This window comes from Acrocarpospora catenulata, assembly GCF_018476525.1.
Taxonomy (GTDB): Bacteria; Actinomycetota; Actinomycetes; order Streptosporangiales; family Streptosporangiaceae; genus Acrocarpospora; species Acrocarpospora catenulata.
Genome location: NZ_JAHCST010000013.1, coordinates 113,472 through 168,475, shown reverse-complemented (window position 1 = coordinate 168,475; position 55,004 = coordinate 113,472). Strand labels below are relative to the sequence as shown.

Annotated in this window: 45 protein-coding genes; 31 read left to right on the top strand and 14 right to left on the bottom strand. The window is 71.1% G+C overall.

The window, feature by feature from the left end:
- Positions 1 to 96: 96 nt before the first annotated feature.
- Both KIP79_RS16390 and KIP79_RS16385 read right to left on the bottom strand, forming a co-directional pair.
- Positions 97 to 681 (bottom strand): GNAT family N-acetyltransferase, encoded by a 585-nt coding sequence (locus tag KIP79_RS16390; protein WP_214105673.1) that lies wholly within the window; start codon positions 679 to 681, stop codon positions 97 to 99.
- Positions 678 to 2,087 (bottom strand): APC family permease, encoded by a 1,410-nt coding sequence (locus KIP79_RS16385; protein ID WP_308169745.1) that lies wholly within the window; start codon positions 2,085 to 2,087, stop codon positions 678 to 680. The genes KIP79_RS16390 and KIP79_RS16385 overlap by 4 nt, the downstream gene beginning before the upstream one ends.
- A 911-nt stretch (positions 2,088 to 2,998) precedes the next feature.
- Here KIP79_RS16385 and KIP79_RS16380 point away from each other — a divergent pair.
- The 9 genes from KIP79_RS16380 to KIP79_RS16340 all read left to right on the top strand — a co-directional run bounded on the left by KIP79_RS16380 (position 2,999) and on the right by KIP79_RS16340 (position 14,225).
- Positions 2,999 to 4,912: an outer membrane protein assembly factor BamB family protein gene (locus KIP79_RS16380; RefSeq protein ID WP_214105671.1), complete on the top strand. Its 1,914-nt coding sequence runs from the start codon at positions 2,999 to 3,001 to the stop codon at positions 4,910 to 4,912.
- 141 nt (positions 4,913 to 5,053) lie between these two features.
- Positions 5,054 to 7,747, top strand: coding sequence for a class IV lanthionine synthetase LanL (gene lanL, locus KIP79_RS16375; protein ID WP_214105670.1), 2,694 nt, complete (start codon positions 5,054 to 5,056; stop codon positions 7,745 to 7,747).
- The gene (locus KIP79_RS16370; protein WP_214105669.1) at positions 7,747 to 9,441 is read left to right on the top strand and encodes an alpha/beta hydrolase family protein; all 1,695 of its coding nucleotides are present in this window, start codon (positions 7,747 to 7,749) and stop codon (positions 9,439 to 9,441) included. The genes lanL and KIP79_RS16370 overlap by 1 nt, the downstream gene beginning before the upstream one ends.
- A 63-nt stretch (positions 9,442 to 9,504) precedes the next feature.
- Positions 9,505 to 9,654: a hypothetical protein gene (locus tag KIP79_RS16365; RefSeq protein WP_214105668.1), complete on the top strand. Its 150-nt coding sequence runs from the start codon at positions 9,505 to 9,507 to the stop codon at positions 9,652 to 9,654.
- 50 nt (positions 9,655 to 9,704) lie between these two features.
- A complete protein-coding gene (locus tag KIP79_RS16360; protein WP_214105667.1) occupies positions 9,705 to 9,842 on the top strand; it encodes a hypothetical protein in 138 nt (45 codons plus the stop codon).
- Positions 9,843 to 9,906: 64 nt separating this feature from the next.
- A complete protein-coding gene (locus KIP79_RS16355) occupies positions 9,907 to 10,047 on the top strand; it encodes an ALQxL family class IV lanthipeptide (protein WP_214105666.1) in 141 nt (46 codons plus the stop codon).
- Between the two features lie 80 nt (positions 10,048 to 10,127).
- Positions 10,128 to 11,852, top strand: coding sequence for an ABC transporter ATP-binding protein (locus tag KIP79_RS16350; RefSeq protein ID WP_250213317.1), 1,725 nt, complete (start codon positions 10,128 to 10,130; stop codon positions 11,850 to 11,852).
- Complete coding sequence (locus KIP79_RS16345) at positions 11,849 to 13,702, top strand: ABC transporter ATP-binding protein (protein ID WP_214105665.1); 1,854 nt, start codon at positions 11,849 to 11,851, stop codon at positions 13,700 to 13,702. Before KIP79_RS16350 ends, KIP79_RS16345 begins: the two co-directional genes overlap by 4 nt.
- 28 nt (positions 13,703 to 13,730) lie before the next feature.
- Positions 13,731 to 14,225, top strand: coding sequence for a low molecular weight protein-tyrosine-phosphatase (locus KIP79_RS16340; RefSeq protein ID WP_214105664.1), 495 nt, complete (start codon positions 13,731 to 13,733; stop codon positions 14,223 to 14,225).
- A 7-nt stretch (positions 14,226 to 14,232) separates the two neighbouring features.
- Here the strand turns inward: KIP79_RS16340 and KIP79_RS16335 are convergent, their stop codons facing one another.
- Positions 14,233 to 14,619 carry a VOC family protein gene (locus KIP79_RS16335; protein WP_214105663.1) on the bottom strand — a complete coding sequence of 129 codons (387 nt, stop codon included), beginning with the start codon at positions 14,617 to 14,619 and terminating at the stop codon, positions 14,233 to 14,235.
- Positions 14,620 to 14,668: 49 nt separating this feature from the next.
- On the bottom strand, positions 14,669 to 16,138 hold the full coding sequence (locus KIP79_RS16330; RefSeq protein ID WP_214105662.1) for an AarF/UbiB family protein: 1,470 nt from the start codon (positions 16,136 to 16,138) through the stop codon (positions 14,669 to 14,671).
- A 216-nt stretch (positions 16,139 to 16,354) separates the two neighbouring features.
- On the opposite strand from KIP79_RS16330, the gene KIP79_RS16325 reads away from it, so the two are divergent.
- From KIP79_RS16325 to KIP79_RS16305, 5 genes are all read left to right on the top strand, one after another.
- The gene (locus tag KIP79_RS16325; protein ID WP_250213316.1) at positions 16,355 to 18,562 is read left to right on the top strand and encodes a glycoside hydrolase domain-containing protein; all 2,208 of its coding nucleotides are present in this window, start codon (positions 16,355 to 16,357) and stop codon (positions 18,560 to 18,562) included.
- 18 nt (positions 18,563 to 18,580) lie between these two features.
- The gene (locus KIP79_RS16320) at positions 18,581 to 18,943 is read left to right on the top strand and encodes a hypothetical protein (RefSeq protein ID WP_214105661.1); all 363 of its coding nucleotides are present in this window, start codon (positions 18,581 to 18,583) and stop codon (positions 18,941 to 18,943) included.
- Positions 18,934 to 20,361 (top strand): wax ester/triacylglycerol synthase domain-containing protein, encoded by a 1,428-nt coding sequence (locus tag KIP79_RS16315; protein ID WP_214105660.1) that lies wholly within the window; start codon positions 18,934 to 18,936, stop codon positions 20,359 to 20,361. The genes KIP79_RS16320 and KIP79_RS16315 overlap by 10 nt, the downstream gene beginning before the upstream one ends.
- 104 nt (positions 20,362 to 20,465) lie before the next feature.
- Entirely contained in the window at positions 20,466 to 20,999 is a 534-nt protein-coding gene (locus KIP79_RS16310; RefSeq protein ID WP_214105659.1) for a YbhB/YbcL family Raf kinase inhibitor-like protein, read from the top strand.
- Between the two features lie 181 nt (positions 21,000 to 21,180).
- Positions 21,181 to 22,113, top strand: a complete 933-nt coding sequence (locus tag KIP79_RS16305; RefSeq protein WP_214105658.1) for a glycosyltransferase — start codon at positions 21,181 to 21,183, stop codon at positions 22,111 to 22,113.
- A 50-nt stretch (positions 22,114 to 22,163) separates the two neighbouring features.
- Here KIP79_RS16305 and KIP79_RS16300 read toward each other — a convergent pair whose 3' ends face one another.
- The 8 genes from KIP79_RS16300 to KIP79_RS16265 form a co-directional block, all read right to left on the bottom strand.
- Positions 22,164 to 25,271: a non-ribosomal peptide synthetase gene (locus KIP79_RS16300; protein WP_214105657.1), complete on the bottom strand. Its 3,108-nt coding sequence runs from the start codon at positions 25,269 to 25,271 to the stop codon at positions 22,164 to 22,166.
- A 27-nt stretch (positions 25,272 to 25,298) separates the two neighbouring features.
- On the bottom strand, positions 25,299 to 26,555 hold the full coding sequence (locus KIP79_RS16295) for a condensation domain-containing protein (protein ID WP_214105656.1): 1,257 nt from the start codon (positions 26,553 to 26,555) through the stop codon (positions 25,299 to 25,301).
- A 5-nt stretch (positions 26,556 to 26,560) separates the two neighbouring features.
- Positions 26,561 to 28,042 carry a condensation domain-containing protein gene (locus KIP79_RS16290; protein ID WP_214105655.1) on the bottom strand — a complete coding sequence of 494 codons (1,482 nt, stop codon included), beginning with the start codon at positions 28,040 to 28,042 and terminating at the stop codon, positions 26,561 to 26,563.
- A 142-nt stretch (positions 28,043 to 28,184) separates the two neighbouring features.
- Positions 28,185 to 29,276 carry an acyl-CoA dehydrogenase family protein gene (locus KIP79_RS16285; protein ID WP_214105654.1) on the bottom strand — a complete coding sequence of 364 codons (1,092 nt, stop codon included), beginning with the start codon at positions 29,274 to 29,276 and terminating at the stop codon, positions 28,185 to 28,187.
- 17 nt (positions 29,277 to 29,293) lie between these two features.
- Positions 29,294 to 30,466, bottom strand: coding sequence for an acyl-CoA dehydrogenase family protein (locus tag KIP79_RS16280; RefSeq protein WP_214105653.1), 1,173 nt, complete (start codon positions 30,464 to 30,466; stop codon positions 29,294 to 29,296).
- Positions 30,467 to 30,468: 2 nt separating this feature from the next.
- Entirely contained in the window at positions 30,469 to 31,254 is a 786-nt protein-coding gene (locus tag KIP79_RS16275; protein WP_214105652.1) for an enoyl-CoA hydratase/isomerase family protein, read from the bottom strand.
- 14 nt (positions 31,255 to 31,268) lie between these two features.
- Positions 31,269 to 32,018 (bottom strand): SDR family NAD(P)-dependent oxidoreductase, encoded by a 750-nt coding sequence (locus KIP79_RS16270; RefSeq protein ID WP_214105651.1) that lies wholly within the window; start codon positions 32,016 to 32,018, stop codon positions 31,269 to 31,271.
- A gap of 10 nt (positions 32,019 to 32,028) precedes the next feature.
- Positions 32,029 to 32,817 carry an enoyl-CoA hydratase/isomerase family protein gene (locus KIP79_RS16265; RefSeq protein WP_214105650.1) on the bottom strand — a complete coding sequence of 263 codons (789 nt, stop codon included), beginning with the start codon at positions 32,815 to 32,817 and terminating at the stop codon, positions 32,029 to 32,031.
- A gap of 90 nt (positions 32,818 to 32,907) precedes the next feature.
- On the opposite strand from KIP79_RS16265, the gene KIP79_RS16260 reads away from it, so the two are divergent.
- Genes KIP79_RS16260 through KIP79_RS16250 form a run of 3 tightly spaced genes read left to right on the top strand, consistent with a single transcriptional unit; the run spans position 32,908 to position 36,579 of the window.
- Complete coding sequence (locus tag KIP79_RS16260; RefSeq protein ID WP_214105649.1) at positions 32,908 to 33,954, top strand: phosphotransferase family protein; 1,047 nt, start codon at positions 32,908 to 32,910, stop codon at positions 33,952 to 33,954.
- On the top strand, positions 33,941 to 35,830 hold the full coding sequence (locus KIP79_RS16255) for a flavin-containing monooxygenase (RefSeq protein ID WP_214105648.1): 1,890 nt from the start codon (positions 33,941 to 33,943) through the stop codon (positions 35,828 to 35,830). The genes KIP79_RS16260 and KIP79_RS16255 overlap by 14 nt, the downstream gene beginning before the upstream one ends.
- Entirely contained in the window at positions 35,827 to 36,579 is a 753-nt protein-coding gene (locus tag KIP79_RS16250) for an SDR family NAD(P)-dependent oxidoreductase (protein WP_214105647.1), read from the top strand. The genes KIP79_RS16255 and KIP79_RS16250 overlap by 4 nt, the downstream gene beginning before the upstream one ends.
- 3 nt (positions 36,580 to 36,582) lie before the next feature.
- Here KIP79_RS16250 and KIP79_RS16245 read toward each other — a convergent pair whose 3' ends face one another.
- Together KIP79_RS16245 and KIP79_RS16240 are read right to left on the bottom strand one after the other, a co-directional pair.
- On the bottom strand, positions 36,583 to 37,725 hold the full coding sequence (locus KIP79_RS16245) for an Rv3169 family protein (RefSeq protein ID WP_214105646.1): 1,143 nt from the start codon (positions 37,723 to 37,725) through the stop codon (positions 36,583 to 36,585).
- A 4-nt stretch (positions 37,726 to 37,729) separates the two neighbouring features.
- Positions 37,730 to 38,377 (bottom strand): TetR/AcrR family transcriptional regulator, encoded by a 648-nt coding sequence (locus tag KIP79_RS16240; RefSeq protein ID WP_214105645.1) that lies wholly within the window; start codon positions 38,375 to 38,377, stop codon positions 37,730 to 37,732.
- Between the two features lie 171 nt (positions 38,378 to 38,548).
- Between KIP79_RS16240 and KIP79_RS16235 the strand changes: the two genes are divergently transcribed.
- From KIP79_RS16235 to KIP79_RS16170, 14 genes are all read left to right on the top strand, one after another.
- Entirely contained in the window at positions 38,549 to 39,709 is a 1,161-nt protein-coding gene (locus tag KIP79_RS16235) for an acyl-CoA dehydrogenase family protein (protein ID WP_214105644.1), read from the top strand.
- Between the two features lie 102 nt (positions 39,710 to 39,811).
- A complete protein-coding gene (locus KIP79_RS16230; RefSeq protein WP_214105643.1) occupies positions 39,812 to 41,389 on the top strand; it encodes an AMP-binding protein in 1,578 nt (525 codons plus the stop codon).
- Positions 41,376 to 41,747, top strand: a complete 372-nt coding sequence (locus tag KIP79_RS49465) for a Zn-ribbon domain-containing OB-fold protein (protein ID WP_214105642.1) — start codon at positions 41,376 to 41,378, stop codon at positions 41,745 to 41,747. The genes KIP79_RS16230 and KIP79_RS49465 overlap by 14 nt, the downstream gene beginning before the upstream one ends.
- The gene (locus KIP79_RS16220) at positions 41,744 to 42,865 is read left to right on the top strand and encodes a thiolase family protein (protein WP_214105641.1); all 1,122 of its coding nucleotides are present in this window, start codon (positions 41,744 to 41,746) and stop codon (positions 42,863 to 42,865) included. The genes KIP79_RS49465 and KIP79_RS16220 overlap by 4 nt, the downstream gene beginning before the upstream one ends.
- A gap of 14 nt (positions 42,866 to 42,879) precedes the next feature.
- Positions 42,880 to 44,010 carry a hypothetical protein gene (locus KIP79_RS16215; RefSeq protein ID WP_214105640.1) on the top strand — a complete coding sequence of 377 codons (1,131 nt, stop codon included), beginning with the start codon at positions 42,880 to 42,882 and terminating at the stop codon, positions 44,008 to 44,010.
- Positions 44,007 to 45,176 (top strand): thiolase family protein, encoded by a 1,170-nt coding sequence (locus tag KIP79_RS16210; RefSeq protein WP_214105639.1) that lies wholly within the window; start codon positions 44,007 to 44,009, stop codon positions 45,174 to 45,176. Before KIP79_RS16215 ends, KIP79_RS16210 begins: the two co-directional genes overlap by 4 nt.
- Positions 45,177 to 45,179: 3 nt before the next feature.
- Positions 45,180 to 45,641 (top strand): Zn-ribbon domain-containing OB-fold protein, encoded by a 462-nt coding sequence (locus KIP79_RS16205; protein WP_214105638.1) that lies wholly within the window; start codon positions 45,180 to 45,182, stop codon positions 45,639 to 45,641.
- Positions 45,642 to 45,650: 9 nt separating this feature from the next.
- Positions 45,651 to 47,270, top strand: coding sequence for a class I adenylate-forming enzyme family protein (locus KIP79_RS16200; RefSeq protein ID WP_214105637.1), 1,620 nt, complete (start codon positions 45,651 to 45,653; stop codon positions 47,268 to 47,270).
- On the top strand, positions 47,267 to 48,235 hold the full coding sequence (locus KIP79_RS16195; protein WP_214105636.1) for a DUF7064 domain-containing protein: 969 nt from the start codon (positions 47,267 to 47,269) through the stop codon (positions 48,233 to 48,235). Before KIP79_RS16200 ends, KIP79_RS16195 begins: the two co-directional genes overlap by 4 nt.
- Positions 48,232 to 49,263 (top strand): phosphotransferase family protein, encoded by a 1,032-nt coding sequence (locus KIP79_RS16190; RefSeq protein ID WP_214105635.1) that lies wholly within the window; start codon positions 48,232 to 48,234, stop codon positions 49,261 to 49,263. The genes KIP79_RS16195 and KIP79_RS16190 overlap by 4 nt, the downstream gene beginning before the upstream one ends.
- 212 nt (positions 49,264 to 49,475) lie before the next feature.
- Positions 49,476 to 50,666 carry an ABC transporter substrate-binding protein gene (locus tag KIP79_RS16185; RefSeq protein ID WP_214105634.1) on the top strand — a complete coding sequence of 397 codons (1,191 nt, stop codon included), beginning with the start codon at positions 49,476 to 49,478 and terminating at the stop codon, positions 50,664 to 50,666.
- A gap of 60 nt (positions 50,667 to 50,726) precedes the next feature.
- Positions 50,727 to 53,396, top strand: a complete 2,670-nt coding sequence (locus tag KIP79_RS16180) for a branched-chain amino acid ABC transporter permease/ATP-binding protein (RefSeq protein ID WP_214105633.1) — start codon at positions 50,727 to 50,729, stop codon at positions 53,394 to 53,396.
- Between the two features lie 5 nt (positions 53,397 to 53,401).
- Positions 53,402 to 54,088, top strand: a complete 687-nt coding sequence (locus KIP79_RS16175; protein WP_214105632.1) for an ABC transporter ATP-binding protein — start codon at positions 53,402 to 53,404, stop codon at positions 54,086 to 54,088.
- Positions 54,085 to 54,966: an alpha/beta fold hydrolase gene (locus tag KIP79_RS16170; RefSeq protein ID WP_214105631.1), complete on the top strand. Its 882-nt coding sequence runs from the start codon at positions 54,085 to 54,087 to the stop codon at positions 54,964 to 54,966. The genes KIP79_RS16175 and KIP79_RS16170 overlap by 4 nt, the downstream gene beginning before the upstream one ends.
- Positions 54,967 to 55,004 lie beyond the last annotated feature (38 nt).

Below are 55,004 nucleotides of genomic sequence, written 5' to 3'. Positions count from 1 at the left end.
CCGAGCAGGCGCTTCAGGTCCGTGGCCACGACGGCCGGGAGGATTCCGTACATGTAGGCGGAGGTGCGTACGGCGCCCGTCGGTTCGGTCCGGGCGTCAGGGCCGGGGATCTCGCCACATCGGGTACATGACGGGACCGTCCGGCAACTGCAGGATTTCCGGCATGTCCACGTAGCCGTGGCGGAGGTAGAGACGGCGGCTGGCCTCGCTGCTGGCCTCCAGGTAGGCGGGAGTGCCCTGTGCGTCCAGGAGGCGGTGGTGCTCGTCGAGCAGCCGGGTGCCCAGGCCGCGGCCGGTGAGGCCGGGACGCAGGGCGATGAAGGCCAGGTGATGGTGGGGCTCGTGGGGGTGGAGCTTGTCCATCAGCTCGCCGAGGATTCCGTACCGGGGGGCGAACTCCCCGGCGACGTCGGTGAGCCGCTCCTCCAGGTCGGGCACGTCCGGATATGGCGCGGTGAACCACACCGCCACCCCGGAGAGCCCCCCGTCCTCGTACGCGCCGTAGATGGTGCCGTGGTCCAGCGCGTGCCTGGCGTACATGGTGAAGAACTCGCGCTGGATGGGCAGGCGCCGCTCCTGTGGCGGGATCAGCCAGGCGGAGATGGAGTCCCGGGAGAACGTGCCGGCGATGAGCTCGCCGGCCGCGTCCGCGTCGGTGATCCGGGTGATCTCGGCGGTCACTTGGGGGCCCCGATGACGGCCTGGGGGCCGAGCCCGATGTTGGCGTACACGTCGGGCCGAATCTTCTTCAGCATCTCGCCCCAGACCAGGCCGAAGATGATGGCCACCAGGAAGATGCCCGGCAGCACCCACCGGATCGGCGCGTCCGGCGCCACGCCCAGCACCGTGTCGAAGTTGATCAGGGTCAGCCCGATGATCACCGACAGCGCCACGATGGACAGCGCGGGGGCGAACTTGGTCCGCCACGCGGTCTCCTCGGTGGGCCGCCGGGCGAAGTACGCGATCACCGAGACCGAGGTGATGGTGAGCATGAGCAGCAGGCCGAGGCCGCCGAACGTGCCGAAGGTGAAGAAGAGCTTGGTGACCGGGTCCAGGCCGAGCACCGCGTACAGCAGGATCACGATCAGGCCGAGCACGGTCTGCAGCAGCGAGCCCGCCACGGGGGCGCTGGTCCGGGCCGAGGTGCGGCCGAACAGCGAGGGCAGCACGTTCTCCCGGCCGAGGGCGAAGATGTAGCGGGCCGTGGTGTTGTGGAAGGCGATCATGCAGGCGAGGCTGCTGGTCACGAAGAGCACCGAGCCGATGGTGGAGACGGTGCCGCCGAAGTGCTGGCCGGCGTACTCGAAGATCAGGCCGGGACCGAGATCGGTGGCGGCCTTGACGATGCCGTCCGGGCCGGTCGGCAGGGTCTGTGCCCAGGCGGAGATCGCGTACAGGATGGCGATGATGGCGATGCCGGTGTAGGTGGCGATCGGCACCGTGCGGTTGCGGTCCTTGGACTCCTCGGCGAAGACGACCGACGACTCGATGCCGGCGAACCCGGCGACCACGGTGGCCAGGGCGGCGCCCACTCCGGGCACGAACAGCTCACCCGGGTTGAAGCCGGCGAAGCTGATGCCGCTCGGCGCGGCGTTGGCCAGGTCGCCGAGGTCGAACACGAGCACGACGGCGATCTCCAGGATCAGCAGCACGGAGAGGATGCGGCCGTTGATGTCCACCCGCATCAGGCCGAGCAGGCCGGTGAGCGCCCAGGTGACCAGGGCGATCACCCACCAGGCGGGGGAGCTGCCGAACCAGTCGAGCAGCAGCGGCTCCACCGCCGACCCGATGATGCCGTAAAGGCCGAGTTGCAGCGCGTTGTAGGCGAGCAGCGCCACCCAGGCGACGGCCACCCCCGGAGTCCGGCCGAGACCCTGCGCGGCGTAGGCGTAGAAGGCGCCGGCGTTCACCACGTGCCGGGCCATCGTCACGTATCCGACGGCGAACAGCGCGAAGATGCCGCCCAGCAGGAGGAACGCGAACGGTACGCCGATCACCCCCGTCACCGTGTACACCGTGGGCACCGAGCCCGCGACGACCATCAGCGGCGCCGCCGCGGAGACGACGAAGAACACGACCGATGGCACACCTAGCCGGTCGCCTGCCAGCGCGGCGGAAACGGCGCTGGGTTTTGACTGTGTGAGGGACATCCGGAACTCCGCGAATGTGGAGGGGAGAGGCGGTTGGCAACGGCGACAACCGGCGGGACTCGCATTCGCCCGGTTATCGCGCCGAGCATGACGAGGCGGGGACCGTCCACCAGTGTTCGGCGGAAAGATCACCTTCAGTCACGAAGGGCGATCGTATAGCTGAAATGTTGAAATGTCAGTACTCGACGGGAATTGATTTCGTGGACCGTGACATGCCGTGTCGGAATGTATCCGTTTTTTCCGGATATGTGGATCTTTGGGGTGTGGGGGGTGTGCGCTCTGGTTCCTCACCGTCGCATTGTGTGATCGTTCACTCCGGCTGGAATTATGGATTTCGGATTTGCCGGGGGCGCGGGAATGTCGAATGGGGGGAGGGGGTCTGTACCGGACAGTGATGGCGCCGGTCGAGGGCCACTGGTACGCGCCGGGTGGCGTCGGGCGGCGGGTGCGGTCCGCGTACGCCGCGACGCCGAACGTCACCGAATGCGACCGCGGCGCCCTGCAGGGAGAGCTGTACGCATACGGCAATAGATATTGCTGCTCTGGTACGGCCCGATTGTCACAGGCCGGCTCATTCGATTGTGAGTTTTCCCGCGAGCATATTCTTTAGTTTTGAGAATAAACTATATGGTGACAGTGTTTTCAGAATATAAGATCGGCGTGGTGAAAATTTCAAAAACCCGATCCGCCGTCGGTTGCCATTGCGTCCGATCCTCTGCATTCAGCGGCAATTTCGGCTGTGACCTGCGGAAGTGCTGAAAGTTTCAAAAAGGCTAATGCATTTCCAGTTACATTTATATCCGTCAACTATCGGTTCAGGAGGCGGTGTGAGAGTAATTGGACGAGTGATGACCGCGTCCGCGGTCGCCGTAGTGTGTGCGGCGGCCACGTTCGCGGTCGTCATCAGCACGCCCGCGGGCGCCGCGGACGATCCGCAATGGTCAATGGGCGGGCAGAACATCAGCAACACCCGGTCCAATCCGACGGAAACCATTCTCAGTCCCACGACGGTGGGCCTCCTCCAGCTCAACTGGTCCTACACCACCAGGGGCGACGTCTCGGCGACCCCCGCCGTGGTGGACGGCGCCGTCTACTTCCCGGACTGGGGCGGATACTTCCACAAGGTCGACGCCAACACGGGCGCGGTGATCTGGTCCCGCTCGGTCGCCTCGTACGTGGGCGGCACCGGCACCGTGGTCTCCCGTACCAGCCCGGTGGTGGTCGGCACCACCGTCTACATCGGCACCCAGACGGGGGCCAGGGTGCTGGCCATCGACACCGCCAACGGCAACCTGCGGTGGAACGTGGCGGCCGACCCGCACCCGCGGGCCGTGCTCACCGGCGGGGCCGTCTACTACAACGGCGTGCTGTACCAGGGCGTCTCCTCCGACGAGTTCTCGCTGGCCACCAACACCTCCTACGACTGCTGCACGTTCCGCGGCAGCCTGGTGGCCCTCGACGCGGCCACCGGCGCGCAGCGGTGGAAGTCGTACACGCTGCCTGACCAGGGCCAGGGCGGTGACATCTTCAGCGGCGCGTCCGTGTGGGGCACCACGCCCAGCATCGACCCCGCGAGCAACACGATCTTCATCGGCACCGGGCAGAACTACTCGGTTCCGCAGTCCGCGACGCAGTGCCAGAACAACGGCGGCACCCCGCAGCAGTGCCTACCGTCGTGGAACGCCAAGGACTCCATCCTGGCCCTGGACCTCACCACGGGCGCCATCAAGTGGAACACCGGCCCGCCCCGCTTCGACGAGTGGAACTTCGCCTGCCTCCAGGGCTCCCCGCCGAACAACTGCCCCAATCCGGGTCCGGACCACGACACCAGCGACGGCACCCACCTCTACGACATCCCCGGGCCGAACGGGACGACCCGCCGGGCGGTCGGCGCGGGCCAGAAGAGCGGCGAGTTCTGGATGCTGGACGCGGCCACCGGGGCCATCATCTGGAGCGCCGCGGTCGGTCCCGGCTCGACCCAGGGCGGCATCCAGTGGGGGACCGCCACCGACGGCAGCCGCGTCTTCTTCACCTCAAGCAACGCGGGCAACCTCTCCCATCGGCTGCCCAACGGCCAGACCATCACCTACAGCTCGTTCGGCGCCCTGGACGCGGCCACCGGGCGCGTGCTCTGGCAGGTCCCAGAACCCCGCGGCGCCCGTTCTATCGGCCCCGTCACGTACGCCAACGGCGTGGTCTACGTCGGCTCCATGAACAACTGGATGTACGCCCTGAACGCCAGCACCGGCCAGGTCCTCTGGGAGTACCAGGGCGCGGGCTCCTCGAACGCGGGCCCCGCCATCGTCGGCGGCCGCCTCTTCTGGGGCAACGGCTACTCCCGAGGCGGCACCGCAAGCACCAGGTTCTACTCGTTCAGACTTCCCAACAACCCAAGCCCAAGCCCAAGCCCGAGCCCGAGTCCCAGTCCAAGCCCGAGTCCCAGCCCAAGTCCGAGCGGGGCATGCAGCGCCACGTATAGCATCCTGAGCCAATGGCCAGGCGGTTTCCAGGCTGAGGTGGCGGTACGCGCCGGCAACGCCGCCATCAGCGCATGGACCGTCAGATGGGCCTTCGCCAACGGCCAGACCATCACCCAGATCTGGAGCGGCACCGCGACCACCTCCGGCTCCAACATCACGGTCCGGAACGTCTCCTACAACGGCACCGTCCCCGCGAACACCACCACCACGTTCGGCTTCCTCGGCAGCTGGAACAACAGCACCAACGCGATTCCAACCTCGGTCACCTGCACCAGTCCCTAACCCCGAACAGCCGGGAGGGCGGCAACCCTCCCGGCTTCACCCACGTGGAACATCCCCGTGCCCCGCCATGGAACGGCATGGAACGCCCTATGGGGCGCAACCGAAGAAAAGCTTCGGCTGGGGGGACGAGAGGACGATCACGTGCGTGGCGATGAGGGAGGCGGAGCCGACTCGCGGCTCCTGATGGATGTGGCCCGGGCGGTGCTGGGCCGGGAGGCGGCCGAGGCGTGGCAGGTCGAGCCGGGCGACTTCTGGTGCATGCTCACGCCGCCGGGTGACGTCAAGCGGGAGCAGGGCTGGAAGCTGCATCTGTCGGCTACCCAGTTGTCGGCGCCGATCGTGCTGGCCAGGGCCGCCGAGGTGCTGGTCAGGCGCGGCTGCGCGTTCAAGTTCGCCAAGGGGCTCGACCAGCTCGCCGACCTGCTGTCCAGCAACGTGGATCGGGGGAGCGGTGGCAAGTTCCTCACCGCGTACCCGGCCGATGACGAGCAGTTCCGCTTGCTGGCGGAGGAACTGGACCAGGCCACCCAGGGGCTGCCGGGGCCGGTGATCCTCTCCGATCGGCGGCTGCGGGCCGACAGCTTGGTGCACTACCGCTTCGGGGTGTTCCACGCCTCCTCGGTGCTCACCAACGACGGCACGTACGAGTCGGTGGTGGTGGCTCCGGACGGCACCCACCACAAGGACGAGCGCCAGGCCTGGTACAACCCGCCGCCGTGGGCCGAGTCCCCGCTGCCGGAGCCCGAGCCCGTGACCGGCGCCCGGCCCTCGTCGGTCATGATCGCCGACCGTTTCGTGGTACGCGAGGCCATCCGGCACTCCTACCGGGGCGGTGTCTACCGGGCCGTCGACCAGGCCACCGGCGCCGACGTCATACTCAAGCAGGCCAGGCCGTACGTGATGGGCCTGTTCACCGGCGACGACGCCCGCGACACGCTCCGCCACGAGGCCGACCTGCTGGACCGGCTGGCCCCGCTGGGGTTCACCCCCGCGAAGGTGGCCCTGCTGACCTACCAGGAGAACGTGTTCCTGGCCCAGGAGCTGGTGCCGGGCGACACGCTCCGCAGTTGGACGGCCGAGCAGGCCGGGGTGCGCGGCGGCGCGGGTGCGCCACTGGCGGAGGCCGTGCGCATGGCCGGGCAGCTGGTGGAGATCATGGCCGCCGTGCACGGGCAGGGCCTGGTGCTGCGGGACTTCAATCCGAACAACCTGATGGTCACCCCGGACGGCGCGATCCGGCTGATCGACCTGGAGCTCGCGCTGCCGGAAAGGGCGCTGGCCTGCAAGGCGTACACGCCGGGGTTCGGCGCACCCGAGCAGGAGGCCGCGCCCCGCTTCGGCTCCGGGCCCTCGCGTGAGGCCGACCTCTACGGCCTCGGCGCCACGCTGCTGCACCTGATCACCGGAGTGGACCCGCTGTTCCCCGCCGACCAGCCCGCCGTGCGGTCGGCGCAGGACCGGGTGGCCGAGTTCGTCGGCCTTCTCGCCGCCGACATGCCGGCCCTGCGGCGGCTCGCCCCGCTGGTACTCGGTCTGATGCGGGACGACCCCGACGACCGGTGGAGCCTGGACCGGGCCCGCGCGTTCCTCGACGACCCCCAGGAACAGGCACTCCGGCGGCCGGCGGCGCCGGTGGAGCAGGAGCGGCTGATCACCGATGGGCTCGAGCACATCCTGCGCACCATGAACCTGGACGCCCACCGGCTCTGGCCCGCCGGGGAGTTCGGCGCCAAGGCCGACCCGCTGAACGTGCAGCACGGCGCGGGCGGGGTCCTCCAGGTGCTCACCCAGAGCGCGCGCACCCTCGGCGGCGACCGTCTAAGGGAGGGCGTCGCGGCCGTGGCCGGCTGGGTCCAGCGGCGCCTCTTCGACACCCCGATCGTGCTGCCCGGCCTGTACTTCGGCCGCTCCGGCACGGCCTGGGCCCTGTACGACGCCGCAAGGTTCCTCGGCGACGACGAGCTGGCCGCCCGCGCCACCGAGATGGCCAGAAAGGTCCCGGTGGTGTGGCCCAACCATGACATCTGCCACGGCGCGACCGGCGCCGGCATGCTCCAGGCGCATCTGTGGCTGGCCACCGGCGACCCCGAATGGAAGGACCGGTTCGCCACCGCCGCCGACAGCGTGCTGGGCTCCGCGCGGGAACGCGCGGACGGCCACCTCGTCTGGCCGATCCCCGAGACCTTCGCCTCCGACCTGGCCGGTCTGACCCACCTCGGCTTCGCGCACGGCGTGGCCGGGGCGGGCACCTTCCTGCTGTACGCCTGGCTGGCCACCGGCCGCGCCGACTACCGGGCCGCCGCCCTGCGCGCCGCCGACACCCTGGTGGCCGAGGCCGACGTCGAGGGCGGTGCCGCCTGGTGGCGTACCGGCGAGGAGAAGGACGGGTCCAGGACCCGGATGCGCCACTGGTGCAGCGGCTCCTCCGGGGTCGGCACCTTCCTGATCCGCCTGTGGGCGGCCACCGGCGAGCAGCGCTTCCGCGACCTGGCCGAGGCGGCCGGGGCCGCGGTGTGGCAGGGCCGGTGGTACAGCGGCATGAGCGCCTGCCACGGCCTGGCCGGGGACGGCGACTTCCTGCTCGACCTGGCCGACTTCACCGGCGAGCCGCGCCACCGCGAACGGGCCGCCGAACTGGCCACCGCGATGTACGCCAGGAACACCCTCCGCGACGGCCTGCTGGTGCTGCCGGACGAGTCCGGCGTGGACGTCACCCCCGGCTACAACACCGGGCTCGGCGGCGCGCTGGCCTTCCTGCTCCGGCTCCGCGAGGGCGGCCCCCGCGGGTGGATGCTGGACGACCTGCTGGCCCGCGTGCCCGCGGGGGTGGCGTGATGAGCGCCCCCGCCACGGTCCGTACCGTGCCCTCCCGGATCAGCTTCGCCTTCGCGCAGGACGGCAGCCACGCCGCCTGCCTGACCGGCGCCGCCGACGGCCGGCTTGAGGTGGAGTCCTGGCGCTTCACCCCGTACGGGGCCGAGCGCCGGGTGCTGCCCACCGGGCAGGGCGAGAGCACCTGGACCCAGTTGCTCTGCCGCCGGGACGGCCGGGTCGTGCTCACCCGGCCGGGCGCTGGTTTCCACCGCCTGGTGCTGGTCACCCCGTCCGGGGAGCGTCCGCTGGCCACGGTGCCCAGCCCCGCCGTACGGCTGGCCGCCACCCCCGGCGAGGAGGAGCTGGCGCTGGCGTTCAGCCGCACCCCGGGGGAGGGCACCGCGATCTACCGGGTCCTGGACACCGGGCTGGAGAAGATAACCGAACTGCCCGGCATCGTCACTGGCGGGCACCCGCTCGGCCCCCAACTACTCGGCCTCACCCACCACGGCGACGCCCCGCGGCCGATCACCCTGGACCTGGCCACCGGCTCCTGTCGCCCCATCCCCGGCACCGGGCCCGGCCAGCACCTGCTGGCCGCCGGGGACCGCCTGCTCCTGGCGGGCCTGGTGGACGGACGGCTCCGGCTCGGCCACGCCCTCCCCGGCGAGGCGCCGGTCTTCCCCGACACCCTGGAGGCGATCGAGGGCACGGTCGCCCCGATGGCCGCCGCCGGCCAGGACGTGGCGCTCCGCGTGGACCTGGGCGCCCGCTCCCACCTGGTCGTCTACACGCCGGGGGAGGAGCGGATCCGCACCGTGGCCACGCCCCCCGGCATCATCCATACCATCGCCGCCTGGGGCCCGGACGGCCTGCGCTTCCCGTTCTCCGCGCCCGCCCAGCCAGGAGGCGTCGCCACCGTCGACCCGGCCACCGGCCGCTGGGAGCTGGCCGCCGACGGCGAGGACGGCGAATGGGCCGACGCCGAGGTCCACCGGTTCCCCGGCCCCGACGGGCCCATCGAGGCGGTCGTCTACGGCGACTGGCGGCGGGCCGACCACCTGGTGGTCTCCCTGCACGGCGGCCCGGAGGCGGCGGCCCAGCTCGGCTTCGACCCGTTCCTGCAGCGGCTGGCCGCGGCCGGGGTCGCCGTCGTGGCCCCCAACTACCGGGGCAGCACCGGCTACGGCCAGGCCCACCAGCAGGCCCTGCACGGCGCCTGGGGCGGGCCGGACCTGGCCGACATCCGCCACCTCGGGAGGCAGCTGGCCGCCGAGGGCCGCACGCTGATGCTGCACGGCACCAGCTACGGCGCCTTCCTCGCCCTGCTGGCGGCCGCCGCCGACCCCTGGCTCTGGGACCGCTGCGCGGCGGTGGCGCCGTTCCTGTCGGGGCCCAGCCTCCACGAGGAGGGTTCGCCCGCCGTACGGGCGCTGATCGAGCGGCTGGGCGGACGCGAGGCGATCGACGACGAGCTCGGCCCGCGCGACCTGGTCCTGCTCTGCCACCGCATCGCCGCCCGGCTGCTGATCGTGCACGGCTGCTTGGACGAGGTGATCCCGGTCAGCCAGTCCCAGCGGCTCTGCGACCACCTGCGCCGGACCGGACGGGATTTCACGTACGTGGAGTCCCCGACCGGCGGCCACGACCCGACCCACGGCCCGCACGGACCCGAGCTGATCGACCGGCTCGTGGGTTTCCTGCGCACGCCGTGACCAGACTCCGCCGCGACCTCGGTCACGGCGGTCACCAGAAAACAAAAGTGAGGAGAAATTCCAATGGAAATCGACATCAGAGCGCTGGAACTGCTTCCGGCGGAGGCCGAGGGCCTCAGGCCCTGCCAGGGCCTGCTCTCCTGCCTGTTCACCTGCTTCCCGAAGGTGAGCTGCACCAGCACCTGCACCAAGACCGTCTGGAGCGAGGACTAGCCCCAGCGGCCGTTCCGTCAAAACACCTTATTCCTAGGGGGGAATACGACATGAGCATCGACATCAGCGCGCTTGAGCTGCTCCCGGCCGACACGGCCCTCAGGCCCTGCGGCTGGCTGATCACCTGCGGCATCACCTGCGGTGACGCGACCTGCGACGTCACCTGCGACATCACCAAGAAGATCTGACACCGGCGGGGCGGGCCATCGGGCCCGTCCGCGCCATCCATTCCAACATCACACGGGATTTCACATGACCATCGACGTCAATGCTCTGGAACTGCTTCCGGCCGAGGCCGCGGGCCTGCGCCCGTGCGCCCCGGTCACCTGCCCGGAGACCTGCGCACTCACCTGTAGCGGCTGCTTCACCAGCTACACCCGCAACGACGGGTAGCGCGAGCTCCCGACCAGTGGAGTGGGCCGTCCGGCCCACTCCACGTTTTGCCGTCATTCACTGATCGAGAGGCCGAAAAGATGGGTGAGCTCCGCTCCCGGGAGGTGGACACGCCCGGGCGAATGCTGCTCTTCTCCATGCGGCGCGCCCCGGGGTGGACTGCCGCGCTGGTGCTGTCCACGATCGTGGGCACCGCCACGCTCCTGCTGCTGCCCGCCGCGACGGCCGCGGCGGTGGACGCCGCGCTGGCCGGCTCCGGGCTCGGCCCCGCGCTGGTCTGGCTGGGCGTGCTGCTCGGCACGGCCATGCTGGTCGAGATCGTCGACACCTGGGCGAGCACCGCCGGAGCCACCGCCGTGGAGCTGGCGCTGCGCCGCGGGCTCGTCCACCGGGTGCTCCTGGCGGGCGTCGCGGGCCGCCGCCGGTTCGCGGCGGGGGAGCTGAGCAGCCGCCTGGTGTCGGGCACCACCGAGGCGTCCGGGCTGGTGGCGACGGTGCTCTCGATCGCCGACTCGGTGGTGCTCTCCGTCGGCGGCCTGGTGGCGCTGGTGCTGATCGACTGGACGCTGGCGCTGGCCTTCGCGGTCTGCGTGCCGGTGTTCGCCGTGATCATCCGCCGCTTCATCTCCGAGGCCACCGAACTGCTCACCCGGTACCAGGAACTCCAGGGCTCGCTGTCGGCGCGGCTGGTGGAGGCGATGTCCGGGGCCCGGACCATCCGGGCGAGCGGCACGCTCAACCGCGAGGTGGAACGGGTGCTGGAGCCGCTGCCCGAGCTGAGCGCGGCCGGTCTGGCGACCTGGGACGCCCAGCGGCGCACGGTCTGGAAGGTCATGCTGATGGCCCCGCTGGTGGAGATCGCCGTACTGGCGGTGGCCGGGGTGGGCGTGGCCGACGGGCGGATCACCCCCGGGTCCTGGATCGCCGTCGGGGGATATGTCGGCATGGCGATGGGTCTGCTGGGCCTGGTGGACTCGTTGATGGGCATCGCCCACGTACGGTCCGGCGTGGCCCGCGTGGGGGAGGTGTTCGACCTGCCGGACGGCCCCGGCGGCACGCTCCCGCTGCCGGACGGCCCCGGCGCGCTCGCCTTCCGCGGGGTGACCGTGCGCGTCGGCGACGAAGCCGTACTGGAGGGGATCGACCTGGACATCCCCGCCGGGATCGCGGTGGCCGTGGTCGGCCGGTCGGGCTCGGGAAAGTCCACCTTCGCCGCCGTCGCCGGCGGGCTGCTCACCCCCGACCACGGCCAGGTCCTGCTGGACGGCGTGCCGGTCGCCGAGATCCGGCCCGACCAACTCCGGCGTGCCGTCGCCTACGCCTTCGAGCGTCCCGCGCTGCTCGGCGAGACCCTGCACGACACGATCGCCTACGGCAGCGAGGGCATCGGCCGCGACCAGGTCGAACAGGCCGCCGCCCGGGCCGCGGCCGACACCTTCATCCGCAGGCTGCCCCAGGGCTACGACACGCCGCTGGCGCAGGCCCCGCTCTCCGGCGGCGAGGTCCAGCGGCTCGGCCTGGCCAGGGCCGTGGCGCGGGAACGGCGGGTGCTGATCCTGGACGACGCCACCTCCAGCCTGGACACCGCCACCGAGGCGGAGGTGAGTGCCACCTTGACCAGGCTGCTGGCCGGGCGTACCCGGATCCTGGTCGCCCACCGCGCCGCCACCGCCGCCGGCGCCGACCTGGTCGTCTGGCTCCACCAGGGCCGGGTACGGGCGGCCGGCCCGCACGAGCGGCTCTGCCACGACCCCGACTACCGCGCCATGCTCGGCGCGGCCGACGACGCCTGGGAAGTCGCATGACCGAGACGAGGATGACCGGCGGCCGGATGATGAGCCTGGCCGGATGGCGGCTGCTCACCCGGGAACTGGCCCCCCGGCGACGGGCCCTGGCCTTCCTGGCCCTGTGGTCGGTGCTGGAGTCGCTGCCCTCCCTGCTGTCCGGGCTGGCCATGGCCGCCGCGCTGGACCAGGGCTTCCTGGCCGGGAACGCGGCGGCCGGCCTGGCCTGGCTGGGCGTGCTCGGCGTGGCGATGGTGCTCCAGTCGCTGGCCACCCGCAACACCTTCCCGTGGCTGGCCCAGATCGTCGAGCCGATCAGGGACGGCCTGGTCCGCGTCGTGGTGGAGGGCGCGTTACGCCAGGCCGTCGAGCACGACGAGCGCGCCGACGGTTCCGTGGTGTCCCGCCTGGGCCGGCAGACCGAGACCGTGCGGAACCTGATCGCCGCCCTGCTGCGCACGCTCCGGCCGACCCTCGCCTCGCTGGTCCTGGCCCTGGTGGGGCTGGTGGCGCTCGCGCCGATCGTGGCGGCCCTGGTGGCGCCGCTGGTGGCGGCGAGCCTCGGGCTGTTCGCCTGGCTGACCCGGGCGCTGGCCGCTCGGCAGCGGGCGTCGGTGCTGGCCGGGGAGCGGGTGGCCCAGGTGTCCACCGACCTGTTCGAGGGCCTGCGCGACGTGGTGGCCGCCGGCGCCACCGGCAGCGCCCGCGAGAGCGCCGACCGCGCCCTGGTGGCGGAGGCCCGCGCCCGCCAGGCCCTGGCGCGGACCTCCTCGCTGCGTACCCTGATCATGTTCCTGGGCACCGGCGTACCGGTGCTGCTGATCCTGCTGCTGTCGCCCTGGCTGCTGCGGCCCGGCCGGTTGACGCCGGGCGAGCTGGTGGGCGCGACCACCTACCTGGTCGGCACCCTCGACCCCGCGCTGCGCTCGCTCACCGGGACGATCGCCGCCTGGGGACGGCAACTGGGCGTGCTGCTCCACCGCATCGCCGAGACCGGCGCCGTCGGCGAGGCCACCCCGCACCGCAAGCTCCGCCCCACCACCTTCGACCTCACCATCGAGGGCCTGACCTTCGCGTACGGCGCCGCCGCGGAACCCGTGATCGACAACCTGACCATGCGGGTGCCCGCGGGCAGGCACCTGGCCGTGGTCGGGCCCAGCGGCACCGGCAAGTCCACCCTGGCCCGGTTGCTGGCCGGGCTGCTCACGCCCCAGTCCGGGGAGATCCGGCTCGGCGGGGTTCCGGTCGCCGACGTCAGCCGCAGCCGGGTCGCGCTGATCCCGCAGGAGGCGTACGTCTTCACCGGGACACTCCGGGAGAACCTCACCTACCTGCACCCCGAGCCCGCGACGGCGGACCTGGAGCAGTCCACGATCTTCCCCGCCGCGCCGGGCGGCGGCTCGCCCGGCGGCGCGATCTACCGCTGGTCCACCACCCTCGACGTCCTGCACACCGACGCCACCCGCGGCGACCTCGACGAGGCCGTGGCGGCCCTCGGCCTGGCCGAACTGGTGGACCGCCTCGGCGGCTACGAGGCCCGGCTCGGCGTCGGCGGCCCGGTGCTGTCCGCCGGGGAACGGCAGCTCATCGCCCTGGCCCGGGTCTACCTGTCACCCGCCAAGGTGATCGTCCTGGACGAGGCCACCTGCCATCTCGACCCCGCCACCGAGGCCCTGGCCGAGGAGGCGTTCGCCACCGGCGGCCGGACCCTGATCGTGATCGCCCACCGCATCACCTCCGCCAGGCGCGCCGACCGGATCCTGCTGCTGGACGGCAGATCAGCCCAGCTCAGAACCCACGACGACCTGCTCGCCCGGTCCCCGCGCTACGCCGGACTCGTCGCCAACTGGGACTACCAGCCCGCCCGGTGACCACCTGCGCGTCCGGCACACTGGTCTCATGGTCTATCGAGTGACATTCGTGTGCACGGGCAACATCTGCCGTTCCCCGATGGCGGAGCACATCGTCCGGAGTTGGGTCGCGGACGAGGGGCTGGACGTCGAGGTGGACAGCTCGGGCACCCACGGATGGCACACCGGCAAACCGGCCGACCACCGCACGGTCGCGGTGCTGCGCCGGGCCGGGTACACCACCGCGCACCAGGCACGCCAGTTCCGCCCGGTCTGGTTCGACCGGTACGACCTGGTCATCGCCCTCGACCGCGGACACCTCAGGGACCTGCGCGCCATGGCCCGCACCGCCCAGGAACGAGAGAAGGTACGCCTGCTCCGTGAATTCGATCCCGCGGCGGACTCGCCCGACGTGGACGACCCCTACTACGGCAACCGCGCCGATTTCGATCGGGTCCGCAGGGAGATCGAAGCGGCCGCCCCTGGCCTGATCGCCGCCATCCGCGCCGGGCTGCCTGCCGACGCCTCTCCGGCGACCCGCTGAGCGCGCCTCAGCGGGGGTCGCGGCGCAGGGGATGGCCGGGCGGGACCTCCACCAGGGCGATGCGGTGGCCGTCGGGGTCGGCGATCCACAACTCGATCAGGCCCCAGGGCTCCAGCTCGGCCTGCCGCAGCACGGTCACGCCCGCCTGACGCAGCCGCTCCTCCTCCTGCCGTACGTCCCGGACCTGCAGCCAGAGCGACAGCGTTTCCGCCGCCGGGGCGTCGGAGCGCCCGGAGACCTCCAGGAATCCCTGACCGAGGAAGAACACCACACCGGGGTGGTCCGCCGGCCCGAACTCCCGGTAGACGGCCAGCCCCAGCGTTTCGCCGTAGAAGCGGCGGCTGCGCTCGAGATCGCGCGGCCGCAGCAGCACCCGGCTGCTCAAGACGTCCATACCGACTCCTGACGAAGATCCACAAGTCATCGTACGCGCGACGGCCACCTCAGCGGCGGTGGAAGACCAAGGCGAGCGAGCGTAGCGCGAGGACGAAGCCGACCAGCAGCAACGTGCTGCCGATGAGCACGAACAGCCGCACGCCGGGGGCCACCGTCGGGCCGGCGTCGGTCACCATGAGCACGATCGCGCCCAGCGTCGCGGTGGCGGCGAGGATGGCGATCACCACTTGGTGCACGAGGCCGGTCAGGAAGCCGCGGTCGCGCTCGTCGGAAAGCGCCCTGATGTTGATCGAGATCCTGCCCTGCTCCAGGTCCTCGGTCAGCTTGTTGATCCGCCTGGGCAGCCGTTGCAGGAGCGGGAGGTAGGCCGCCAGACGGCTCTCCAGGTCGGCCCGCACCGCCTGCGGCTCGGTGGCCTCGCGCATCATCTCCCTGCCCTGCCGCCTGACCGCGGCGACCACGTCCAGGTCGGCACTGATCAGGGTGAGGGTGCCGTCGAGCGCGGCCAGCGCGCGGAACGCGCCCGCGATCTGCGGTGGCACGGCGAAACCGTGCGCGTGGATCAGCTTGAACAGCGCGGCGAACATCCCCGAACTGCCACCCCTGCCGAGGCCGGCCCGGTAGCGGACCAGGAGCTGGCCGATCTCGCGTTCGAGGTCCCGCTCAACCAGCCCGTCCGGTCTGTCCAGCATCTCGATGAGCGAGTCGGTGGCGACGATCGCGTCGTTGTTGTCGATGGCCACCAGGAGCATGCCGAGGGCGTTGCGGGTCGGCTGGTCGAGACGGCCGACCGAGCCGAAGTCGAGCAGGCCGAGACCGCCGTCCGGGGTGATGAGGATGTTGCCCGGGTGCAGGTCGGCGTGGAAGACGCCGGTACGGACGAGCTGCCTGAGCACCTCGCTGAGCAGGCTTTCCGCGAGGTCCTTCCGGGTGGCGGCGGGCAGGGCGGCCAGCAGTTCGCCCGCGTCGCCGACCGGGGTGCCCGTCAGGCGGTCCATGACGAGAAGCCTGCCGGTGGAGTGCGTGACACCGCCCTCGTTCAGCGCGGCGCGAAGTGAGCGGGCGATCGCACTCTGAGCTTCGCGGGCCCTGCGGCGCCCGCCCAGGTAGCCGCTCAGCCCGTGCTTGGCCGCGATCCTGACCACCTGGGTGTAGCGTCGCGCCCTGTTCCTGCGCGCCTTCCACCCGCGCAGCAGCGCCGACGGCGAGGGCAGCGTGCCCGTCGGCACGAAGAGTTCGAGCAGGACCAGGGCGATCAGGCCGAGCACGAAGACCCAGGCCGTGACCAGCGCGGCAACGGCGAAGACCACCCCGAGCGGGGCGTTGGTCCGGCCGTCGACGTAGATACCGGTCACTTCGCTGATGGAAATGACGGCCCACGAGATGCTCACACCCGTGAACAGGCCCATGGCGATGGAACGCGGCCAGCCCACGGGCACACCCAGCGCCTTCCTGGCGATGAGCGCGATGAGCAGCGCGTTCAGGAACGGGGCGATCATGGACAGCAGGTCGGGCATGTCAGTTCGTCGAGCGCTTGACGATCTCGCGGCCGGTTCGCGTTTTCGGCGAGGTGGGAGTGAGCTCGACGTCGTCCATGGCGCCATCCTATGCAGCTGCCAGACATATGGTCCTTGACCTCATCAACGAGGACATATCTGGCGGACGGCAAGCCGCGAAATGCGATTATCGTTCGTAGGCGCCGGCCCGTGATTGCGGGGATTCGTATGGACGAAATGGTTCGTCGAGCCCAGAGATTCATCAACACGACGTACGGCAATGTGCCGGGAATCAATCCGGTGGTGGAGGACGGCATCACCGGCTGGTCCACCGTGTACGCGCTGACCCGATGCCTCCAGCACCAACTCGGCATCACCGCCCTCGCCGACAACTTCGGCCCGACCACCATGGCCACCCTCCAGTCGGCCTGGCCGTCCATCAACGCCACCAGCGGCGCGCCCGCGAACCTCGTCCGGATCATCCAGTCCGGCCTGTACTGCAAGGGGTATGACGGCGGCGAGATCAACGGTGTTTACAACGCCCGGGTGGAGGCCGCGGTCACCCGGCTGAAAGCCGACGCCGGGGTGGGCACGCTCTACCCGGGTCCGTCGATGGTGCCCAAGCTTTTCAAGGCGTTGCTGAACATGGACCCGTACCTGCTCATCGCCGGCGGCAACGCCACCGTCCGCGCCGTCCAGCAGTGGATGAACGCGCGGTACGCCCACCGGGACGGCTTCTTCATCATCCCGTGCGACGGTCACTTCTCCCGGGACGTACAGAAGGCATTACTCCTGGCCATCCAGTTCGAACTGGGCATGACCGACGCCGAGGCCACCGGAGTGTTCGGCCTCAATACGCAGGCGGGCCTGAAGGCCAACACCCTGTCCGTCGGGTCCGCCGGTGTCTGGGTACGCCTGTTCTCCGCAGCAATGATCTTCAACAAGCGGAACGGCGTCTCCTTCACCAGTACGTTCGACGGCGACCTGTCCGCCAGAGCGAGTGAGTTCCAGGACTTCGCCAAGCTTCCGGTTACCGGAGAGGGCGATTTCCAGACATGGGCCTCCCTGCTGGTGTCCACCGGCGATCCCACCCGTGAGGGCACCGCGCTCGACTGCGCGAAAGAGGTGACAGCGCCTCGGGCGGACGCGCTGAAGGCCGCCGGCTACCGCATCGTGGGGCGATACCTGTGCAACGTCGCCGGCACCTCGCTCAACAAGATGATCCAGCCGGGCGAACTCGCGGTGCTGGCCGCGAAGGGTTTCCGGGTCTTTCCCATTTACCAGACCTGGGGTGGCGCGGCCGGTTACTTCAGCTACGCCCAGGGCGTGGCCGACGCGTTCGCCGCGATCGAGTGGGCTGGCGCGCACGGATTCCTGGCGGGGACCCGGATCTATTTCGCCGTCGACTTCGACGCGCTGGACCACCAGGTCACCTCTAATGTCATCCCGCATTTCCGGGGCATCAAGGAAACGATCAGCGAGCACGCGGGCCAGTACCAGATCGGGATCTACGGACCGCGGAACGTCTGCTCCCGGGTCGCCGGCGAGGGCCTGTCCTCGGCGAGTTTCGTCTCCGGCATGTCCACCGGATACTCCGGAAATCTGGGTTATCCGCTGCCGGCGGACTGGGCGTTCGATCAGATCTCCACCATCACCGTCGGCTCCGGCAGCGGGCTGATCGAGATCGACAACGACATCGCGTCAGGCCGCGACCCCGGCCAGGGCGCCTTCGGTCCGGGCGAGCTCGCGGCCGATCTCGACGTGGACTTCGACATGACCCGGCGCGACGCGCTGCTGGTGGATGTCCAGACCTACCTCACCGGCATCGGAGTGCCGGAGGAGGGCGGCGGCGACCTCTTCGACACCGACCAGGCGACCCTGGGATTCAACACCACCACCGAGTCGCTGGACATCACCCTCGCCTACGACGGCCTCATCACGAGCCTGGCGCGTCGGTTGAAGATGCGTAAGGCGCTCATCCAGTGCCCGATCCTCTGGGAGATCCGCAAGATCAACCTGCTGGACGGCGTCGCGGACGACATGGTGCGGAACTACTACAACAACGGGGTGGTCGGTAGGAACGACTGCAGCACCGGCCTGGCCCAGATCTTCGCCGCCACCGCCATCAACGCGCGTAACCACGCCATCCAGCAGGGCATCATCGACGGCACGATCCTTGGCCTGGGCCACGAACCCGACCTCTGGTCGGTGTGGCAGAAGCTCCAGGACCCGTACTACACGATCTCCACCGTTGGATACGTCCACATCTGGGGCGCCGCCGACATCGGGGTGCCGCGGCCGGGTCTCAGTACCAGCGAGGAGCACACCCGGCGGATCCTGGCCCGCTTCAACGGCACCGGTCCCGACGCCGACAGCTACGGATATGAACTTCTCGGCCTGTACAAGGTTTTCGAGAAGTACCATGCCTCTCTCCGCAGTCCGTGACCTGGTGAAGGGGCCGCCATGACCAATGCCACCAAACCGGACTCCTGGCTTGTCTGGCTCGCTCCGATCTCGCTCAACACGGTGCTCGGCGGCGTCGGCGTGCTCCCGCTGGCCTTCGTCTGGATGTTTCTCGCCCAGTACCCGCTCGCCGCTCTCGGCCTGACCCAACGCGACCCCACCGACAACGACGGAATCCTCCCCTGGCTGATTCTGCTGGGCGGGGTCGGCCTGTTCTTCGTCCTCTGGGCGGTCGTCAACAAGGTGACGTGCAGGGTCACGCGCCTGCCCAACCGGCGCTACTGGCCGCTCAGCGTGATCGTCTCGCTTGTGCCCTTCGTTTTCTTCGCGGTTTTCCCTGACGCCTGGAAAGCGTGGAGCTGATCTCCGTCACCGGGACCAAGGTCACTACTCCCGAGGACCACCTCCTCATGCCGCTCCGCACCCGGCCAGGCCAGGCTGGGCAGGCGCGTACGGGTGAGGAGTGCACGGGCATGAACGCGAGAATCGACCGCGCCAGCGGCACCGACCTGCTCAACCTCGCTGTCGATGTCGGACCGGTCCCCATGCACGCGGGAGCGTGCCTGATCCTCGACCCCGGCCCGGGCTTCGACGTGGCGCGGACGCGGCGGCTGATCGCCCAGCGCCTTCGCGGGATCCCGCGGCTGCGCCACCGCCTGGTCCGCACGCCGTTGGGCTGTGGCCGCCCCATCTGGGTCGACGACCCGTCCTTCGACATCGACCATCACCTGCGGGTCATCGGCTGCCCGCCGGGCGGCCGGGACGCCCTGCTCGACCTCGCCGCCGAGACGCTCAGCGAGCCGCTGGCGGTGTCCAGGCCGCTGTGGTCGATGCGGCTGGTGACCGGCCTCCCGGACCACCAGATTGGACTGATCGTCTGCTTTCACCACGTGCTCACCGACGGCATGGGCGGTCTCGCCATCCTGGCCGCACTGACCGACGGCGTGTCTGTACCGCCGGACCCGTTCCCGCGGCCTCGGCCGACCCGCCGCGGGCTCGCCGCGGACGCGTGGGTCACCCGTTTGCGCGCGCTCGCCCACGCTCCTCGTACCTGGTGGAACATCGGACGCGCCGTAATGGATCTGCGGGGCTTGCCACGGGCGGCCCCCAGTTCCCTGAACCGGCCCACCGGCCCGCGCCAGCGCGTGGCGACGGTCACCGCCTCCCTCGAAGGAGTCCGGCGGACGGCGCACGCCCATGGCGGTACCGTCAACGACGCCGTCCTGGCCGCGGTCACCGGCGCCGTCCGGGCGTTGCTCCACAGCCGCGGCGAGACCCTGCCCGCTCTGGTGGTGTCCCTACCGATCTCCGCGCGGCCGTCGGCCACCACCGCCCAGCTCGGCAACCAGGTCGGCGTCCTGCCGATCAGCCTGCCCACCGGCGGCACCCTGGCCGACCGCCTGGACCGGACCGTGGAGATCACCCGGACCGCCAAGGCGGCGGCGCAACCGGCGGCCTCCGCCGAACTGGTCGCCGGCGTGAACCGGGTCTCCGCCCGCCTGCGCGCGCTGGGCTGGATGCTCAACCACCAACGCCTGATCCACACCGTCGTCAGCAACCTGCGCGGCTCCGATCAGCCGCTGACCCTCGCCGACGCCACCGTCCGCGACATCATCCCGATCTCCCTGGTACGGGGAAACGTGACCGTCGCCTTCACGGTTCTCTCCTATGCCGGAACCCTGACGGTCACGATCGCCGCCGATGCCACTCACGTCCCCGACCTGCCCATTCTCACCTCGGCTCTGGAAACGGAATTCGCGGCGATGTCGGCCACCCCCTGACGATCTTCAGAATTCGAATATAGATTGGCGCCATCCGCCGGCGGAACAAGCCGGTCCAATATCCGGCATCGCCATTTCATGATCCAGCCGTTTATCCTTGGCGCATGAAGATCGGCAAGCTTGGCGTTGTCGGCGGTGTGCTGTTTCTCGCGAACGTCCTCCCCGGGTGTTCGGCCGAGGGCGGCGGGTCCTCGGAGGCGCTGAAGGTGAGCAGCCCGGCGTTCGCCGAAGGCACCGCGATGCCCCAGAAGTACGCCTGCGCCCGGCAGGGCGGTGAAGACGTGTCACCCCCGCTGACCTGGAGCGGCGTCCCCGACTCCGCCGCCGAACTGGCGATCGTGGTGAACGACAAGGACGCTCGCGGCGGGACCTACATTCACTGGATCGTGACCGGCATCCCGACCTCCGCGACGGGCGCGACCGAGGGCCAAGCCCCTGGTCAGGTACTGCCCGGCACCAACAGCAAGGCCGCCTACGCAGGGCCTTGCCCGTCCACGGGCGACCATCACTACCAGTTCATCGTGTACGCGCTGAAGAGCGCGATCACGCCGAACGGAGGCGCGCGAGCGGTACACGAGCAGATCAAGGAAGCGGCGATCACCTCAGGCGAGACCGTCGGCACCTGGAAACGCGGCTGACCTCATCCGGTCCGGCAGGCCGGCGCGGGGCTTCGCGCAATGAAACTTTCATTGCGCGAAATTGTGTCACCTCGCGGTCGGCCGGGCTCCGGCTTCGGTATTCCCGCCGCGTTCCGCCCGGATCACTTCCGGTGGGAGAATTTCGGCCAGGGGAAACGGGACAGTGGAAGGAAACGGCTCCTTGAAGTGCAGTGTCGTGATTCCGACGTACAACCGCGTGGAATTGCTCCGGCACACGCTCAACTCGCTCGTCTGGCAGAGCCTGCCGAAGGAGCAGTTCGAGGTGCTGGTCGCCGATGACGGTTCCGACGACTCCACCGCCGAGATGGTGGCGACCTTCCAGGGGAGTCTCAACCTGCGCTACTTCTTCCAGGAGCGCGACGGCTTCCAGGTCGCGAAGGCCCGCAACCTCGGCATCTCCCACGCCGAGGGCGAGGTGTGCGTCATGCTGGACTCCGGGGTGCTCGCGCACTCTGACCTGCTGCGGGCGCATCTCGACAGCCACCAGGCGTCCGACGTCCCGCTCGCCGTCTGCGGGTACGTCTACTGCTTCCACGTCAACAACGACTTCGCCAGGCTGATGGACCAGGCGATCGACTACGACGATCCCGACATCACCATCGCGAAGCTGAAGTCCAGGAAGTTGTGGCTGGACGTGCGCGAGACCTTCTACGAGAAGTACGGCGACAACATCGGCGACCTGCCCGCGCCCTGGACGAACTTCTGGACCTGCAACGTGTCGGCGCGCACCGAGCAGCTGCGCGCGGTCGGGATGTTCGACGAGGAGTTCCGGCGCTGGGGGGCCGAGGACATCGACCTCGGCTACCGCCTGCACCGGGCCGGTGCCCGCTTCGTGCTGAACCGGCGGGCCGCGGCCGTGCACTGCCCGCACGAGAAGGACTTCGACGACAATCTCGTCCAGGTGACCGAGAACTACAAGTACATGGCAGAGAAGTACAAGACGCCGATCATCGACCTGCTGCTCTCGGTGGGGGACGCCGTCGGGAACCTCGACTTCTTCAAGCTAAACGACGTGATCCGGGAGCGCGGGCTGCCGCAGTGCAACGACTACGTGGCGGCGCGGGAGGCGGCCCGGCAGGGGACGCCCTCATAGCGAGTCACGCGCCCGCGGGTCGGTGATGGACCCGCGGGCGGCGAGGTTCGTCAGGGCTGGTCGAGGAGGCTTTCGGCCTCTTCGTCGGACAGCTCGGCGAGCTCCGACAGCAACCGTTCCTCCAGTTCGGTGGCGAGTTCGGCCACCGTGCGATGGGTGAACATCGTCAGGATCGGCAGTTCCACGCCCGCCGTCGCCCGCAGCCGGGCGCTGACCCGGACGGCGAGCAGGGAGTGCCCGCCGAGGCGGAAGAAGTCGTCGGCCGCGCTGACCCGCTCCAGGCCGAGCAACTCGCACCAGATGTCGGCGACCAGTTCCTCGGCGTCCCCCTCGGGGGCGATGAACTTCGTCTCGGGGGCCTGCGGGGTCGGGAGTGCCCGCCGGTCGAGTTTGCCGTTGGGCGTCAGCGGCAGCGCGGGAAGCCGGATGAACCAGGCGGGCACCAGGAAGGCGGGCAGACGGTCGGCCAGGTCCGCGCGCACGCGGTCAGGGTCCACGTCGCCGACGAGGTAGACGACCAGGTTCTCCTCGTGCACGGTGGCGACCGCCGCCGACACGCCGGGGACGGCCTCGCAGGCCGCCTCCACTTCGCCCAGTTCGATCCGGTGGCCGCGCAGCTTGACCTGGTTGTCGCCGCGGCCGATGAATTCCAGGCTCTGGTCGGCGCGCCAGCGCACCTGGTCTCCGGTGCGGTACAGGCGGCCACCTGGCCGGCCGTACGGGTCGGGGACGAACCGCTCGGCCGTCAGGGCGGGCCGCCCCAGGTAGCCGTGGGCCACTCCCGCGCCGCCGATGACCAGTTCACCTGGCACGCCCTGGCGGACCAGGTCGAGGTGGTCGCCGACCACGTACACCTGGGTTCCCCTGATCGGGCCGCCGATACGCACCTCTCCCGGAGGGTCCGGGACCGGCCAGGCGGTCGACCAGATGGTGGTCTCGGTCGGGCCGTACACGTTGAACAGCCGCCCGACGGCGGCCCTCATCCGCCCCGCCAGTTCGCCGCCGAGGGCTTCTCCGCCGACCAGGGCGGTCAGCGCGGGGTCGCTGATCCCGCAGTCCAGGAGCATGCGCCAGCCGGACGGCGTGGCCTGGACGTGGGTAACCCCGGCCTCCTGGATCAGCCGGATCTGCCGGTACCCGTCCAGGGCGGTGTCGGCGTCGGCGATCTCCACCCGGCCGCCGGTGGCCAGCGGCAGGTAGAGCTCAAGGGCGGAGATGTCGAAGGACAGGGAGGTCAGCGCCAGCCAGACGTCCTGCGGTGTGGGGCCGATCAGGTCCGCCATCCCGGCGAGCAGGTTGCCGAGCGCGGCGTGCGGCACCGCGACTCCCTTGGGGCGGCCGGTCGATCCGGAGGTGTAAAGCACGTACGCGGTGTCCTGGCCGCGTACGCGCACCCGGCGGTGGTCCTGGCCGTGCTCCGGCTCGTCCACCAGCACGGTCCGTACGGTGTGGGCGGGCAGGACGGCGGCGCTCTCGCGGCTGGCGAGCACCAGGGAGGCGCCGCAGTCGCCCAGGACGAAGTCCAGCCGCGCGGCGGGGTAGCCCGGGTCGAGCGGCACGTACGCGGCGCCGGTCCGCTGCACGGCCAGCAGCGCCACCAGCGACTCCACCGACCGGGGCAGGCAGACCGCCACGTGCTCCCCGGGCCGTACCTCCAGCCTGGCCGCCAGCTCGTCGGCGCGGCGGTCCAGCTCGGCGTAGCTCAGCCGTACCGGACCGCAGCTCACCGCGGTCGCCTCCGGCCGGAGCGCGACCTGCTCCTGGAACAGGTCGGGGAACAGGGTCCGCGCGGGCGGCGCCACCCGGTTCCAGTCGTGGATCAACCGGTCGCGTTCCTCGCCGGACGGGGCCGTGAGGCGCGACAGCCGTACCAGGGGATCGTCGGCGACCTGGGACAGCAGGGATTCGAAGTCGCGGGCGAAGCGCTCGATCGTGTCCGCGTCGAACAGGGCGCGGTTGTAGACGAGCATCATCAGCCACTCGCCGCCGTGTTCGAAGATGTCGAGCTTCAGCTCGTACGGCGAGTGGCTGAAGCCGGTTTCGATCCAGTCGGTTTGCAGCCCGGTCAGCCGGATGGCCTGGTCGCTCGCGTCGTAGGTCATGCTGAACGACGTCTGGAACAGGGGCGGGCGGCTGAGGTCCCGTTCGATGTCCAGCGCGGTGAGCAGCCTTTCCAGGGGCAGCTCCCGATGCCGGCGCGCGGCCAGCAGGCGGGCCCGGTTGCGGTGCATCAGCTCACGGAACGTCGGGTCACCGGACAGATCCGCTCTCAGCACCGCCATGCTGGCGAAGTAGCCGATCAGCTCGTCGTCGTCCTTGCCGTCCCGGCCGGCCGTCGGGTAGCCGACGCAGAAGTCGTGCTGGCCGCTCCTGGCGGCGAGCAGCGTCTGGTAGGCGGCCATGAGCCCCATGAACGGCGTGCACCGCGCCGCGGCGGCGGCCGCCGCGAAGCGCGCCACGAGCGGCCCGCGCAGCTTGTGCCGGAACAGGGCGCTGTCGGGGGTCGCGACGGCCGGCCGGGGGTGGTCGGTGAGCAGCCGCAGCGGCGGGGCGTCGGCCAGCTGGTCCTTCCAGTACGCCAGCGCCTCCGCGTCGTCGGTCTCCGCGCGGACGAAGTCCGACCACCGCGCCCGCAACGGCGGCAGCGGTCCGGGCTCGCCTTTGCAGAACGCGGAGTACAGGGCGGACAGCTCGCTCAGGAGGATCCCGATCGAGCGCCCGTCCGAGATGATGTGGTGCACGACCACCGTCAGGACGTGCTCCTCCGGTCCTGTCCTGATCAGGGTGGCCCGGATCAGCCGGTCCCCGGCCAGGTCGAACGGCCGGGTGGCCAGCTCGGCCACCAGCGAGTCCGCCGATCCCTCGCAGGTCAGTCGCGCCAGCTCGAAGCCGCCGGGCGGATCGATGACCTGGGCGGGTTTGCCGTCCACGGCGGGGAACCTGGCGCGCAGCGCCTCGTGGCGGGCGACGATCTCCGCCAGCGCGCGGGCGAGCGCGGGCTCGTCCAGCGGGCCGATGAGCCGGGCCGTGTGGGACAGGTGGAACGTGGGGTCGGCAGGGTCGACCTGGTTCAGGAACCAGAGGCGTTCCTGATCGGCGGAGAGCGGGAGCCGGTTCACCACGGCAGGCCCGTCCCCAGCGCTGCCCTGAGTGGACATCGGCGGATCTCCTTCTCGAACGTACGCCTACCCGGCTGCCGCGCCCGCCACGACGAGCGATTCCATGTCGCGGAGCAGCGTCTCCAGGTCCCCGGCCTGGAGGTAGTGGGTGTCGGCGGTGATCATGATCTTGAGCTCACCCGGGTTCCCGGTCACGTGCACGCAGAACCGGCAGTTGAGTTCGTCCAGGCCGCTCTCCGGCTCCATTACGGTCTTGCCCGGCTCGGCCCCACCCGGGATCGGCACCCCGGTGGTCTCCGCCGTGCGCTGATCGTTGAAGCAGCACAGCGGGTCGGCCCCGGCCAGCCGCGCGTTCAGCGCCGCCTGGTCGTAGTAGGCGTGCCGGTACGCGCGCAGCGCGGCGGCCCTGGCGCCGGCCATCACCTGGTTGAAGTCGGCCTGGCCTGAGTCGACCACGAGCAGTCCCAGCTGGGCCAGCGAGGTGACCACCTCACTGTGCCTGGCCAGGAAACGGTTGTTGACCAGCGGCGTCATGGCCGACTTCGGCCGCCCGGCCGCCCGGCCCACCAGCACGCAGGAGGCCACCAGCAGGATGGTGGACCCGTTGACGCCGTACCGCTGCGCCAGCACGCGGGAGGCCTGGTCCATGGCGGGCGAGAACATCACCGCCCGCTGGTAGCGCGGGCCGCCGTTGGGCTCGCGCCGCCGGTCGAGCAGCGGCCCCCCGAGGGACCGCGCCGCCCAGAACTCCAGCGCGCGTTCGCTGCGGGACACGTCCGGCCCCGACTGCGCGGCGACCAGCTCGCGCAGTTGCTCCGGCTCGCCGTCCGGGGCGCCGCGCAGCAGGGTCAGGCGCAGGTCCCTGGCGACCAGGTCGGCCGCGTACCCGTCCGCGGCGACGTGGCCGAAGACCAGCACCACTTCGCGCACCCGGCCGTCCGACACCACCAGGGCCACCCGGAGCGGCCAGTCCGCGGTGAAGTCGAACCGCACCCCCAGCAGCCGTTCCTCCTCGGCGGCCGACTCGACGATCTCGACCGGTATCGCCCCGCCACCCGCCACGACCTGGTACGGCTCGCCGTCGGCGCCCTGCCGTACCCGCGTGCGCAGCGAGTCGTGCCTGGCCACCACGGTGCCGAGCGCGGCCACCACCGTGGCCACGTCCGCGGCGGGCGCCCCGCGCGGCACCGGCACCACCCTGCTGAAGTTGAAGTACCGATCCCCGGACGGGCCGACCTGCCGGATCGCCTCCCAGATGGAGCGCTGGCCCCAGGCGAGCGGGCCGGTCCAGTCGTCCTGGCCGGTGTCGAACGTGGCGTGCACGCGGGTCAGGCCCCCGATTGGGTGGAGGCCTGGGCGACGGCTTCGGCCACGCCCACGACGGTCGGGTTGTCGAAGAACACGTCCATGGGCACCTCCACGTCGTACTGCTTGCTGATCCTGGCGATGATGTTGATGATCGAGATGGAGTGCCCGCCCAGGTCGAACAGGTCCTCGTTCGGCCCGACCTGCTTGAGGCGGAGCACGTCGGCCCAGATCTGGCGGACGGCTTCGACGAGCTCGGGGGGCGCGGTCGAGGCGACGGCGGCGGGCCCGGCCTGGCGCACCTGACTGGTGCGGGCTCCCGAAGACAGCAGGATTAGCTCCGACACCGGGGTGTCGGGGGACTGGCCGAGCACCGCCCGAAGGTCGGCCGCGACCAGCTCGGCGTCCGCTTCGGTGAGCACCCGGGGGTCGTAGCGGAGCCAGGCGTCGAGGGTGCCGGGGCCTTCGACGGCCTGCAGGTGCAGTGCGCCGCGGGCGCCGCCGTTGAACATCGCCCAGTCCACGGCGACCGCCAGGCCGGGGAAGTCGGGGTCGGGTCCGCGCCGCCGGTAGCTCACCGAGACCGGGGTGAGCGAGCCGCGTGGCGACAGGCCGCCGACCGCCCGCGCCAGCGGCACCTCGCGGAAGGCGTAGACGGCGCGCAGTTCCTCGCGTACCTGGCGGGCGAGCCGGCGGAAGGTGCCGCCAGGCTCCGGCCTGGCCACCACGGGCAGCTCGTTGACCAGCAGGCCCAGGGTTTCCGCGGTCTCCGGCCTGCGGGTGGACAGATCCACCGAGACGATCGGCTCGCGGGCGCCGTACCGGTGCAGCAGCGCGTGCAGCGCGGCCAGGACGTGTTCGAACGTGGTCACGCCCAGGTCGCCGGAGTCGGGCAGTTCGGTCAGCGCCACCACGCTCGCGCCCGGCCCCGGACGCCGGGACGCGGTGTTCTCGCCGCTCGGCAGGAAGACCTCGAACTGGTCGCGCCAGCGGGCCTTCCAGAAGGTCTCGGCCTCGGTCAGCGACTCCTCGACCCGCTGGCGTTCGGCCTGGATCACCTCACGGTACGGCGGGGCGGCGGGCGCCACCGGACGCCCGGCGTACAGGTCGGCGAGGTCCCTGACCAGGAGGTCCTTCGACATGCCGTCGAAGACCAGGTGGTGGGCGACGAACAGCAGGCGGTGGCGGTCCGGCCCGATCTCCGTCAGGGTGAACCGCGCGAGCGGCCCCCAGCGGACGTCGAAGTCCGGTTGCTGCTCCGGGCCTTGTGTCACGGTCGGCGCGATGTCCGCTCGGACGATCAGCAGCTCGCCGTCGTCCTCCTGGAAGGCGGCGTTGAGGATCTCGTGCCGGTCCAGTAGAGCCTTGCAGGCCGCGAGCAGCGCGGGAACGTCCAGCGGTCCCTTGAAGGTGATCGCCAGCGGCATCTGGTAGGCGGTGCCTGATCCGGCCAGCTCGTTGATCCACATGCCCCGCTGTAAAGGTGAGGCGGGGTTCCTGGCCATCCATGACCTCCATCGGGACTGGGGGGATCGCCCGTACCAGAGCCTTCGGAGAACGTCTGCGCGCGACCGTGGGAACGCTCCCACGGCAACGAGGGTAGGAGCCGGGGATCTCCATCGTCAAGGTTGTCTCAGGGCGGCACGGTCACCAGAGAGTCCCGGCGATCGCCTCCAGGTGGGCGCGCCTGGTGCCGAGCTGGAGTTCGAGCGTCTTGGCCCGCTGCGAGAACAGATGGAGCGGGGCCTCGCGGACGTAGCCCATTCCCCCGTGCACCTGGTGGGCGTGGAGGGTCACCGCCACGAAGGCCCGGCTCAGCCAGGTCTTGGCGATCGCGACCTCGGCACGGGCGGGTCGTCCGCCGGCGACCAGCCAGAGCGCCCGGTGGGCGGCGGCCGCACCGGCGGCCACCTCGATGGCCATGTCGGCGATGTGGTGCTGAACCGCCTGGAACGAGCCGATCGGGCGGCCGAACTGGTGGCGCGTCCTGACGTACTCCGCCGACATCTCCAGGACCCGCTCCGCGCCGCCGAGCATCTCCATGCACTGGAGGGCGACCATCGCGTCGCGGCAGGCCAGGTAGGCGTCGAGCGACGCGCCGGCCAGATGTGCGTCGGCCGGTACGGACACCCCGTCGAGCGTGATCTCGTCCTGCCTGTCGTGCCCGAAGGTCTGGCGGCGCACGATGGAGACCCCGGGGGCGTGGGCCGGAACCAGGAAGAACGCGAGACCGGTGTCGGCCACCGCCGCCACCACGATGGTGTCCGCGCTCGACGCGTCGGGCACGAAGTCCTTGACGCCGGTCAGCGTCCAGCCGTCCCCGGCCCGCGTGGCCGCCGTCCGGAGGAGGCTGGGATCACCGTCGGTGGACGGCTCCGCGAAGGCCACCGTGGCCAGCCGTTCACCGGCGCAGAGCGGGGCCAGGAACGACGCGCGCTGCTCCGCCGAGCCGAGCCGGTCCACCAGCAGCCCGGCGAAGACGGTACCGGCGAAGGTCGTCGGCGCGGGAGCCCGCCCCGCCTCCCGGAAGGCGATGCCCAGGTCGAACAGGGATCCGCCGCTGCCCCCGACGGACTCCTCGAAGGCCAGGCCGAGGATGCCGGCCTGGGCCAGCGCCGCATGTAGCTTCGCGGAATGGGTCTCCTCAGCCAGGGCCGGCTCCGGCGGATACTCGCTTTCGAACACATCGCGGCACAACGCCGCCAGGTCGGACTGGTCGGCCGAGTACGTGAAATCCATGTGGGTCCTTCCCGGGGTCAGCGGCGTCCCGACCGCGGGAGCCCGTGGCCGCGCTGGGCGATGATGTCGCGCATCACCTCGTTGGTCCCGCCGCCGAAACGGAACAGCGGCGCGAGGCGGTAGGTGTGTTCGAGCAGACCGCCGAGCGGCGCCCGCGGACCGGCCAGCTGGCCGTGCAGGCCGAACAGGCTCATGCCGACCGACCCGATCTTGGCCCGCAGCTCGGTCACCAGGACCTTCAGCATCGTCGCCGGCACGGTCTCCACCACGCCGTCCACGCCGCCCGAGGCCACCTGGTAGGAGAGCAGCCGCGCGACCTCGACCTCGGCGTGCAGTTCGGCGATCGCCAGCCGGGCCACCGGGTCCTCGCACAGCAGGCGGCCGTCCACGACGGTCACCCTGGCCGCCTCGATCAGCTCGTCCACGACCCGGCGCAGGCCGCCCACGGAGCCGAGATGGCCGCGCTCGTTGTCCAGGGCCGCGACGATGTAGTCCCAGCCCCGGTTGACCTCGCCGATCAGGTGGTCGCGGGGCACCCGTACCGAGTCGAAGAAGACCTGGTTGGTGCGGTGGTCGCCCCAGGTCCAGATCGGCTGGACGGTGACGCCCGGCGCGTCCAGCGGCACGATGACGATGGAGATGCCCCGGTGCCCGGGGTCGGGACCGGTGCGGACCGCCAGCCACTCGTGGGTCTGCGTGTGCGCGCCGGTGTTCCAGATCTTGTCGCCGTTGACCACCCACTCCTCGCCGTCGAGGACGGCCGAGGTACGCAGCGCCGCGAGGTCGGTGCCGGCGTCCGGCTCCGAGTAGCCGAGCGCGAACCGGATCTCGCCGCTGCGGATCCCGGGCAGCCAGCGCTCCTTGTTCGCGGGCGTGCCATGCCGGATGATCACCGGGGCCAGCGAGGTGATGGTCATGTCCAGCATCGGAGCGCCGGCGTACTCGAACTCGTCGACGAGGATCAGCCGGCGCAGCGCGTCCAGGTTCCGGCCGCCGTACTCTTGCGGCCAGGTCAGCGACATCCAGCCGCGCTCGCCGACCTTGCGCCAGAACGCGGCCTCCGCCGGGCCGCGCCCGGCCGGCCGTGGCTCGGCCAGCTCCGCGCGCAGTTCGTCGGTGACGGCGTCCGCCAGGAAGCGCCGGACCTCCTCCCGCCATTCGAGGTCCCGCGCGGACAGTTCGACGTCCATGGTCACCGTCCCTTGAACTCCGGCCGGCGGCGCGCCAGGAAGGCCGCCGGTCCTTCCTTGGCGTCTTCGGTCTCGCCCACGGCGGCGGTGGCCGCCGCCTCGGCCTCGAACGCCGTCGCCCAGTCCTGGGTGTGCGTCTCCAGGGCGATCCGCTTGATCGTCTGGACGGCGATCGGCGCGTTGGCCGCGATGCGCTCGGCCAGCTCCGCGGCCCGCGCCAGGAGGTCGCCGCCCGGCACGATCTCGCTGATCAGCCCCCAGTCGAGGGCGGTCCGCGCGTCGATGTGGTCTCCGGTGAGCAGGATCCGCATCGCGTGCGCGTACGGGACCTGGCGGGTCAGGCGGACCATGGACCCGGCGCCGGGCACGATCCCGAGCTTGGCCTCGGGCAGCCCGAACGTGGCGTGCTCGGCGGCGATCCGCACGTCGGTGGCCTCCAGCAGCTCGGTGCCGCCGCCGAGCGCCCGGCCGTTGATCGCGGCGATGATCGGCTTGTAGAGCGGCTCGTCGAGCAGGAGCGCCGCCCGGTAGTCCGGCGGGGCCTGCGCGCTGCCGCCGTCGGCTCCGGTCCGCGGCGCGATGTACTCGCCGATGTCGCCGCCGCAGCAGAAGTCCTCGGTGCCCGCGGCGGTCAGCACCGCGACCCGGATCCGCGGGTCGGTGCGCACCTCGTCCCAGGCGCTGGCCAGCAGCCGGAACGACTCCGCGACGAGGGTGTTCTTGCGTTCCGGCCGGTTCAGGGTCACCCAGGCGACGTGGCCCCGCCGTTCGTACCGGACTGTTTCCATGGTGTTCTCCGTCCTCATCCGAGGAACAGCCCGCCGTTGACGTGCAGCACCTGGCCGGTGATGTAGGCGGCCTCGTCGGAGAGCAGGTAGCCGACGGCGCTGCTCACCTCCTCGGGGCGGCCGGTGCGGCCGGTGGGGATGTCCGCGCCCATCGTCTCGAACTCCTCCCGGGTGTAGACCTTCGCCAAGTTGGGGTGCCAGATCAGGCCGGGGCTGACCACGTTCGCGGTGACGCCTCGCGCGGCGTGGTCCAGCGCCACCGACCGGGTGAAGCCGACCAGGCCCGCCTTGCTGGCCGCGTACGCGCTCTGGCCCTCGGCGGGGCGGTGCGCGTAGTAGGACGACAGGGTGACGATACGGCCGAAGCCGCGAGCCGCCATGGCCGGGGCGAAGGCGCGGGTGAACAGGAACGTGCCGAGCAGGTTGACCCGCATCACCAGGTCCCACCGCCGGGTGGTCAGGTCGGCCAGGCCGGACCTGGACTGCACGGCCGCGTTGTTGATCAGGTAGCTGACGGTCAGCCCGTCGTCGGCGAGGGCCGAGGCGAGTGAGTGGACGGCGCTCTCGTCGGTGATGTCGAGTTCGTGGAACCGGAATCTGCCCGGGTGCCGCCGCTCGGCGCCGGTGGTCGAGCCGTCGCGGTCGCAGGCCACGACCGTGAGGCCCGCGTCCAGCAGGTCCTCGACGATCACCCGGCCGATGCCCCCGGCCGCGCCGGTGACCACGGCGGCGTCCGGGCGGAGGGTCATGCGGTAGGCGCACATGGCGGGCGGGTCACGAGGCGGGCTGCCGGTCCTGGTCGGTCCGGTCGTAGAACTGCTGGAGGCGCCCGCTGGTGGTGGGGTTGGCGATGATCGAGTAGCCGTACAGGGCCTCCAGCCGGAGCTGGTCCTCAAGCGACTTGCCGACCATCGAGAGGATCGTCTCCTTGGCGAACCGCACGGCGGACTGGTCGTTGCGGAGGATGCTCCTGGCCGTCGCCTCGGCCGCCGCGATCAGCTCGTCGTCCGGCACCACCTTCGAGACCATGTTCATCTGGAGGGCCCGTTCCGCGTCGATGGGGTCGGCGGTGAGCAGCATCTCCAGGGCGGCGCCGACGCCGCAGATGTTGACGAGCCGGACGATGCCGCCGTCGCCGTGGTGGTAGCCGCGCCGCGGCTCGTACGAGCCGAACCTGGCCGAGGCGGCCGCGATGCGGATGTCGCAGGCCAGCGCGATCTCCAGGCCGCCGGCCAGCGCCCAGCCGTTGATGGCGCCGATGACGGGCTTGTAGAAGTCGTGGATGCCGCGGGTGATGCCGCCGAGGCCGCGGGTGACGCGCTGGCGCACGTCCCACGGGGTCGCGCCCACCCAGGAGGGGATGAACTTCTTGAGGTCGGCTCCCGCGCAGAAGCTGTCGCCGGTGCCGGTGAGGATCGCCACGCCGACCGAGTCGTCGTCCTTGAAGTCGTTGAAGATCTCCCACATGGCGTCGTCCATCGCGGGGTCGATCGCGTTCTTGACCTCCGGGCGGTTCATCCGGACGTAGGCGATCCCGTCCTTCTTCTCGTAGACGACTGTCACGATGTTCCTTCCGGGCGGGGTAACGGTGTTACATTGAAAGTACAGTGTTACGGTAGGTCGCGCAACGTGGCTGATCCGGAAGGGAGTTCCGTGTCCGAGCTCGACCTACATGAGGTGTCGGCGGTCGCCGAACGCCTCGCCGCGTGGGCGCGGGCGTTCGTCCACCGGGACGCCGTGGTTGACGACGTCCGCCCCCTACCTGGGCATTCGGGTCACTCGTACGCGTTCCAGGTGTCATCCGGCCGCGCGCCGGAGCGGCTGGTGCTCCGGGTCTCCGCGCCCGGGGCGCGGAGCGGATCCCACGCGGACGCGACCCGGGTCGTTCCCCGGCTCACGTCGATGGCCGCCTGTGGTGTGCCGGTGCCGGGCGTGCGCTGGTGGAGCGGCGCGCCGGACTGGTTCGGCGGATCCGCCACCGTGGTCGAGTTCGTGGCGGGGTTCACCCTGCCCGACATCTTCGACCTCGCGGCCACCGCGCCGGATCACGACGTGGACGTGGCGGCGGTCTTCCGCAGCGCGGTCGGCGCGCTGGTCCGCATGCACGCGATCGACGCCGGGCCGCGGTTGTCCGGCTGGGGCCGGGCGAAGAGCCTGGCCGACGTGGTGGACGCCTCCACCCGCCCCCTCCAGACCGCCCCCGACCGGGCCTGGATCGACCACGGCCTGCGGGTGCGGGACGCCCTGCTCAGGGAGATGCCACCCGAGCGCGCCCCGGGCGTGGTGCACAACGACTTCTACTCCAACAACTGGATCGTCGGCCCGTCCGAGCTCCACGGGGTGCTCGACTGGGAGAGCAGCTTCCTCGGCCAGCGGACCATGGACGTCGGCTGGCTCTGCATGATCTACGACCCCGCGTCGTGGAGCCCGATCCGCCGTCCGGCGATGGGCTGGCATCCGACACCCGCCGAGCTCGTCGGCTGGTACGAGGAGCTGTCCGGCGGACCCGTTCCCGACCTCACCTGGTTCCGCGCCCTGGCGGGCTACCGCCTGGCCTGCGGCACCGCCTACTACCTGGACCTGCACCGTCGAGGGCGGCGCCACGACCCGATGTGGGAGGACGCGGGACAGTCCTTCCCGCACCTGCTCGACCGCGCCCTCGAACTCCTGTCGAAAGGGGACGCCGATGGCGCAATCTGACCGTTGGGCCCGGCTCGTCGGCGACGCCAACGTCCCGGCGCTGCTCATGATCGTTTTTCAGTTCACCGGCGACGGCCGCTGGCTGGCGGCGCCCTACGCGCCCACCCGGTCACCCGGGATGGAGGAGCACGACGACGGCGGCCTGCCACCGGAGATCCAGGCGGAGATCCGGGCCGAGGCCGCGCGCTGCCTGGCGCGGATGGCGGCCGGCGAGGCCCCGGCCATCCCGTCGCCCGGCACCGCGACCGTCTCCACCATGCTCTCGGTCTGCATGGGGGAGGAGGTCCCCATCGAGTACGCCGCGATGCTCCTGGCCGAGCGCGACGCGGCCACCGTGCCGCCCGGCCAGGCGCCGCGGGTGACGGGCGAGCACTCGACGGTGCTCGTCATCGGCGCCGGAGTGTCGGGCCTGACCCTCGCGTACGAACTGGGCCGGGCGGGCATCGACCACGTGCTGGTCGAGAAGGCCGACGACGTCGGCGGCTGCTGGCGCGACAACACCTACCCCGGCTGCGGCGTCGACACCCCGAGCCACCTCTACTCGCACTCGTACTACCGCTACGACTGGTCGCGGTACTTCGCCAAGCGCGACGAGGTGGTCGCCTACCTGCAGCGGATGACCGACGACCTCGGCCTGCGGCCGAGCGTGATCCTTGGGCGGGAGGTCACCTCGCTCGACTGGGACTCCGGAGCCCAGGTCTGGCGGATCACGATGCGGGACGGCGTGGGCAGGACGACCACCCGCACCGCGCGGGTCGTCGTGGGCGCCACCGGGCAGCTCAACATCCCGAAGATCCCGCGGATCCCGGGGGCGGACACCTTCACCGGCGCCATGTTCCACTCCGCGCGGTGGCCGGGCGACCTGGACCTGACCGGGCGGCGGGTCGCCGTCGTGGGCACCGGCGCGAGCGCGATGCAGGTCGTGCCGAACATCGTGGACACGGCCGGCTCGATCGTCGTCTTCCAGCGGTCTCCCCAGTGGATCGCGCCGAATCCGGTCTACTTCGCCGACTTCACCGACAGCAAGCGGGAGCTGCTCCGCGAGTCGCCGCACTACCGCTTCTGGTACCGGGCCCGGCTCGCCTGGATCTACAACGACAAGGTGCACCCGTCGCTCCGCCGCGACCCCGAATGGGCCCACCAGGACCGCTCGATCAACGTGGTCAACGAGGGCCACCGCCGGTTCTTCGAGCGCTACCTGCGCGCCAAGCTCGCCGGACGGGACGACCTGATCGAGAAGTCGCTGCCCGGCTATCCGCCGTTCGGCAAGCGCATGCTCCTCGACAACGGGTGGTTCGACGCCATCCGGCGTCCGCACGTCGAACTGGTCGCCGACTCGGTGGCGTCGATCGAGCCCACCGCCGTGGTCGGCGCCGGCGGGGCGCGCCGCGAAGTCGACGTCGTGGTCCTGGCCACCGGATTCGAGTCGCTCAAGCTGCTGCACCCCGTCGCGGTACGCGGGCGCGACGGCGTCGAACTGCACGAGGTCTGGGGGGAGCAGGACGCGCACGCCTACCTCGGCATGGCACTGCCGGGCTTCCCGAACCTGTTCCTCATGTGCGGGCCCAACACCAACCTGGGCCACGGCGGCAGCTGGATCCAGATGGCCGAGTTCCAGGCGCGCTACATCACCGCCGCGGTACTGGCCCTGGGCGAGCGCGGCGCCACGTCGGCCGAGTGCAAGCCCGGCGTCGAGACGGCGTACGTCACGCGCGTCGACGAGCTGCACGAGCAGATGATCTGGACCCACCCGGGCATGGACAACTGGTACCGCAACGCCGCCGGCCGCGTGGTCACCAACTCGCCGTGGCGCATCGTGGACTACTGGGGACTGACCCGCGGCTTCGACCCGGACGACTACCGGTGGTCGGCATGAGCGGGCCTCATGTCCTGGTCGCGGGCGGTTCCGGGGCGATCGGGGGAGCGGTGTGCGAGTGCCTGGCCCGCGACGGGCGCGACGTCGTCGTCGCGTACCGCGCGGGCCGGGCGGCGGCCGAGGCCGTCGCGGAGCGGGTCCGCGCCGCGGGCCGGGCGGCGCGGACGGTACAGCTCGACCTGACCGATGCGGACGCGGTGGCCTCGACGGTGGCGGACCTGACGTCCTTGGTGGAACTGGACGGCGTGGTCTACGCCGCCGGCCCGCCGGTGCCCATGCGGCATCTCTCGACGATCAGCCCCCGGGAGTTCCGCGCGCAGCTCGACGGCGACGCCGTCGCCTTCTTCAACCTGGTCAGCCCGCTGATCGCGCATCTGCGCGGCACCAGGGGCGCCGTGGTGGCGGTCACCACGACGGCGCTCGCCCGGTACTCGGTCAAGGACGTCCTGTCGGTCGCGCCCAAGGCCGCCGTCCAGGGGGTGGTCCGGGCGATCGCCGCGGAGGAGGGCCGGTTCGGCGTCCGGGCCAACTGCGTGGGCGTCGGGGTGATCGAGGACGGTCTCTTCGAGTCGCTGCGGGCCCAGGGGGCCTACACCGAGGAGTTCCTCGCCGCGGCCCGCCGCAACGCCGCGCTCCGCCGCTTCGGCACGGCGGCCGATGTGGCGGAGGCGGTGGCGTTCCTCATGTCGCCGCGCGCGGCCTGGATCTCGGGCCAGAGCCTGAACGTGGACGGCGGCTACGCGCTCTGACCGTCACGGGGTGAGCGAGGCGGCCAGATACGGCTCGAAGCGGCCGAGCAGGTGGTGCTCCACGTGCGCGCGGCCGGTGGCGCCGTCCGCCGCGACGAGGCGGCAGGGGTACTCGATCGGACCCAGGCGCTTACGGACATCGAGATGGGGTGGCCCGGTGCGGCCGAGCTTCGGGTCGGCCGGGTAGGAGTCCTGCTCGGTGTGGAGGACTCCCGAGCGGTACACACCGGCGCTGCCGCCGTCGCTCCACCCCGAGTGGTAGCCGAATCCCTGGAGATCAACCGGGGTGCCGTCCAGCTCGATCCGGTACTCGTGCCAGTTGCCCCGCTCGTCCAGCAGGGCGATCTCCCCGCCGGAGATGTTGCGGGTGCCGTCGAAGTACGCCAGCCGGTGGCGGAGCGCGGTGAGCCGGACCGTGGTCCCGTCGGGGGAGGTCAGCGCGCCGTCGAAGTCCAGCGTGTCGCCGGTCTCGCCCTCGTGGGTGTGGAAGAAGCCGATCGACCCGCCGATGTCGAAGTGCACCCAGAGGCGGAAGCGGCGCTCGTCGGCCTCGTGCCCGGCCCGCTCCGTCAGCCCGCCGTGCCACGTCTTCGGGCCCATCGCCGAGCGGATCCCCCAGGAGTGGTCGCGGACGGCGAGCCACCCGTCGACCTCGGTGCGCTCGCCGTCGATCTCGACGTGGCCGGTCGCCGCGCAGTGCTGGCTGTAGCGGACGACGTCGTTGATCAGGTGGCCGTACTTGCGGTGCTGGTGGGGCTGCTCCAGGAACGGGGCGGCCTGCGCGTGCAGCGTCACGTCGAAGGCGAGGCCGATCACGCTCTCCTGGAGCCGGAGGGTGAGCTCCTTCATCGGCCGGGTGATCTCGACGCTCAGCGGCCCCAGCCGCAGCTCGGAGTAGGCCGGCCGGAGGGCGCGGGACAGGCGCACCGTGGTCTGGACGCCGTCGCGGGCGTAGCCGGCCCAGCCGTCCATCACGTTCATGTTGGGGTGGAGCCGGAGCCCGCACGAGACGTAGAGCCCGGAGCCGAACATGCCGAAGTAGTAGCCGTCGTTGAAGTGCACGTCCGAGGTCGCCGGGTAGTTCAGCGGGGTGGGGTGCTGGTGGAACGGCAGATCGTCGACGTCGTGAATATCGTGGATGTCCATTGCCTCACTCGCGGCGTGGTTGCGACTGCACCTGGTTGAGATAGTGGTCCAGCAGGCTGTCGGCGTCCTGGTCGAGGAGGAACAGCCGCCGGGTGTGGAACATGAGCAGCAGGCCGAAGGCGTAGGTGGAGGCCTCGGTCGAGCGGGCCAGCGCGTCCTGTTCGGTGGCCAGGCCGTCGGCCACGAACGCCTCGCCGATGGCCTGGAACACGCTGGTCATCACCGCGTTGAGCTCGGTGTTGAGCTCGGTGTTGAGGCCGTGCGGGCGGATTCCGTCGTAGAGGTGGAAGCTCAGCTCGAAGTCGCGCGGCCGGGTGATGTAGTAGCGGTAGAGGGTCCGTACGCACCGGGACACCCGCTGGCCCTCGCCGGTCTCGTCGGCGAGTTGGGCCCGGATCTCGCCCAGGAGGATTTCGAGCGACTCGCGCACGATGTCGCCGTACAGTTCCTCGACGCTGCCGTAGTGGGTGTAGATCGCGCTGGTCGCGTATCCGGCGGCCTTGGCGATCTCCCGGACCGAGGTGTCGCGGATCCCCTTCTTCGAGAAGACCTCCTTCGCGGCCTCGCGCAGCAGGCCTCGCTTGAAGTCCGTCACCGCGGCCCGGGCTGAGCGGGGCGGTGTCTCTTTGGCCTCTTTGGCCTCTTTGGTCATGGTGGATCCTCTGGGCACTCGGCGGGATGGTGTCCACGGCAAGAGCCGTCATCGTAGTCGAACCGCTGTTACGGTCCCCAACGCGCTCAGGTCTTGCGTAACAACGTTACACGGATGATACGTTGTTATCAACGTGACCGGTTCACGTCGAGATCGAGAACAGAGGTACCGATGACGACTCCCCGGACGGACACCCGAGAGATCCGCGAACTGGCGGCCAAGGTGGCGCAGGAGGTGTACGGGCCGATCGCCGCGGAACTCGACGAGCAGCGCCGGCCCGTCCCGGCGGCGGACCGGCGCAGGCTGGGCGAGCTCGGCTTCCTCGGGATCGCCCACGAGGAGCGTTTCGGCGGGTCCGGAGCACCGCTCACCGACGCGCTGGCGGTCATCGAGGAGTTCGCCAAGGTGTGCCGGCCGGCGGCGTTCCAGATCTTCGAGGCCAACACCGGCCCGGCCCAGACCGTCAACCTGCTGGCCACCGAGGAGCAGAAGCGACGGTGGCTCCCGGCGATCATCTCGGGCGAGAAGACCATGGCCGTCGCCATGTCCGAGCCCGAGGCCGGCTCGGCCGCGACCGACATGAAGACCACGGCCCGGCGCACCGGCGACGGCTGGGTGCTCAACGGCGCCAAGCGCTGGATCTCCAACGGCGGCGAGGCCGACCAGTACCTGGTGTACGCGCGGCTTTCCGACGCCCCCGGCGCCAAGGGCATCGGCGCGCTCCTCGTCGAGGCCGACATGGCGGGCGTGAGTTTCGGCGCGCCCGAGCGGCTGATGGGATTCCGCGGGATCCCGTCGGCGGACGTCTACTTCGACGACGTGGTGGTTCCACCCGAGAACCTCGTCGTCCCGGCGGGCAGCTTCGCCCGGCTCTTCTCGGCGTTCTCCGTCGAGCGCCTCGGCAACGCCACCGTGAGCCTGGCCATCGGCCAGGCCGCCCTGGACAGGTCGGTGCGCTATGTCCAGGAACGCGAGCAGTTCGGCAAGCCGCTCGTCGAGTTCCAGGGCGTCCAGCTGGTCCTCGCCGACATGGTCCTCCAGGTGCGGGCGGCGCGTCTGATGATCGAGCGGGCGGCGGGGAACCTGCGGCCGGGGGAGCTGCCCGAATCGCTGGAGGTCTCGCTCGCCAAGTGCACGGCCAACGAGATGGCCAAGCGTGTCTCCGACCTGGCCATGCAACTGCACGGCGGCAACGGCTACACCGAGGAGTACGGGATCGAGCGGTTGCACCGCGACGCGCACGGCTGGGCCATCGCGGGCGGCACGCCGACCATGCAGCGAGTCCGGATCGTGTCGGAGCTGCTGGGCCGCCGGTTCGACCAGCGGCGCTAGTCTGCGCACACATTTCACGTGGATGAATCCGGTATTACGGCCATTGCGAAACAGTGTGTTATGACTGTAACGTTGTTTCCAGTTCAGGAGTGGAGGCCATCAGTGCGCAGCCTCGGCGAGGGTTTGGAGAAGTCGCTACGGCTCCACCGGGAGCACGTCGCCATCGAGTACACGCCCGATTCCGGCCCCGGATCCCACGCGCTCACCTACGGCGGTCTCGACCACTGGTCGGCCGACGTCTGCGACGCGCTCCGCGCACGCGGGGTCGGGCCGGGCGACCGGGTCGCGCTGATGCTGCCGAACTGCCCCGAGTACCTCGTCTGCGCCGTGGCGGTGGCCCGGCTGGGCGCCGCCAAACTGCCGGTCAACCCCGTGCTCGCCCCGGCCACCATCCGCTACATGCTCGAACTGGGCGACGCCAAGGTCCTCGTCGTCGGACCGGGACTCGCGGAGAAGGCGAAGGCGGCGCTCGACGGCCTCGACATCGCGGTCCTTCAGACGGTGCCCGGCATCGACGGGGCCGATCCCCTGCCGGAGGCTCCCGCCCAGAACGGGCCCCACCGGACGATCGCCGCGCCCGTCGACCCGGACCTGCCCGCCGTCGTACAGTTCACCGGCGGCACCACCGGCCGGCCGAAGGGCGTGCTCGCCACCCAGCAGGGCACCCGCGACTTCCACCTCGCCCAGCTCATCGAGGGCGAGATCCGGCGGCAGGAGCGGATGCTGCTGATGACGCCGGTGTCGCACGCCGCCGGGGCGTTCGCCGAGACCGGCCTGCTGCGCGGCGCGACCATCCTGCTGCACGAGTCCTTCGACGCCGGGCGCACCGTGCACAGCCTGCGCCACGCCGGGGTGACCTGGACCTTCCTCGTCCCGACGATGCTCTACCGCATCCTCGACGCCCTCCCGCCCGAACTACGCGACCGGGCGGCCGGGCTGGCCCTCGACACCGTCGTCTACGGCGCGGCGCCCATCTCGCCACGCCGTCTGGCGGAGGCTCTGGCGGTGTTCGGCCCGGTCTTCGTCCAGCTCTACGGCCAGAGCGAGTGCCCCAACTGGGGGACCAGGCTCGCCAAGGGCGACCACGACCCGGCCCGGCCGGGACTGCTCGCCTCGTGCGGCCGGGCGTCGTTCTTCGTCGACGTGCGGATCGTCGACGACGAGGGCCGCGACCTGCCCACCGGCGAGACGGGAGAGATCTGCCTCCGCTCGCCGTACCTCATGCACTCCTACGTCAAGGACCCGGACGCCACGGCGGCGAAGTTCCTCGCCGGGCCGGGCGGCGACCGGTGGATCAGGACCGGCGACCTCGGCGCGATGGACGGCGACGGGTTCGTCTACCTCAAGGATCGGAAGGCCGACATGGTGATAACCGGCGGCATGAACGTCTACTCGCGCGAAGTCGAGGACGTGCTCACCAAGCATCCCCTGGTCCGGGCCGCCGCGGTGATCGGCGTCCCGCACGAGGACTGGGGCGAGGCCGTGCAGGCCCTGGTCGTCGCCGAGGACGCGGTCACCGGTGACGAGCTGAAGGCATGGTGCCGGGAGCGTCTGTCCGCCTACGCGGTGCCCAAGCGGTTCGAGTTCGTCGGCGGGTTCCCCGAGACGCCGTACGGCAAGATCGACAAGAAGGCGCTGCGGGCCGCCTACTGGAAGGACGCCGACCGTGCCATCAACTGAGCCCGCCCCCGTCGACCCGCGGCCCCGGGTCTCCCCGGTGGACGGCGTGTTCGGCGTCGACGGCTACCGCTGTGCCGCCTGCGCCTACCCGGTCGCCATCGCGGTGGCCGTCTGCCCGAGCTGCCAGGGCCCGGTCGAGCCGGCCCGGTTCGGCCCGGACGGGACGGTCTGGTCGTCGACCGTTCTGCGCATCCCGGTGCCCGGGCGGCCGGCGCCGTACGTGGTGGCCTATGTGGACCTCCACGGCGGCCCGCGGGTGCTGGCCCACGTCGGCGGCGACCGGCACCTGCCGGTCGGCACACCGGTACGGCTGACCGCGCCGGGACCCGGCGGCGACGTCACGGTGAGCACGCGATGACCGCGCACATCTGGGGCGTCGGCTCGTCCGCGTTCGGCAAGCAGCCGGGCAGGAGCACCGCCGCGCTCGCCTGGGAGGCCGTCGGCGAGGCCATGTCCGACGCCGGGGTGCGCCGGTTCGACGCGGTCTACGTCGGCAACGTCTTCGGCGAGCCCGGCATGGCCGCCCGCGCCCTGCTCGGCCTCGGCATCCACGGCCTGCCCGTCCACACGCTGGAGAGCGCCTGCGCCAGCTCGGCCGCGGCGCTCGCGGAGGCCAAGCACGCGGTGGAGAGCGGGCGCCACGAGACCGTCCTCGTCCTGGGCCTGGAACACCTGACCTCCCGCTTCGCGGGCGCGCTGCCCGCCGAACCCCGGGACTTCGAGGGCCGCTCCGGGCTCGCCACCCCGGCCATGTACGCCATGGCGGCCCGCCGCTACCTCGACGTCCACGGGGTCACCGCCGAGCAACTGGCGAAGGTGGCCGTGAAGAACCAGGGGCACGGCATGGGCAACCCGAGGGCCCAGTACCGCAACCGGGTGACCGTCGATGAGGTGCTCGCCTCCCGGATGATCTCCGACCCGCTGACCCTGCTCCAGTGCTGCTCGCTGTCGGACGCGGCGGCCGCCCTGGTGGTCGGCCCGCGCCGGCGCACCGCCAGGGACGTCGCGGTGGCCGCCGCCGAGTACACGACCGGCGGGCTGTGGGACCACACCAGCGAACACGTGTGGGGGTTCGAACTGGCCCGCGACACCGCGGCCAGGGCCTACGAGCGGAGTGGAATCGGCCCGGCCGACGCCGACCTGTTCGAGGTGCACGACGCCTTCACCATCGGCGAGATCGTCAGCACCGAGGCGCTCGGTCTGGCCGCCGTGGGGGAGGGGGCCCGCCTCCTGGACACCGGGCACACCGCGCTCGGCGGCAAACAGCCGGTCAACCCGTCCGGTGGGCTGCTCTCCCGCGGCCATCCGGTCGGGGCGACCGGCGCGGCCCAGGCCTGCGAGGCGGTGTGGCAACTGCGCGGCGAGGCCGCGGGACGCCAGGTGGAGGGCGCCCGCGCCGCGGTGATCGAGACGCTCGGCGGCGGGGTCGGCCTCATGGACGGCAACGCCTGCGTGGTCGCCGTACTCACCCGATGAAGGAAGGCACACGAGTGACGGAAAGAATCGCCATCGCGGGCGTGGCCGCGGCGTACGGCCGCGACCATCCTGCGCCCAAGGCCGACGAGGTCGTCTTCCAGGTCTGCTCCGCGGCGCTCCGCCAGGCGGGACTGCGCGGCCAGGACGTCGACCAGGCCATGCTCAGCTCGCTCGACCTCTACGACGGCCGCGCGATCTCCAACGGCCTCCTGGTGCCGGCGGCCGGCGGCTACCTCAAGGACGAGTCGCGCATCGAGGGCGACTCCTCGCTCGCCGTCGTCGCGGCGGCGGCCAACATCCGGGCCCGGCAGGCGGAGGTCGCGATGGTGGTCGCGGTCAGCCTCCCCGAGATCGACCACGAGCAGGCCGCCGACGCCGCCGAGCTGCGCCGCTTCACCGAGACCATCAGCAACTACACCTTCGACGCCCACCACGCCCGGCCGCTGGGCATGTCCGCCGGTGTCGCCCTCGCCCTGCACAGCGCCCACACGATCGACCGGGGCGAGATGACCAGGGAGGAGATGGCCCGCCGCGCCGCCGCCGACATCAGCCGGGGCGCGAAGACCGCCTGGTCGGACCGGCGGACCGAGGTCACCCCCGAGGAGGTGCTCGCCGCGCCCGGCCTCGCCTGGCCGGTCACCGAGCTGATGCTGCCGGGCGAGTGCCCCGGAGTCGTGGCGATCGTCCTGGCCAGCGAGGCCCGCGTCCGGCGGGCCAAGGGAACCCGGGCGTGGATCCGCGGCTGGGGCACCGCCACCGGGCGCCATCTCGCCGCGCCCGGCTGGCTCGCCGATCCGGCGGATGCGACGCGAGCCGCCGCGACCAAGGCGTACGCCAGAAGCGGGATCGCCGACCCCGCCGAACTGGAGGTCATCGAGACCACCGCGCTGACGCCCGCGTTGCAGCCGCCCGTCGAACGCGCGCTCGGCCTGGACGGCGACGGCGACCCGCGGGTCAACCGGACCGGCGGGGCGACCAGCTCCTACCCGGGCCTCGCCAACGGCGCGCTGCGCGTGCTCAAGGCCGTCGACGCGCTGGAGAACCTGGGCTCCGGCGGACCGGCCCTGGCCGCCGTGCACGCGACCGACAACCTGATGGGGCCGATCTCCGCCACCTCGGCGGTCCTGGTATTGGAGCGGGCATGAGGAACCATGCGGCGGTCGCGGGCGTCGGCCTGACCGCCACGACATCCCCGGGACGGCAGACCGCCTCCAAGACCGAGCTCTGCCAGGAGGCGGTCGACCGGGCGCTGGCGCACAGCGGGCTGCGGCGCGCGGAGATCGACGCCGTCGTGGTGGGCAACATCGACGGCTTCGAGGCCACCAGCACCGCGGGCCGGACCATCGTCCCGGCCCTCGGCCTGGCCCCCGGCACGTCGGTCTACATCGTCAACACCGGCGGCACGACCGGCGGCGGCGTGTTCAACCTCGCGGCCAGCCTGGTCCGCGGCGGCGAGGCCGAACGGGTGCTGTGCGTCGGCCCGTCCACCTTCGACGGTCCCGTCGACCTGCAGGCCGTCATCAACACGGCCCTGCCGGTCGCGATGGAGCAGCCGCTCGGCATCGACGGCGTCCACGTCGGCGGCATGTTCGCGGCGGCCTACCAGTCCAGGTACGGCGTCGCCGACGAGGTCCTGGAGCTGTGCGCGGCGCAGCAGCGCGAGCACGCCGCGAAGAACCCCTACGCGCACATCCGCAAGCCGCTGCCGCCGGAGACCGCCGCCACGCCGATCACCACCCCGCTGACCCTCGGCATGGTCTGCCCCGTCTCCTCCGGCGCCACCGCCGTGGTCGTCACCACCGAGACGATCGCGCGGCGGCTGGACCGCAACCCGGTGGTCCGCATCGCCGCGTACGGCTCGGTCGCCGACACCCACCTCGGGACCGGGCGCCACGACTTCAGCTCGTGCGAGGTGCTGGCCCTGCTCGCCGACCGGATCTACAAGGACGCGGGGATCATGGACCCCCGCCGGGAGCTGGACGTGCTGGAGATCTTCTCCCCATACGCGCCGATGCAGCTGATCCTGCTGGAGGATCTGGGGATGTGCGGCCGGGGCGAGGCGCCGCACCTGGTCCGCGACGGATCCCTGCACGTGGACGGCGACCTGCCCACCAACCTGTCCGGTGGACCGCACTCCACCAATCCCGGTGTCGCGGCGCAGCTCGCCCCCGTCGCCTACATCGCGCTCCAGTTGATGGGCCAGGCGGCCGGCGGTGTGCAGGTGGCCGAGGCCCGGCGGGGCCTGGCGCACTCGACGGGAAGCGCCTGGTGGCAGTTCCACACCCTCGCCATCCTTGAGAAGACGGAGTAAGGCATGACGGAGTCGCTCGTCCACAGCGTCAACTGGAACATCGATTACAAGGTCAACCTGGGCCGGGCGTGGAGCCGGTTCCTCGTCTCGCTCCGCGACGACCGGGTCATCCTCGGCACCACCTGCGGGTCGTGCGACAAGACCTATGTGCCGCCGCAGGCGTACTGCGAGGCGTGTTACGAGCCGATGGACGCCTGGGTCGAGGTGCCGCCCACCGGCACCCTGGAGGCGGCCACGATCGCGCAGCACGCGTTCCAGGGCGGCCCGCCGGCGCCGTACGCGATCGGCGCCATCGCGCTCGACGGCACCGACACGCTCTTCATCCACCTGATCTCCGGGATCGACCTGTCGGACCAGGAGAACGCGCGGACGCTGCTGCGGCGCGGCACCCGGGTACGGGCCGTCTGGTCGCAGGAGCGCACCGGCTCCATCCGCGACATCGACCACTTCGCCCCCGTCGGGTAGGGGAGAGCGATGAATCTCGCCTGGTGGCTCGACCGCTCCCGCGCTGAGCGCCCGCAACACCCCGCGCTCATCGAGTGCGACTCGGGGCTCACCGTCGGCTACGCGGAGCTGGCCGACCGCGCGGACCGGATCGCCGGCGTCCTGGCGGACCTCGGCGTCGGCGAGGACGACATCGTCGTGACGCTGATGCCGGACGACGCCTGGCACGTCGCCACGTTCTTCGGGGTGCTCAAGGTCGGCGCCGTCTTCTCCGGGTTCAACCGCGTACTCGCCGAGGAGAAGTTCGTCGCCGACATCGAGCGCATGCGGGCCCGGACGATCGTCGTGTCCAGCGCCTTCCTGCCGACCGCGGAGCGGCTGCGCGCGGCCACCTGCCTGGAGCTGATCCTGGTCTGCGACGAGGAGCGGGCCGACGGCCGGCACAACCTGCGGCCACTGGCCGAAGCCCACCGCGGCCTCGGTCGGGTGACGCCCCGCACCGAGGACCAGCTCGCGGCGATCAACTACACCGGGGGGACCTCGGGCGTCTCCAAGGGCGTCATGTTCACCCACGGCACTCTGGGTCTGTCCGCCCGGCTCACCGCCTCCTACCAGGGCATGACGTCCGGGGAGCGCAACCTCTCCTTCATCAGCCTCTACCACTCCGGGGGCATCCACGACGCCGTCACCTGGGCGATGCTGGGCGCCACCAACATCCTCACCGGCGGCTGGCGGGTCGACCAGTTCGTCCGTGCGGTCGAGCATTACCGGCCGACGTGGATGAAGGCGTGGGTGCCGACCATGGTCCGCGACCTCTTCCGGCACCCCGAGTGGGAGAACGTCGACCTGCGCGGGATCAGCTGCTCACTGGGCGGCGAGAAGGTGCCCAAGGAGATGCGCGAGGCGCTGCGCGCCCGCGGCATGCGGGTCACCGACACCTACGGCCTGACCGAGTCGATGCCGTGGCTGGTCCTCGGCGCGCCGCTGGTGTACGGCGACGAGGCCGACATCCCCTCCGGCTCCTGCGGCAAGCCGCAGCGGGAGTTCTGCGAGGTCGTCCTCAAGGACCCGGAGACGGGCGCGGTCATCACCGAGCCTGACGTCCCCGGCGAGGTGTGCATCAGGGGCGGCGTGGTGTCGCCCGGCTACTACAACGACCCGGAGCGTACGGCGGCCGCCTTCGACGCCGACGGCTTCTTCCACACCCGCGACCTGGCCTACTTCGACGCCGACGGCTGGTACTACATCCACGGCCGGGTCGACGACATCATCAACTGCGGCGGGGAGAAGGTCTCCCTGGTCGAGGTGGAGAACGTCCTCAAGGCCAGCCCGCTGGTCCGGGACGCCGCCTGCGTCGGGGTGCCGCACGAACGCTTCGGCGAGATCCCGGCCGCCTGCGTGGTGCCCGCCGACGACCTCGACCTCGACGAGCCGGCCCTCGCCGAACGGCTCGACGCGCACTGCATCGCCGCCTTCGAACGCTGGAAACGGCCACGCCTGTACGTGAAGGTGGACGCGGTGCCGCGTACGCTGCCCAAACGGACCAAGGACATGGCCGCCCTCCGCGCGCTGGTGGCGGAGGTGAGCCTCCGCGACGAGGAGGGCGTCACCTCGCTCGGCAAGCACCTGGCGCGGCGGGGGCGCGCATGAGGCCTGAACTGCTCCGCCACCACCCTGCCGACGACGACCGGCACTACCGGGAGAGCCTCTACTTCAACCTTGGCGACCCGGACTCGGGCGTCGGTGTCTGGATCTACTTCTGGACCTACGCCAACCAGAACGTCACCCGGGCGCTCATCGCGCTGTACAAGGGGATCTGGCCCAAGCCGATCCTCACCCGGCAGGCCCGCCAGGGAAAGGCGACGATCACCGGCTCGGTCGGCGACGACCGCTGGCTCTTCGTCGCTCACGCGGCCGGGGACCAGTCGTACGGCGAGGACTTCGACGCCGTCTCGTTCGGCGGCCTGGAGATCGCCCTGACCGCCACCGGCGGCGGTCACCGCCACAGCGTCCGCTACACGGACGGCGAGGGCGCCCTGATCGACCTGGACTTCGCCGCCCGCGACCCGCTCTGGCTCTACGGCGACGCCGCGCACGGCTGCCCGCCGTGGCTGGGCACGGACCGCTACCACCAGGCCGTCCTCGGCACCGGCACGGTCACGATCGGCGGCAGGACCGTGGCGATCGACGGCGTCGGCGACTCCGACCACTCCTGGGGGTCGCGGGACTACAAGCGGATGGCCGCCGCCGACTTCGACTACTGGGCGTGGTGCTCGCCGGACGCCGCCGACCAGCTGTCGCTGTTCCGGCTCCGGGAGCCGGACCTGACCCAGTATCTGGGCCACCTCACCGTCGGCGGGGAGACGTCGGAGGTCGCGGACGTCGGCGACGGCATGGCGTACGACGACCACGGCGTCCCGCTCGGCGGCCGGCTGGTGGTGACGGACAGGCTGGGCCGCACGGTCGAGGCCCGCGCCGCCGCGCCGTACTCGGCCGTCGGCTACGGCGACCCCGAACGCAGCTGGTCGGGCGGGTACGAGTCGGTGACCCGCTACGAACTGGCTCCCGGCCGGACGGTCGCCGGGCTGTACTCCTACTCCCGGCTGGGCGCGTGAGCGCGGTCTTCCTCGACCCGGACGAGGTGACCCGCCGCCTGACGGAGTGGGCCCGCGCCGAGCTGTACGCCGACGCCGAGGTGTCCGGCGTGCGCCGCCTCCCCGGGCACTCCGGGATCTCCTACGTCTTCACCGTCCACCCGGCTGAACGGCGGTTCGTCATCCGGTTCGCCCCGCCGGGGGTGCGCGGCTCCGAAGGCGCCGACGTGGTCCGCCAGGCGCCGGTGCTGACGGCGGCGGCCGAGGGCGGGGTGCCCGTGCCGGCGGTGCGCGCGTGGAACAGGGACGGCACCCGGTTCGGCGCCGAGTACCTGGTGGTCGACTTCGTCGAGGGCCGGTCGATCGGCGACCTGTTCGTGCCGGGCGCCGCCCCGGCCGGCGATTTCGACGTGACCGCCGTCTTCCGCGACGCGGTCCGGGTCCTCGCGGCCGTCCACCGGGTCGACTGCCGGTCGCTGCGGTGGTGGGACCGCCCGCGCGACCTGACCACGATGATCGACTACCTGGTGCCCGCGCTGCGCAGGGCCGAGGACCCGAGCTGGCTCGACCACGGCCTGGCCCTCCGGCAGGCCCTGCTCGACCGGCTCCCGCGCGCGCCGCGGATCGGCCTGCTGCACAACGACTTCTACTCCAACAACTGGATCGTCGGCCACGACGACCGGATCGCGGCCGTCCTGGACTGGGAGACCTCCTGCCTGGGGCCGGTGGGCGCCGACGTCGGCTGGCTCTGCATGATGTACGACCCGCCGTCGTGGGCAGACTCGCAGCGCAGGTCGATGGGGTGGCATCCCACCCCTGACGACCTGCTGCATTGGTATGCCGAGGCGGGTGGCCCCGCCGCCGAGGAGCCGGACTGGCCCTCAGACGCGAACTGGTACCGGGCGTTCGCCGGATTCCGGCTCGTCTCCGGCACGTGCCACTATCTCCGCCTGCACCGCAAGGGCTACCGGGTGGACGCGACCTGGGAGCATTTCGCCGACTCGGTGCCCGCGCTACTGACGCGCGCCATGGAGCTTCTCCACCACTGATCCGACGCCGGGGCCACGTGCCCCGGCGTCGCCATGCCCTTTTCACATCCCCTGATGGACCGCGTGAGGCAGGTCACGTACGGGTCTGGACACCTGTCTGTAACGGTGTCACAATCTGGGGACGCTGTTTCGAGAAACAGTGTTACAAAGCAAGGACGACGCTCCACAAAGTGGGGTGAGTCCGCGGGCGCGCCCCGTTGTAAGGAGATCCCGTGAGGAAACTATGCGTATTCGCAGTCGCCTCCGTCGGCGTGCTGGTGCTGGCGGGCTGCGGCTCGACCGGCGGCTCCGACACCGGTGGAGATGCCACCGGGCCCATCGAGCTCTTCCAGCTCACCGAAGTCCAGTCCGCGACGACCTCACTGCCCATGACCGAGACCTCGGCCAAGGCCGCGGTCGCGCAGATCAACGCCGCCGGTGGCATCAACGGCCGCAAGCTGGTCCTCACGACCTGCAACGAGGCGGGCGACCCGAACACCGCCATCAAGTGCGCACAGCAGGCCGTACAGGACCAGAAGTTCGTCGCCATGGTCGGCGGCTTCAGCCTCTTCGGCCCCCAGGTCAACCCGATCACCGAGGCCGGGAAGATCGCCAACATCGGCCTGGACGCCGTCACCCCGAACGACGGCCAGAGCATGGCCAACTTCGTGTTCGATCTCGGGGTCCCCGGCTACAGCGCGATGCCGGCGGTGGCGCGGAAGTACCTGAACGCGACGAAGGCCGCGTCCTTCCTGCTCGACTCGGCCGCGGCCGCGTCCATCGACTCCTACTTCAAGTCCGGCGCGGAACGGGCGGGGGTGCAGATCGTGAAGACCGTCAACGTGCCGGTCGACGCCGTGGACTACACCCAGTTCGTCGCCCAGGCCGAGGACGCCGGCGCCGAGGTGATCCTGTCCGGCATGTCGGTCAACAACAATCTCGCCCTCTGGAAGGCGCTCGAATCCTCCGGCTCGAAGCTCAAGACCGTGATGAGCGACGGCGGCGTCTCGCAGTCGCTGATCGACCAGGCCGGCAAGAACGCGACCGAGGGCAACTACACGGTCAACGGCATCCCGTCGACCGAGGCGTCCAACCCGACCGGCAAGGCCTACCGCGAGGCCATGGCGGCGTACGCCCCCGACGAGAAGGTGATCGCCGGGGTGGGCATGCGCGCCTGGCTCTCCGTGCACCTGTTCGCCGAGGTCGCCAAGAAGATCGACGGGCCCGTCACCCGCGAGTCGGTGCTGCGGGCGATGAGCGCGGTCAGCGACATGAAGTTCTACTGGATCGACGCGCTCTCGTTCGACAAGCCGGGACCGCTGGCCGAGTACCCGCGCATCGCGTCCACGCTCTGCTTCCCCAGCAAGATCACCGATGGGAAGTACCAGCCGCTCGACGCCTTCGACCCCTTTGCCCGGCAGTAGGTAAGTGACGGCAGCCGCGTGCCGCCGCCCGGCGGCGGCGCGCGGCGGAAGGAGTTGCTGGTGAGCGACATCCTCTTCTACGGTCTGCTCGGCTTCGGCCCCGGCGCCGTCATCGGTCTGCTCGCCCTGGGCCTCGTGGTCATCTACCGCGGCACCGGCGTGCTCAACCTGGCCCACACCTCCCAGGCGTGCCTCGGCGCGTATGTCTACTACCTGGCCACACTCTCCTGGCCGCCTGTGCCGGCGCTCGTCCTGGCGGTCCTGAGCGCCGCGGTCAGCGGTGTCCTGGTCCAGCTGCTCGTCATGCGCCCGCTGCGGACCGCCTCCCCGCTCACGAAGATCATTGGGGCGGTGGGCGTGCTGGTGGTCATCCAGTCGGCCCTCCTGGTCGGCTTCGGCAGCGAGTCGCGGAACGTGCCCTCGGTGCTGCCCACCGGACCCGTGCCGCTCTGGGACGGCCGCTCCATCGGGGTCGACCGGCTGCTGCTCGTGGTCATCGGCATCGTCGTGACGCTGGGGCTCTGGCTGCTCTACAAGAAGACCGTCTTCGGCGCGGTGGTGGCCGCCGTCGCCGAGAACCCGCTCGCCGGGGCCGCCCTCGGGCACGACGCGGGGCGGATCGCACTGGGCAACTGGTTCCTCGGCGGCGCGCTGGCCGGGCTGGCCGGGGCCCTGATCGCCCCGATCAGCGGCCTGAGCCTGGTGTCGTTCGTCAGCCTCCTGGTACCGGTCCTGGCGGCCGCCCTCGGCGGCGGTCTCATCTCCTTCCCGCTCACCATGGTCGGCGGGCTGGCGGTCGGCGTCGCCCGGGCCGAGGCGACCGCCCACATCGACCTGAGCGGCGTCGGCACGATGGTCACCTTCGCCCTCCTGGTGATCCTGATGATCGTCCGCGGCCAGGCCATCCCGTCGCGCGGCTTCGTCGGCTTCCGCATGCCCTCACTCGGCACCGGCCGCATCCGCCCGCCATGGGTGCTCGTCGCGGTCGCCGTCGCGCTGCTGCTGGTGTGGAGCGTGTTCACCCCGGCCTGGAACATGGCGGCGCTGACCAGCCTCCTGCTCGCGCTGCCGATGCTGTCCGTCGTGGTGGTGACCGGGTACGCGGGCCAGCTGTCCCTGGCACAGTTCGCCCTGGCCGGGGTGGGCGCGGTGGTGGCCGTCGAGGTGGCGGTCAGGATCGACCTGCCGTTCCCGGTCCTGCTGCTGGTCGGCGGCCTGGGCGCGCTTCCGGTCGGCTACCTGCTCGCGCTGACCGCCCGCCGGATGCGGGGCGCCAGCCTCGCGATCCTCACCCTCGGATTCAACGTGCTCCTCTTCGAGACCCTGTTCATCCGCACCGACGTGGTCACCGTCCAGAGCCCGACGATCTTCGGTGTCGACCTGGCGGCGCTGATCGACCCGAGGCGCTACCTGACCCTCGTCATCGTGATCACGGCACTGTTCGCCCTGGCCATCGCCAACCTGCGGCGCAGCCAGTCCGGGCGCAGGCTCATCGCCGTGCGCGGCAACGAACGGGCCGCCGCGTCCATCGGCATCAGCGTCAACGGCGCCAAGACCACGGCGTTCCTGATCTCGTCGTTCGTCGCGGCCGTCGGCGGCGTGCTCATCGCGTTCCGCTCCACCGCCGTGACCTACACCAATTTCGCCATCCTCGACTCGGTCAACCAGCTGGCCTGGTCGGTCATCGGCGGCGTCGGCTTCATCGCGGGCCCGCTGATCGGCACCACGCTCGCCGGGGGCGGCATCGCCAACCAGATCATCGCCGCCGTCTACAGCGACCAGTTCCACTGGCTGCCGCTGCTCGCCGGGCTGATCCTGCTCGTGATGATCATCATCAACCCTGACGGTTTCGTCGCCGTCGCCAAGGAGACCACCGGGCACCTGCGGCGCAGGCGCCGTCCGGTATCCGCCGAGGTCCGGCCCGCTCCGAGCCGGAAAGCCGCGCCCCCGCCACGGGCGCGGCGTGCGCTGGAACTGCGCGGCGTCGGCATCACGTTCGGCGCGGTAGAGGTGCTCAGGGACGTCTCGCTGCGCGTCGAGCCCGGCACGGTGCACGGCCTGATCGGCCCCAACGGCGCGGGCAAGACGACGCTGCTGGACGTGATCAGCGGCTTCGCCCGCCCCCAGACCGGCTCGGTACGGCTCGGCGACACGGCGCTCGACCGGCTCCCCGCCTGGCGCCGCTCCCGGTCCGGGATCGGCAGGTCCTTCCAGAGCCTGGAACTGTTCGACGACCTGACCGTGTACGACAACATCCGCCTCGCGGCGGAGGCGGACGTCCGGGCCAACGCGCTCAGGGACGCGGTCTGGCCCCGGAACACCGAACTCAGCGCGGTCGCCTGGGACGCGATCCGCCTGCTGGAGCTGGAGGACGTGCTCGGCAGCAGGATCCCCGAGCTGTCGTACGGGAAACGGCACCTGGTCGCGATCGCCCGCGCGCTGGCCATGGACGCCGACGTGATCCTGCTCGACGAACCGGCCGCCGGTCTCGACGTGCACGAGACCGAGGAACTGCGCACCCTGATCCGGCGCCTGGCCGACCAGCACGGCGTGGCGATCCTGCTCATCGAACACGACGTCGACCTGGTCATGTCGGTCAGCGACACCGTGACCGCGCTCAACTTCGGGCGGGTCATCGCCGGCGGCGCCCCGCAGCACGTCCGTACGCACCCGGAGGTGGTCGCGGCGTACCTGGGCGAGGAGACGGCCGAACCGGAGAATGCGAGGTGACCATCGTGGAACAGCCACCGGCGATCGCGGCGCGCGGCCTGAGCGTGGGCTACGGGGAGGTGGTGTGCGTCCAGGACCTGACCCTGGAGGTACGGCGTGGCGAGATCGTCGCCCTGCTCGGCGCGAACGGCGCGGGCAAGACGACCACGCTGCTCGGGCTCGCGGGCGTCCTGCCGCCCAGGTCGGGCTCGGTGGAGATCGGCGGGTCCGTCGTGACCTCGCCCACCCACGCACGAGCCCGGGCCGGCCTCGCCTTCGTCACCCAGGAGCGCTGCGTCTTCATGGGACTGAGCGTGCGCGACAACCTGCGGGTCGGCGGCTGCGACCCGGACACCGCGCTCGACTACTTCCCCGAACTGAAACCGCACCTCAAACGCACCGTCGGCCTGCTGTCCGGGGGCCAGCAGCAGATGCTGGCGGTCGCCCGCGCGATCGCCCGCCGACCGGCCGTGCTCCTCGCCGACGAACTCTCGCTCGGGCTGGCCCCCATGCTGGTGGACCGGATCTTCGAGGTGCTGACCGCGGCCTGCCGGGCCGACGGGATGGCCGTCCTGCTGGTGGAACAACAGATCAACAAGGCGATGCTCATCGCGGACCGCTGCGCCGTCCTGCGGCGCGGCCGGCTCGTCGTGGTGGACGGCGCCGCCGCGATGCGGGGGAGGATGTCCGAAGTGCGGGACCTGTACCTATGACCGGTTCTCCCGTCTGGTTCTCGTCGGCGCTGGCCGCCCCCTTCGACGCCGGGACCGTGGAGGTGGCCGGCTGCCCGATCCACTACAAGGCGTGGGGGGAGAGCGGCCGGCCGGTCACCGTGCTCGTCCACGGTGGCGCCGCGCACATGGGCTGGTGGGATCACATCGGTCCCCATCTCGCCGGTGACCAGCGGGTCGTCGCGCTGGACCTGTCCGGACACGGCGACAGCGGCCGGCGTTCCTCGTACTCGCTGGAGCTGTGGGCCGACGAGGTGATGGCGGTGGCGGCCGCGGAGGGCCCCGGCGATCCGGCGCCCATCCTCATCGGGCACAGTATGGGCGGTTTCGTGACACTGACCGCCGCCATCCGCTTCGACCACCTGCTCCGGGGTGCGGTGGCGATCGACTCGGCCATCAAGGAGATCCCGAACGAGGCGGCGGCCTGGCGGCGACCCGAGGACGACTACAACGGCGGCGTTCCCGTCCTCAAGGTCTATCCCACCCGCGAGAAGATCCTGCAACGGTTCCGAACTCTCCCGGAGGACCCAGCGGGGATCCCCTACATCCGCGACCACATCGCGGCCGGATCGATCAGGCCGACCGAGGGCGGCTGGACCTGGAAGTTCGACCCCAAGATATTCCTGAGGTCCCGGATGCGGCCGGAGCAGATCGCCAGGGTGTCCTGTGCCACCGCGCTGATGCTCGGCGAACGGGGGCTGACCACGATGGACCGGACGCTGGACACGGCGCGGCGGCTCGGCGGATCGGTACCGGTCACCCTGGTTCCGGACGCGGGTCACCACATCATGCTCGACCAGCCGATCGCGTTGATCACCGCCTTGCGCACGCTGGTCAGCCAGTGGCGGCCCCTTCGGTAGGTCAACCTACTAGGAAGTCCTAGTATTTACTTGGACGT

Bases quoted from the DNA above. Each gene is read 5' to 3' on its own strand.
- KIP79_RS16380 (WP_214105671.1), top strand. From the start codon at position 2,999: ATGACCGCGTCCGCGGTCGCCGTAGTGTGTGCGGCGGCCACGTTCGCG.
- KIP79_RS16370 (WP_214105669.1), top strand. From the start codon at position 7,747: ATGAGCGCCCCCGCCACGGTCCGTACCGTGCCCTCCCGGATCAGCTTC.
- KIP79_RS16365 (WP_214105668.1), top strand. From the start codon at position 9,505: ATGGAAATCGACATCAGAGCGCTGGAACTGCTTCCGGCGGAGGCCGAG.
- KIP79_RS16360 (WP_214105667.1), top strand. From the start codon at position 9,705: ATGAGCATCGACATCAGCGCGCTTGAGCTGCTCCCGGCCGACACGGCC.
- KIP79_RS16355 (WP_214105666.1), top strand. From the start codon at position 9,907: ATGACCATCGACGTCAATGCTCTGGAACTGCTTCCGGCCGAGGCCGCG.
- KIP79_RS16350 (WP_250213317.1), top strand. From the start codon at position 10,128: ATGGGTGAGCTCCGCTCCCGGGAGGTGGACACGCCCGGGCGAATGCTG.
- KIP79_RS16345 (WP_214105665.1), top strand. From the start codon at position 11,849: ATGACCGAGACGAGGATGACCGGCGGCCGGATGATGAGCCTGGCCGGA.
- KIP79_RS16340 (WP_214105664.1), top strand. From the start codon at position 13,731: ATGGTCTATCGAGTGACATTCGTGTGCACGGGCAACATCTGCCGTTCC.
- KIP79_RS16335 (WP_214105663.1), bottom strand. From the start codon at position 14,619: ATGGACGTCTTGAGCAGCCGGGTGCTGCTGCGGCCGCGCGATCTCGAG.
- KIP79_RS16330 (WP_214105662.1), bottom strand. From the start codon at position 16,138: ATGCCCGACCTGCTGTCCATGATCGCCCCGTTCCTGAACGCGCTGCTC.
- KIP79_RS16325 (WP_250213316.1), top strand. From the start codon at position 16,355: ATGGTTCGTCGAGCCCAGAGATTCATCAACACGACGTACGGCAATGTG.
- KIP79_RS16320 (WP_214105661.1), top strand. From the start codon at position 18,581: ATGACCAATGCCACCAAACCGGACTCCTGGCTTGTCTGGCTCGCTCCG.
- KIP79_RS16310 (WP_214105659.1), top strand. From the start codon at position 20,466: ATGAAGATCGGCAAGCTTGGCGTTGTCGGCGGTGTGCTGTTTCTCGCG.
- KIP79_RS16300 (WP_214105657.1), bottom strand. From the start codon at position 25,271: ATGTCCACTCAGGGCAGCGCTGGGGACGGGCCTGCCGTGGTGAACCGG.
- KIP79_RS16290 (WP_214105655.1), bottom strand. From the start codon at position 28,042: ATGGCCAGGAACCCCGCCTCACCTTTACAGCGGGGCATGTGGATCAAC.
- KIP79_RS16285 (WP_214105654.1), bottom strand. From the start codon at position 29,276: ATGGATTTCACGTACTCGGCCGACCAGTCCGACCTGGCGGCGTTGTGC.
- KIP79_RS16280 (WP_214105653.1), bottom strand. From the start codon at position 30,466: ATGGACGTCGAACTGTCCGCGCGGGACCTCGAATGGCGGGAGGAGGTC.
- KIP79_RS16275 (WP_214105652.1), bottom strand. From the start codon at position 31,254: ATGGAAACAGTCCGGTACGAACGGCGGGGCCACGTCGCCTGGGTGACC.
- KIP79_RS16270 (WP_214105651.1), bottom strand. From the start codon at position 32,018: ATGTGCGCCTACCGCATGACCCTCCGCCCGGACGCCGCCGTGGTCACC.
- KIP79_RS16255 (WP_214105648.1), top strand. From the start codon at position 33,941: ATGGCGCAATCTGACCGTTGGGCCCGGCTCGTCGGCGACGCCAACGTC.
- KIP79_RS16250 (WP_214105647.1), top strand. From the start codon at position 35,827: ATGAGCGGGCCTCATGTCCTGGTCGCGGGCGGTTCCGGGGCGATCGGG.
- KIP79_RS16245 (WP_214105646.1), bottom strand. From the start codon at position 37,725: ATGGACATCCACGATATTCACGACGTCGACGATCTGCCGTTCCACCAG.
- KIP79_RS16240 (WP_214105645.1), bottom strand. From the start codon at position 38,377: ATGACCAAAGAGGCCAAAGAGGCCAAAGAGACACCGCCCCGCTCAGCC.
- KIP79_RS16235 (WP_214105644.1), top strand. From the start codon at position 38,549: ATGACGACTCCCCGGACGGACACCCGAGAGATCCGCGAACTGGCGGCC.
- KIP79_RS16220 (WP_214105641.1), top strand. From the start codon at position 41,744: ATGACCGCGCACATCTGGGGCGTCGGCTCGTCCGCGTTCGGCAAGCAG.
- KIP79_RS16210 (WP_214105639.1), top strand. From the start codon at position 44,007: ATGAGGAACCATGCGGCGGTCGCGGGCGTCGGCCTGACCGCCACGACA.
- KIP79_RS16205 (WP_214105638.1), top strand. From the start codon at position 45,180: ATGACGGAGTCGCTCGTCCACAGCGTCAACTGGAACATCGATTACAAG.
- KIP79_RS16200 (WP_214105637.1), top strand. From the start codon at position 45,651: ATGAATCTCGCCTGGTGGCTCGACCGCTCCCGCGCTGAGCGCCCGCAA.
- KIP79_RS16195 (WP_214105636.1), top strand. From the start codon at position 47,267: ATGAGGCCTGAACTGCTCCGCCACCACCCTGCCGACGACGACCGGCAC.
- KIP79_RS16170 (WP_214105631.1), top strand. From the start codon at position 54,085: ATGACCGGTTCTCCCGTCTGGTTCTCGTCGGCGCTGGCCGCCCCCTTC.